The sequence below is a fragment of the Paenibacillus marinisediminis genome, assembly GCF_054343325.1.
Map to the genome: position 1 here is coordinate 346,029 of NZ_JBTGUH010000001.1, position 57,671 is coordinate 403,699.

The 57,671-nt window shown below is 47.8% G+C and carries 51 protein-coding genes, 1 pseudogene and 1 other annotated feature (2 of these 53 cut by a window edge); of the genes and pseudogenes, 17 read left to right on the plus strand and 35 right to left on the minus strand.

What is annotated here, in order from left to right; genetic code table 11:
- A protein-coding gene (locus ACXX53_RS01650) for a fumarate hydratase (RefSeq protein WP_458566856.1) crosses the window boundary here: on the minus strand, nucleotides 1-470 show its beginning. Its footprint begins 1,081 nt before the window's first position; only the first 470 of its 1,551 coding nucleotides appear in the window; its start codon is at nucleotides 468-470; its stop codon lies beyond the left edge, outside the window.
- Between the two features lie 226 nt (nucleotides 471-696).
- On the opposite strand from ACXX53_RS01650, the gene yfbR reads away from it, so the two are divergent.
- Complete coding sequence (gene yfbR, locus ACXX53_RS01655) at nucleotides 697-1,287, plus strand: 5'-deoxynucleotidase (protein WP_458566857.1); 591 nt, start codon at nucleotides 697-699, stop codon at nucleotides 1,285-1,287.
- Nucleotides 1,288-1,374: 87 nt separating this feature from the next.
- Here the strand turns inward: yfbR and ACXX53_RS01660 are convergent, their stop codons facing one another.
- The 4 genes from ACXX53_RS01660 to citZ form a co-directional block, all read right to left on the minus strand.
- Nucleotides 1,375-1,800: a hypothetical protein gene (locus tag ACXX53_RS01660; RefSeq protein ID WP_458566858.1), complete on the minus strand. Its 426-nt coding sequence runs from the start codon at nucleotides 1,798-1,800 to the stop codon at nucleotides 1,375-1,377.
- Nucleotides 1,801-1,944: 144 nt separating this feature from the next.
- Nucleotides 1,945-2,895 carry a malate dehydrogenase gene (gene mdh, locus ACXX53_RS01665; protein WP_458566859.1) on the minus strand — a complete coding sequence of 317 codons (951 nt, stop codon included), beginning with the start codon at nucleotides 2,893-2,895 and terminating at the stop codon, nucleotides 1,945-1,947.
- Nucleotides 2,896-2,910: 15 nt separating this feature from the next.
- Nucleotides 2,911-4,209 carry an NADP-dependent isocitrate dehydrogenase gene (gene icd, locus ACXX53_RS01670; RefSeq protein ID WP_458566860.1) on the minus strand — a complete coding sequence of 433 codons (1,299 nt, stop codon included), beginning with the start codon at nucleotides 4,207-4,209 and terminating at the stop codon, nucleotides 2,911-2,913.
- Nucleotides 4,210-4,363: 154 nt separating this feature from the next.
- Nucleotides 4,364-5,476 (minus strand): citrate synthase, encoded by a 1,113-nt coding sequence (gene citZ / locus ACXX53_RS01675; protein WP_458566861.1) that lies wholly within the window; start codon nucleotides 5,474-5,476, stop codon nucleotides 4,364-4,366.
- Nucleotides 5,477-5,924: 448 nt separating this feature from the next.
- Between citZ and ytvI the strand changes: the two genes are divergently transcribed.
- On the plus strand, nucleotides 5,925-7,040 hold the full coding sequence (gene ytvI / locus ACXX53_RS01680; RefSeq protein WP_458567650.1) for a sporulation integral membrane protein YtvI: 1,116 nt from the start codon (nucleotides 5,925-5,927) through the stop codon (nucleotides 7,038-7,040).
- Between the two features lie 125 nt (nucleotides 7,041-7,165).
- On the opposite strand, the gene ACXX53_RS01685 is transcribed toward ytvI, so the two are convergent.
- The 8 genes from ACXX53_RS01685 to ACXX53_RS01720 all read right to left on the minus strand — a co-directional run bounded on the left by ACXX53_RS01685 (nucleotide 7,166) and on the right by ACXX53_RS01720 (nucleotide 16,408).
- Nucleotides 7,166-7,558: an FxsA family protein gene (locus ACXX53_RS01685; RefSeq protein WP_458566862.1), complete on the minus strand. Its 393-nt coding sequence runs from the start codon at nucleotides 7,556-7,558 to the stop codon at nucleotides 7,166-7,168.
- Between the two features lie 45 nt (nucleotides 7,559-7,603).
- Nucleotides 7,604-8,122 (minus strand): acyl-CoA thioesterase, encoded by a 519-nt coding sequence (locus tag ACXX53_RS01690; protein ID WP_458566863.1) that lies wholly within the window; start codon nucleotides 8,120-8,122, stop codon nucleotides 7,604-7,606.
- Nucleotides 8,123-8,237: 115 nt separating this feature from the next.
- Nucleotides 8,238-9,665 carry a pyruvate kinase gene (gene pyk, locus ACXX53_RS01695; RefSeq protein WP_458566864.1) on the minus strand — a complete coding sequence of 476 codons (1,428 nt, stop codon included), beginning with the start codon at nucleotides 9,663-9,665 and terminating at the stop codon, nucleotides 8,238-8,240.
- Nucleotides 9,666-9,830: 165 nt separating this feature from the next.
- Nucleotides 9,831-10,790 carry an acetyl-CoA carboxylase carboxyltransferase subunit alpha gene (locus ACXX53_RS01700; protein WP_458566865.1) on the minus strand — a complete coding sequence of 320 codons (960 nt, stop codon included), beginning with the start codon at nucleotides 10,788-10,790 and terminating at the stop codon, nucleotides 9,831-9,833.
- Nucleotides 10,780-11,673 (minus strand): acetyl-CoA carboxylase, carboxyltransferase subunit beta, encoded by an 894-nt coding sequence (gene accD, locus ACXX53_RS01705; protein WP_458566866.1) that lies wholly within the window; start codon nucleotides 11,671-11,673, stop codon nucleotides 10,780-10,782. Before accD ends, ACXX53_RS01700 begins: the two co-directional genes overlap by 11 nt.
- A gap of 141 nt (nucleotides 11,674-11,814) precedes the next feature.
- Complete coding sequence (locus tag ACXX53_RS01710; protein WP_458566867.1) at nucleotides 11,815-12,003, minus strand: glutamate decarboxylase; 189 nt, start codon at nucleotides 12,001-12,003, stop codon at nucleotides 11,815-11,817.
- A gap of 151 nt (nucleotides 12,004-12,154) precedes the next feature.
- On the minus strand, nucleotides 12,155-12,652 hold the full coding sequence (locus ACXX53_RS01715; RefSeq protein WP_458566868.1) for a phosphatidylglycerophosphatase A family protein: 498 nt from the start codon (nucleotides 12,650-12,652) through the stop codon (nucleotides 12,155-12,157).
- Between the two features lie 132 nt (nucleotides 12,653-12,784).
- Nucleotides 12,785-16,408, minus strand: coding sequence for a DNA polymerase III subunit alpha (locus tag ACXX53_RS01720; RefSeq protein ID WP_458566869.1), 3,624 nt, complete (start codon nucleotides 16,406-16,408; stop codon nucleotides 12,785-12,787).
- A 136-nt stretch (nucleotides 16,409-16,544) separates the two neighbouring features.
- Here ACXX53_RS01720 and ACXX53_RS01725 point away from each other — a divergent pair, with 136 nt between their 5' ends.
- From ACXX53_RS01725 to ACXX53_RS01735, 3 genes are all read left to right on the plus strand, one after another.
- Nucleotides 16,545-16,871, plus strand: a complete 327-nt coding sequence (locus ACXX53_RS01725; protein WP_458566870.1) for a YtrH family sporulation protein — start codon at nucleotides 16,545-16,547, stop codon at nucleotides 16,869-16,871.
- Nucleotides 16,872-16,876: 5 nt separating this feature from the next.
- Nucleotides 16,877-17,383 carry a hypothetical protein gene (locus ACXX53_RS01730; RefSeq protein ID WP_458566871.1) on the plus strand — a complete coding sequence of 169 codons (507 nt, stop codon included), beginning with the start codon at nucleotides 16,877-16,879 and terminating at the stop codon, nucleotides 17,381-17,383.
- A gap of 82 nt (nucleotides 17,384-17,465) precedes the next feature.
- Nucleotides 17,466-17,759 carry a YtpI family protein gene (locus ACXX53_RS01735; protein WP_458566872.1) on the plus strand — a complete coding sequence of 98 codons (294 nt, stop codon included), beginning with the start codon at nucleotides 17,466-17,468 and terminating at the stop codon, nucleotides 17,757-17,759.
- Nucleotides 17,760-17,826: 67 nt separating this feature from the next.
- Here the strand turns inward: ACXX53_RS01735 and ACXX53_RS01740 are convergent, their stop codons facing one another.
- From ACXX53_RS01740 to ACXX53_RS01750, 3 genes are all read right to left on the minus strand, one after another.
- Nucleotides 17,827-19,161, minus strand: coding sequence for a DRTGG domain-containing protein (locus ACXX53_RS01740; protein ID WP_458566873.1), 1,335 nt, complete (start codon nucleotides 19,159-19,161; stop codon nucleotides 17,827-17,829).
- A gap of 265 nt (nucleotides 19,162-19,426) precedes the next feature.
- On the minus strand, nucleotides 19,427-19,729 hold the full coding sequence (locus ACXX53_RS01745) for a hypothetical protein (RefSeq protein WP_458566874.1): 303 nt from the start codon (nucleotides 19,727-19,729) through the stop codon (nucleotides 19,427-19,429).
- Between the two features lie 192 nt (nucleotides 19,730-19,921).
- A complete protein-coding gene (locus tag ACXX53_RS01750; RefSeq protein WP_458567651.1) occupies nucleotides 19,922-20,260 on the minus strand; it encodes a YlbF family regulator in 339 nt (112 codons plus the stop codon).
- A 287-nt stretch (nucleotides 20,261-20,547) separates the two neighbouring features.
- Here ACXX53_RS01750 and ACXX53_RS01755 point away from each other — a divergent pair, with 287 nt between their 5' ends.
- From ACXX53_RS01755 to ACXX53_RS01780, 6 genes are read left to right on the plus strand one after another with little or no spacing between them, the layout of a single operon-like run.
- On the plus strand, nucleotides 20,548-21,912 hold the full coding sequence (locus ACXX53_RS01755; protein ID WP_458566875.1) for a YheC/YheD family endospore coat-associated protein: 1,365 nt from the start codon (nucleotides 20,548-20,550) through the stop codon (nucleotides 21,910-21,912).
- A 16-nt stretch (nucleotides 21,913-21,928) separates the two neighbouring features.
- The gene (locus ACXX53_RS01760; protein ID WP_458566876.1) at nucleotides 21,929-23,086 is read left to right on the plus strand and encodes a YheC/YheD family endospore coat-associated protein; all 1,158 of its coding nucleotides are present in this window, start codon (nucleotides 21,929-21,931) and stop codon (nucleotides 23,084-23,086) included.
- Nucleotides 23,083-24,459, plus strand: coding sequence for a YheC/YheD family endospore coat-associated protein (locus ACXX53_RS01765; protein ID WP_458566877.1), 1,377 nt, complete (start codon nucleotides 23,083-23,085; stop codon nucleotides 24,457-24,459). Before ACXX53_RS01760 ends, ACXX53_RS01765 begins: the two co-directional genes overlap by 4 nt.
- A gap of 11 nt (nucleotides 24,460-24,470) precedes the next feature.
- The gene (locus tag ACXX53_RS01770; RefSeq protein WP_458567652.1) at nucleotides 24,471-25,580 is read left to right on the plus strand and encodes a YheC/YheD family endospore coat-associated protein; all 1,110 of its coding nucleotides are present in this window, start codon (nucleotides 24,471-24,473) and stop codon (nucleotides 25,578-25,580) included.
- A 20-nt stretch (nucleotides 25,581-25,600) separates the two neighbouring features.
- Nucleotides 25,601-27,145 carry a YheC/YheD family endospore coat-associated protein gene (locus ACXX53_RS01775; protein ID WP_458566878.1) on the plus strand — a complete coding sequence of 515 codons (1,545 nt, stop codon included), beginning with the start codon at nucleotides 25,601-25,603 and terminating at the stop codon, nucleotides 27,143-27,145.
- A 33-nt stretch (nucleotides 27,146-27,178) separates the two neighbouring features.
- Nucleotides 27,179-27,319, plus strand: coding sequence for a hypothetical protein (locus tag ACXX53_RS01780; RefSeq protein ID WP_458566879.1), 141 nt, complete (start codon nucleotides 27,179-27,181; stop codon nucleotides 27,317-27,319).
- Between the two features lie 250 nt (nucleotides 27,320-27,569).
- Here ACXX53_RS01780 and argS read toward each other — a convergent pair whose 3' ends face one another.
- Nucleotides 27,570-29,279 (minus strand): arginine--tRNA ligase, encoded by a 1,710-nt coding sequence (gene argS / locus ACXX53_RS01785; protein WP_458566880.1) that lies wholly within the window; start codon nucleotides 29,277-29,279, stop codon nucleotides 27,570-27,572.
- Nucleotides 29,280-29,339: 60 nt separating this feature from the next.
- Nucleotides 29,340-29,616 (minus strand) — a binding site (T-box leader).
- A gap of 140 nt (nucleotides 29,617-29,756) precedes the next feature.
- Between argS and ACXX53_RS01790 the strand changes: the two genes are divergently transcribed.
- From ACXX53_RS01790 to ACXX53_RS01800, 3 genes are all read left to right on the plus strand, one after another.
- Nucleotides 29,757-30,623 (plus strand): DegV family protein, encoded by an 867-nt coding sequence (locus ACXX53_RS01790; protein ID WP_458566881.1) that lies wholly within the window; start codon nucleotides 29,757-29,759, stop codon nucleotides 30,621-30,623.
- Between the two features lie 129 nt (nucleotides 30,624-30,752).
- The gene (locus tag ACXX53_RS01795; RefSeq protein WP_458566882.1) at nucleotides 30,753-31,442 is read left to right on the plus strand and encodes a transposase; all 690 of its coding nucleotides are present in this window, start codon (nucleotides 30,753-30,755) and stop codon (nucleotides 31,440-31,442) included.
- A gap of 20 nt (nucleotides 31,443-31,462) precedes the next feature.
- Complete coding sequence (locus ACXX53_RS01800) at nucleotides 31,463-32,317, plus strand: IS3 family transposase (RefSeq protein WP_458566883.1); 855 nt, start codon at nucleotides 31,463-31,465, stop codon at nucleotides 32,315-32,317.
- A gap of 866 nt (nucleotides 32,318-33,183) precedes the next feature.
- Here ACXX53_RS01800 and ACXX53_RS01805 read toward each other — a convergent pair.
- Nucleotides 33,184-33,855, minus strand: coding sequence for an HAD family hydrolase (locus ACXX53_RS01805; protein WP_458566884.1), 672 nt, complete (start codon nucleotides 33,853-33,855; stop codon nucleotides 33,184-33,186).
- A 248-nt stretch (nucleotides 33,856-34,103) separates the two neighbouring features.
- Between ACXX53_RS01805 and ACXX53_RS01810 the strand changes: the two genes are divergently transcribed.
- Nucleotides 34,104-35,090, plus strand: a complete 987-nt coding sequence (locus tag ACXX53_RS01810) for a YpdA family putative bacillithiol disulfide reductase (protein ID WP_458566885.1) — start codon at nucleotides 34,104-34,106, stop codon at nucleotides 35,088-35,090.
- Between the two features lie 99 nt (nucleotides 35,091-35,189).
- Here the strand turns inward: ACXX53_RS01810 and yfkAB are convergent.
- The 4 genes and pseudogenes from yfkAB to ACXX53_RS01830 form a co-directional block, all read right to left on the minus strand.
- A pseudogene (gene yfkAB / locus ACXX53_RS01815) lies at nucleotides 35,190-36,314 on the minus strand (radical SAM/CxCxxxxC motif protein YfkAB).
- A 100-nt stretch (nucleotides 36,315-36,414) separates the two neighbouring features.
- Complete coding sequence (locus ACXX53_RS01820; protein ID WP_458566886.1) at nucleotides 36,415-38,661, minus strand: MMPL family transporter; 2,247 nt, start codon at nucleotides 38,659-38,661, stop codon at nucleotides 36,415-36,417.
- Nucleotides 38,654-39,730, minus strand: a complete 1,077-nt coding sequence (locus tag ACXX53_RS01825) for an HD-GYP domain-containing protein (RefSeq protein WP_458566887.1) — start codon at nucleotides 39,728-39,730, stop codon at nucleotides 38,654-38,656. The genes ACXX53_RS01820 and ACXX53_RS01825 overlap by 8 nt, the downstream gene beginning before the upstream one ends.
- 163 nt (nucleotides 39,731-39,893) lie before the next feature.
- Entirely contained in the window at nucleotides 39,894-40,718 is an 825-nt protein-coding gene (locus tag ACXX53_RS01830; protein ID WP_458566888.1) for an undecaprenyl-diphosphate phosphatase, read from the minus strand.
- Between the two features lie 142 nt (nucleotides 40,719-40,860).
- Here ACXX53_RS01830 and ACXX53_RS01835 point away from each other — a divergent pair, with 142 nt between their 5' ends.
- A complete protein-coding gene (locus tag ACXX53_RS01835; RefSeq protein ID WP_458566889.1) occupies nucleotides 40,861-42,030 on the plus strand; it encodes an HD-GYP domain-containing protein in 1,170 nt (389 codons plus the stop codon).
- A 206-nt stretch (nucleotides 42,031-42,236) separates the two neighbouring features.
- Here the strand turns inward: ACXX53_RS01835 and sufB are convergent, their stop codons facing one another.
- Genes sufB through sufC form a run of 5 tightly spaced genes read right to left on the minus strand, consistent with a single transcriptional unit; the run spans nucleotide 42,237 to nucleotide 47,442 of the window.
- Entirely contained in the window at nucleotides 42,237-43,634 is a 1,398-nt protein-coding gene (gene sufB, locus ACXX53_RS01840) for a Fe-S cluster assembly protein SufB (protein WP_458566890.1), read from the minus strand.
- 22 nt (nucleotides 43,635-43,656) lie between these two features.
- Nucleotides 43,657-44,097, minus strand: a complete 441-nt coding sequence (sufU, locus tag ACXX53_RS01845) for a Fe-S cluster assembly sulfur transfer protein SufU (protein ID WP_458566891.1) — start codon at nucleotides 44,095-44,097, stop codon at nucleotides 43,657-43,659.
- A complete protein-coding gene (locus ACXX53_RS01850) occupies nucleotides 44,084-45,310 on the minus strand; it encodes a cysteine desulfurase (protein ID WP_458566892.1) in 1,227 nt (408 codons plus the stop codon). Before ACXX53_RS01850 ends, sufU begins: the two co-directional genes overlap by 14 nt.
- Entirely contained in the window at nucleotides 45,307-46,620 is a 1,314-nt protein-coding gene (sufD, locus tag ACXX53_RS01855; RefSeq protein WP_458566893.1) for a Fe-S cluster assembly protein SufD, read from the minus strand. The genes ACXX53_RS01850 and sufD overlap by 4 nt, the downstream gene beginning before the upstream one ends.
- A 39-nt stretch (nucleotides 46,621-46,659) precedes the next feature.
- A complete protein-coding gene (gene sufC, locus ACXX53_RS01860) occupies nucleotides 46,660-47,442 on the minus strand; it encodes a Fe-S cluster assembly ATPase SufC (protein ID WP_458566894.1) in 783 nt (260 codons plus the stop codon).
- A gap of 329 nt (nucleotides 47,443-47,771) precedes the next feature.
- Here sufC and ACXX53_RS01865 point away from each other — a divergent pair, with 329 nt between their 5' ends.
- A complete protein-coding gene (locus ACXX53_RS01865) occupies nucleotides 47,772-48,110 on the plus strand; it encodes a L,D-transpeptidase (protein WP_458566895.1) in 339 nt (112 codons plus the stop codon).
- A 93-nt stretch (nucleotides 48,111-48,203) separates the two neighbouring features.
- Here ACXX53_RS01865 and ACXX53_RS01870 read toward each other — a convergent pair whose 3' ends face one another.
- The 8 genes from ACXX53_RS01870 to ACXX53_RS01905 all read right to left on the minus strand — a co-directional run.
- Nucleotides 48,204-48,644, minus strand: coding sequence for a Dps family protein (locus ACXX53_RS01870; RefSeq protein ID WP_458566896.1), 441 nt, complete (start codon nucleotides 48,642-48,644; stop codon nucleotides 48,204-48,206).
- A 411-nt stretch (nucleotides 48,645-49,055) separates the two neighbouring features.
- Nucleotides 49,056-49,358: a YunC family protein gene (locus ACXX53_RS01875; protein WP_458566897.1), complete on the minus strand. Its 303-nt coding sequence runs from the start codon at nucleotides 49,356-49,358 to the stop codon at nucleotides 49,056-49,058.
- Nucleotides 49,359-49,483: 125 nt separating this feature from the next.
- The gene (locus ACXX53_RS01880) at nucleotides 49,484-51,403 is read right to left on the minus strand and encodes a putative bifunctional diguanylate cyclase/phosphodiesterase (protein ID WP_458566898.1); all 1,920 of its coding nucleotides are present in this window, start codon (nucleotides 51,401-51,403) and stop codon (nucleotides 49,484-49,486) included.
- Nucleotides 51,404-51,432: 29 nt separating this feature from the next.
- Nucleotides 51,433-51,807 (minus strand): DUF423 domain-containing protein, encoded by a 375-nt coding sequence (locus tag ACXX53_RS01885; protein WP_458566899.1) that lies wholly within the window; start codon nucleotides 51,805-51,807, stop codon nucleotides 51,433-51,435.
- Between the two features lie 639 nt (nucleotides 51,808-52,446).
- Nucleotides 52,447-54,159 (minus strand): ABC transporter substrate-binding protein, encoded by a 1,713-nt coding sequence (locus ACXX53_RS01890; RefSeq protein WP_458566900.1) that lies wholly within the window; start codon nucleotides 54,157-54,159, stop codon nucleotides 52,447-52,449.
- Nucleotides 54,160-54,193: 34 nt separating this feature from the next.
- Nucleotides 54,194-55,084 carry a carbohydrate ABC transporter permease gene (locus ACXX53_RS01895; RefSeq protein WP_458566901.1) on the minus strand — a complete coding sequence of 297 codons (891 nt, stop codon included), beginning with the start codon at nucleotides 55,082-55,084 and terminating at the stop codon, nucleotides 54,194-54,196.
- Between the two features lie 54 nt (nucleotides 55,085-55,138).
- Nucleotides 55,139-56,029, minus strand: coding sequence for an ABC transporter permease (locus tag ACXX53_RS01900; protein WP_458567653.1), 891 nt, complete (start codon nucleotides 56,027-56,029; stop codon nucleotides 55,139-55,141).
- A gap of 324 nt (nucleotides 56,030-56,353) precedes the next feature.
- Nucleotides 56,354-57,671, minus strand: partial view of an AraC family transcriptional regulator gene (locus ACXX53_RS01905; protein WP_458566902.1) — the 3' portion only. The gene runs 1,055 nt beyond the window's last position; the window shows 1,318 of its 2,373 coding nt (coding positions 1,056-2,373); the start codon falls outside the window, past its right edge — the gene reads right to left on this strand; its stop codon occupies nucleotides 56,354-56,356.

Genomic DNA, 57,671 nt, shown 5'->3' on the forward strand with positions numbered 1-57,671 from the left:
GTTGGCAGACTGTATTGTATATTTTTGTTCTCACAGCCGCCGCCTTTCAGGATCAGCTTCACTTCAATATCGTCTCGCTCCCACTGCTCGAAGTGGATGACAGGTGTCCCTGGTCCGAGATTGTCACCGCTGTTCGAGCCCGTTAACGAATCAACCGAATTTGTCCGCAGCTTGCCATCTTTCGTCGCTTGCTTCACAGCTTCTCGAATCTCTCGCTTCATCTCGATCTGATTCGCTCCGATTGGCGTGTGCACGATGAATGTCGGCATACCTGTATCTTGACAGATTGGAGAAACCTTCGTTTCTGCCATGCCGATATTGTTAGCAATCGTAGTCAATGACAGTCCCGATCGTGTTGCCGCATTCTCGCGCCGCTGCGCTCGTTGAATAGCACGCCGCACATCACCTGGCAGGTTTGTAGACGTTTCCACAATTAGTTCATAGACACTCTTTCCAAAATGTTGCAGCATTCTTACCATACTCCCCTTTCCTGCATACCGTCCCTTTGAGTATGAGTCTCGAAAAATATCAGCTCTGGTATGGAACTGTCAGACAACTCACTCTATTCAAAAAAGTTCCAATAGTACTATAATAACATAAGGATGCTCCTTGGCGGACTTCTTTTCCAGATATATCTATATTAAAATTGTTTATCTCACATTAATCACTCTTTGGTCCCGAAAGGATGAATTCATAATGAGCAGCAACCTATTCCTTGCCTACATGTATCGGCTGAAATATATCGAGCGCTGGAGTCTGATGCGCAATACAACGAAGGAGAATGTCGCCGAACATTCCTTCCATGTCGCCATGACAACACATCTGCTATGCACGATTGCGAATGAGATCTTCCATCGCAATATCGATACAGGAAGAGCCGTCACAATGGCTTTATTTCATGATGCTACTGAAATATTCACCGGCGATATACCTACTCCCGTCAAGCATCATAACCCTCGTATCCTCGCGAACTTTAGAGAGATCGAGCAGTTGGCTGCAGAGCGGCTCGTTGATATGATTCCTGGTGAGATTCGACACGTGTATGAGCCATTTATTAATCCACAGCAAGATGAGGAGCTCAAACGTTATGTAAAGGCTGCAGACTTGATCGATGCTTACTTAAAATGCACGTTTGAATTAGCCGCGGGTAACGGAGAATTCGCGATCGCGAAGCAGCAGGCTGAGCAGAAGCTGTCTCAGCTTGGATTGGAAGAGGTCGATTACTTTATGACTACACTTGCTCCGAGCTTCAATATGACCTTGGATGAAATGTCGAATCCGACCTAAATACGAAACGGCGACCGTTTAGAGGAGTAATCCCCCTTCACGAGTCGCCGTTTCCTTCATAGTGCGGTTATAGAATCCGCTAATGAGTTAAATTTGGTTGTAAACCATCAGAACGATGATCACAATATAGGATACGAATGCAAGCGAGCTGAACAGCTTCACTTTATCAAGAGCGGCATTATCTGTCCGATTGCCCTTCGCAGATGTTAAGCCTTTCTGAATCGCGCTGCCCATCATACCGCTGAATGCTCCAACGATCACGAAAACGATAACGATAAGCATCATCCACAGTACGCTATAGGATTCGCCACTGCTCATCAAATATCCACCAGTTAACAATTGAACCACAAGCGCAATCTGTCCGATGCGGTTTGCTTGCGACATCGTTGATAGAACGCCTTCCTGTACGGCTGGAGATGAAGTCTTCAGCTTACCTGTCATAAACGGTGCTATTGCATAGAAGCCCATCATAACTGCTCCTAAGATATGCACCAGCATAAACGCTTGCCACATATTAGATTCCCTCCATTGTCATGTAATATTACGATATAAGTCTATTATATTAGATAATACCCCTAAAAAGATAGAAAGACACCACAAATATTTGTGGCGTCTTTTCGAATAACGCAGTAACATTTATCACACTTACTAAAAATTTTAAACTTGTGCGCCTTGAACGATCGAAATCACATGGCGAACTGATTCCGCAGATTTATCGAGTGCAGCCTTTTCAGCAGCTGTCAGCTCGATATTGATAATCTTCTCGATACCGTCTCCACCCAGCACAGCGAGAACACCCATAAATAGGTTGTTATAGCCGTACTCTCCTTCGAGCAGAGCAATAACCGGCAAGATCCGTTTCTTGTCCTTCAGAATAGCTTCCGTCATCTGAACAAGTGAAGCAGCTGGCGCATAATAGGCGCTGCCATTACCGAGCAAGTTGACGATTTCCCCCCCGCCAACACGCGTACGCGCAACGATTGCTTCAATACGATCCTCTGAAATCAATTTCTCAATGGGTACTCCGCCAACATTCGTGTATCGAACGAGCGGTACCATATCGTCGCCATGTCCCCCCAACACGACGCCGCGCACATCTTCAACAGATACATTCAACTCTTGCGCAATAAATGTGCAATAGCGAGCTGTATCCAATACGCCGGATTGACCAATGACACGATGTTTCGGGAAGCCAAGCTTCTCGAAAGCTGCAAATGTCATAGCGTCTACTGGATTACTGAGGATGATCACGTAGGAATCTGGGCAATAGGTTTTGATATTCTCGCAAACCGATCGAACGATCCCCGCATTCGTATTAACCAAGTCATCACGGCTCATTCCCGGCTTACGGGCGATTCCAGCTGTAATGATGACGATGTCAGAACCAGCTGTGTCTTCATAGTTAGAGGTTCCGACAATGTTACTATCGAACCCTTGAACTGGGCTAGCTTCAAGCATATCAAGCGCTTTGCCTTTCGTCGGGTTCTCTAGCTGCGGAATGTCTAGCAATACAACATCTCCAAGTTCCTTCTGTGCCAACATTAATGCCGTAGTAGCGCCTGTGAAGCCCGCGCCAACAACCGTAATCTTGTTTCTACGAATCCCCATTGCGCCTCAATCTCCTTAGATCATATGTTGGATGATTTCGTTCGCGAATTCGGAGCATTTGACTTCTGTCGCGCCTTCCATCAGGCGAGCGAAATCATATGTTACCTTCTTATTATTGATCGCAGTTTCCATACCTTTATAGATGAGATCTGCGGCTTCCTGCCATCCCAGGTGTTCAAGAAGCATAACACCAGACAAGATAACGGAGCCAGGGTTAACAACATCCAAGTCAGCGTACTTAGGAGCAGTGCCATGAGTTGCTTCGAAGATGGCATGTCCTGTTACATAGTTGATATTCGCGCCTGGAGCGATGCCAATACCGCCTACTTGAGCAGCCAGCGCATCGGACAAATAGTCGCCATTGAGGTTGAGCGTAGCAATCACGTCAAAGTCAGTAGGACGTGTCAGCACTTGTTGAAGCGCGATGTCAGCAATGGCATCCTTAATCAGGATCTTGCCGGCTGCAAGCGCATCTGCTTGCGCTTTGTTAGCAGCGTCAACGCCTTGCTCTGCCTTGATGCGATCGTATTGATCCCAAGTGAAGGTCTTGTCCGCGAACTCCGTTTCAGCAACTTCATATCCCCAGTTCTTAAAGGCGCCTTCTGTAAACTTCATGATATTGCCCTTATGAACGAGTGTTACGCTCTTACGGTCATGCTTGATTGCATATTCGATCGCTGCGCGAACCAGACGCTTCGAGCCTTCCGCTGATACTGGCTTGATGCCGATACCAGACGTTTCTGGGAAGCGGATCTTCTTAACGCCCATCTCTTGTTGAAGGAACGCAAGCACCTTCTTCACTTCTTCAGTACCGGAGGCATATTCGATACCAGCGTAGATATCTTCCGTATTCTCACGGAAAATGACCATATCCACCAACTCAGGACGTTTAACCGGAGAAGGCACGCCGTCAAAGTAACGAACAGGACGCAGGCAAGTGTACAGATCCAGCTCTTGGCGAAGAGCAACGTTCAGAGAGCGAATGCCGCCGCCGATAGGTGTAGTCAATGGACCTTTAATAGCTACGATATATTCACGAATAGCTTCCAACGTATCGTTAGGCAGCCATTCACCATACGCGTTGAATGCTTTCTCACCAGCAAATACTTCATACCAAGCAATCTTGCGTTCACCATTGTATGCTTTCTCTACTGCAGCATCGAGAACACGCTTAGATGCGCGCCATATATCGCGACCTGTTCCGTCACCCTCAATGAACGGAATGATGGGATGATTGGGCACTTGCAATTTACCATTGTCAATCGTGATCTGATCGCCTTCAGTAGGTAGTGCGAATTTGTCTAATTGCAGCATAATTGACGTTCCTCCTCTTCATATATTGCCGCTTGAGCGCCGTATGAGCACAGTTCGGCATATCTACAAACATGTGACGGGAGCTACAATCCCTTAACTCATTGTAGCAACCCGTCATTTCAAGTGGCAAGCAAGTAATAAATTTCCTTCCCGCTTATCGTTCTCCAATCGGCAGGTACACTTGATGCAATGGTCCTGTGTATTCTGCGCGCGGGCGAATAATGCGGTTATTCTCGTATTGCTCCAGAATATGAGCTGTCCAACCGGACATACGGCTAATCGCGAAGATTGGCGTGAACAGGTCTCGCGGAATACCCAGCATCGTGTAAACGGAAGCGGAATAGAAGTCAACATTCGGCTTTAAGCCCTTCTGACCTGTTACAAGCTCCTCAATTCGAGTGCTCATGTAGTACAGATCCAGATTGTTGTTCATCTTGCCCAGTTCCTCGGACATCTTCTGCAGATGCTTAGCACGTGGATCTCCATTCTTGTATACTCGATGACCAAAGCCCATAATCTTCTCTTTATTGTCGAGCTTAGCTTGGATATAATCATCCACGTTGCTGCTGGATCCGATATCGTCAAGCATAATCATTACAGCTTCGTTCGCGCCGCCATGCAATGGGCCTTTAAGTGTACCGATTGCTGAAGTAATACCGGAATAGATATCAGACAATGTCGCTACAGTTACGCGCGCAGAGAATGTAGAAGCATTCAATTCATGATCAGCATGCAGAACAAGCGCTTTATCCATCGCTTCGAACGAGCTTGCAGACGGCTCTTCACCGTTCAGCATGTAGAGGAAGTTCCATGCGAGCGATTGCCCCTTACGTGGTGCGATTGGCTCTTTGCCTTGGCGGATTCGACCATAAGCAGCAACGATCGATCCGATTTGTGCTTGGAGTTTGATGGCTTTATTCAGATTCGCTTCAGGTGTCATATCGTTAGCTGTTTCGTCATACAGAGCGAGAGCGGATACTGCGGACCGCAGTACAGCCATAGTATTAGAATCTGCTGGGAACAGCTTCAATTGCTCGATGATAGAAGAAGGCAATGTTGCATATTCATCCAGCTTGGCACGCAGGTCTGACAGCTCCTCTTGAGTTGGAAGCTTACCATACCATAATAAATAAATGACTTCTTCGAAAGTAGCGTTCTCTGCTAAATCATCGATGTTATATCCGCGATACGTCAACACGCCATCGATAATGGAGCTGATCGATGAAGCTGCCGCAACAATACCTTCTAATCCCTTTGTTGCTGTCATGCATTCCCTCTCCTTTGCACATATGTTCAACTTTTCGATGATCAAATATCCGATATTACCTTTTTCGAGTCCAATCTAGAAAATAAAGCACTTAAATATTTCTATACTAAATCATAATGGATTTAGTCGATACTGTGAACGCTTTCTGCACAAAATCTGGATAGAAATGCTTTATCACTCAGACAAGAAATTATTATTTTTAATCTCCTTAACAACATTATTTCAAAATTAATATATTTAGAGATGAATAACAAGGAAATAAGTGGATTTAATATGTAAAGGTTGTAAGCGCACACAAATTCTTTTTTTCTCAAATGATACTCACAATAATGCGCATGTCCGTTATAGCGAGCTGCATAGAATAGGAATTAACTCGTCCATGATTACGATCAAGCTGAAAAATGACATAAATATGAAGGTGAAAAATCTGAAGGAGGCGGATACGCTCGTGGATCATCCCTTTCTGATGAGGTTATGGCGGGGCTTTTGGGTCATTGCGGCTGCCGTCTCGATCTTTATTGCCAGCTGTTATATCCTGCCGCTCGTCTATCCGTTTCTGTTCGCATGGTTTATAGCCACGCTTCTGAATCCAATAGTCAATGGCATGCAGCGAATGCTCAAGTTTCCAAGATGGTCGAGCGTGACGGTTGCCTTATCTGTGTTCACTGCCTCCATGCTGACGATTGCGGCAGCGGTCATTACTCGGATTATTAAAGAGATCATTACACTAAGCCTATCTATTCAACAATACTTAGACATATGGAGTGAATTGTTCATTCATTTGGTAGAGAAGGAAGAAGTACAGTCCTTTATTCAGACGATCAATGCTTTATATAAAGATAATCCGAATATCCAAGATACCATCAACAGCAATATTTCCAAAACGACAGAAACCGTGACCAGTACGATCGCAGATTGGATCACTCGCTTCCTCAATGGAATCGTTGGTATTCTATCAAGCCTGCCTAATATCGCTACGATAGCCGTCGTCGTCATCCTTGCCGCATTCTTCATCAGCAAGGACTGGAAACAATGGCTTGAGATCCTGACTCGAATCTTATCTGAGCAGTTTCGCAGACCGATTCGCACGATCTGGGGCGACCTGAAGAAGGCGCTGTTCGGATACTTGCGCGCGCAATTTATTATGATTTCCATTACGGCTGTTGTGGTCATCATTGGACTTATAATTTTGAAGGTGCAGTATGCGGTTACGATTGGTCTTCTGATTGGACTCGTTGATTTGCTGCCCTATCTTGGAGTAGGCTTCGCGATGGTGCCTTGGATTGTGTATCAATTGACAATTGGTGATGCATCTCTCGGTATCGGTTTAAGTATCTTATATACCATCGTGTTAGTAGCGCGGCAAATCATCGAACCGAAGGTACTCGCTTCCAGTGTAGGTCTGGATCCGCTCGTTACACTGTTTGCCATGTTTGTGGGGCTTAAGTTGTTTGGGGTATTAGGATTAATCATTGGACCCGTCTCCGTAGTATTGATGACCGCAGTCCATCGCGCTCACGTCTTCCATGATCTTCGCAATTATATTATGACGGGAAGGCGATAGCTTGGGCTTTACTCCTCCAGGAGTGTTGGCGTTGACAGTAAACTGTGAATATTAAAAAAGCAACCCGGAGTTACCTCCAGATTGCTGTCATTGTCCTGTGCTCTCGACCAATCGTACACCGCTCGTTAGAAGCGACGGAAAGTAATCCCTTGACCGTTCTTCATCTTCTTCTCGATCCACTTCAAGAGATAATGGCGATAGATCGGTCTTGTCAGCGGGAATACCAATGTAAATCCGATGACATCGGAGAAAAAGCCCGGCGTCAGCAGCATGATGCCGCCGATCATAATACAGAGCCCGTCGATCATCGTGCGGCCAGGAATCTGTCCAGCCTGCATCTGAGAGTTTGCTGACTGCCACACCTGCTTGAATTCATGTCTTGCAATGATAGCGCCGATTACACCTGTTAATAAAATTAACAGCAGCGTATTCCATATCCCCACCCAGTCACTAACCATCATGAAGCCTGTAACTTCAATTGCTGGAACGAGAACGAGAACTAATAATACCCATATCATAAATGTCCACCTTTCCATCAGCCCTGATCGGCATCGAATCTGTGCTTACTTCTCACTAACTCCAATTCGCTGCAACATTGACCATACTTCAGGCTGCTCACGATCGATTCGCACCGGTCTCCAATTGGCGCTGCTAACCCACGCGTGCGAAGTACCGCCTTCCACTAGCATTTCCCCAACCGGTTGGTTAACCCAGCCATGAGTATGAAGCTTCTCAACCTGAGACTCATCTATACGGCACACAACGGATTGAAATGCCATCCGTATCGGGGCCAATGAGCCTAATCGGGTATAGATCACGACTAGATCATCATACTTGGCGGGACGCTTATATGCAACATTCAAGCCTGTAACCGGAAACAGCAAGCCTTGAGCTTCGAGCTCTCTATATTCGATGCCAAGAGCTCTTATCCATTCAGTACGTCCAACTTCAAACCAGGTTACATAATTGCCGTGAAAGACAACATCCATGCGGTCTGTCTCTTGATAGCGCACACGGATAACATGCCCATACCAGGGAGTTTCTTCAGAAGGCTCTGAGCTCCATACAATCGATTGTTCCATGTGCTTATCTTCTCCTTTGCGTTCCTTAGAAAGGTATATGGATACAACAAGAGCAATGGCTGCTTTCCCATTGCTCTTGTTGGTCATGCTATTCGTTTAGGATCAAACGTTGCGATTAGTTGCAGCTAGATCCGATTCGAGTTACTTTAACGAGGTTAGTTGAACCCGCGCAGCCTACTGGAACACCTGCTGTGATGACAACGAGGTCGCCATTGGATACGAGGCCTGTGTTAATTCCGCCTTCGAGCGCGATATCAAACATTTGATCCGTTGTTGTTGCGATTTCGCCTTTAACTGGGTAAGCTCCCCATACAAGCGAAATGCGGCGCATAATCTTCTCGGAAGATGTAACCGCGATGATCGGTGCTTTCGGACGGTATTTGGATACCATACGAGCTGTGTAGCCTGTTTGAGTCGAGCTGATAATTGCTTTTGCGTCCAGATCAAGCGCAGAGTTCGCAACAGCTTGGCTGATTGCATCCGTAACTGTTACTTGCTGCTTGGAGCTTTGACGATTCAAGATCTCGCGATAATCCAGAGCAGATTCAGCTTTCTCAGCGATGCGGGACATTGTCAAAACGGATTCAACTGGATATTTACCAGCAGCCGTTTCGCCGGACAACATGATTGCATCTGTACCGTCGAAGATCGCATTTGCAACGTCGCTCGCTTCAGCGCGAGTCGGACGAGGGTTGCGCTGCATCGAATCAAGCATTTGAGTTGCAGTAATGACTGGCTTACCAGCCAAGTTACATTTTTCGATCATGCGCTTCTGCACGAGCGGTACATCTTCAGCAGGGATCTCAACGCCGAGGTCACCACGAGCAACCATCAAGCCGTCGGAGACTTCAAGAATCTCGTCGAGGTTCTCAACGCCTTCATGGTTCTCAATCTTCGAGATGATCTGAATATCAGCATTATGCTCTTCAAGGAGCTTGCGAATTTCCATGACGTCGCTTGCTTTACGTACGAAAGATGCAGCGATAAAATCAAGGCCTTGCTCGATAGCGAAACGAATATCGTTAGCGTCCTTCTCTGTAATACCTGGCAGAGAAATGCTCACACCTGGAACGTTAACTCCTTTACGGCTCTTGATTGTGCCGCCGTTAACAATCTTACACTTGATCTCAGTTCTATCAATACCTACTACAGTCAAGCCAATCAAACCGTCATCGATCAAAATAGTGGATCCTACTTCGACATCGCTCGGCAGATCTTTATATGTAACCGAGATGCGGTGCTTGTCTCCTAAAATTTCTTCAGTTGTTAGTGTCAAGAATTCATCTTGAACCAACTCAATCGGCTCTTCAGCCAAAACACCTGTACGGATCTCTGGACCCTTAGTATCAAGCAAAATGGCAACAGTCTTGTTCAGTTCCTTGCTAGCTTGGCGGATGTTAACGATACGCTTGCCGTGTTCTTCATAATCACCATGAGAAAAGTTCAAGCGAGCTACATTCATCCCAGCCAAAATAAGCTGTTTCAATTTGTCCAAGGATTCACTTGCAGGACCAATGGTACATACAATTTTCGTTTTGCGCATTCAGGGTTTCCTCCAATTGTTAGGCTCTCTAATGTCTCTAAAAATCAAAAAACTCATGGTACTTCAACTATCTAATTTACTATATTAATTTGCATTTGTATATGAGGATCATCATACTTATAAGTTTTACCAGCAAAACAAGCTTTATGTTTGACAACTTTTAGATCATATTGACGTTTTGAACTTCCCAATCTTCCGGAATTTGTCATAACGATCCTCACGAAGCTCATCAGCTGTCATCGGCATTAGCTCCGCCAGATGCTTAATAAGCGCCTTCTTGATCTCTTCTGAAGCGGCCGGCACATCCTTATGCGCACCGCCTCGCGGCTCAGGAATAACTTCCTCTACGATCTCCATCTCAAGAAGATCATTTCCGGTAATCTTCATGGCTTCAGCCGCTTGATCCGCCTTCGACGCATCCTTCCACAAGATCGAAGCTGCGCCATTCGGAGAAATAACGGAATAGATCGCATTCTCCAGCATCAGCACGCGGTTGCCTACACCAAGCGCAAGCGCTCCGCCGCTGCCGCCTTCGCCGATCACGACACAGATAACAGGGACGCCTAGCATCGCCATATCGCGCAGATTACGCGCGATCGCTTCTGCTTGACCTCGCTCCTCCGCCGTATTGCCGGGATAAGCACCCTTCGTATCGATAAATGTAATGATCGGACGGCCAAACTTGTCAGCCTGTTGCATCAATCTCATCGCTTTGCGGAAGCCCTCTGGGTGAGGACTGCCGAAGAATCGCGCGATGTTGTCCTTTGTATCTTTCCCTCGTTGATGACCAATAACCGTAACAGGGACACCGCCTAAACGAGCTATGCCGCCTACAATGGCAAGATCATCGCCAAATAAACGGTCGCCATGCAGCTCGACGAAATCAGTGAACACATGAGATATGAAATCAAGCGTCGTCGGACGCTGTTGATGACGAGCCAGGTGCATCTTCTGCGAAGGAGTAATATTCGTGTAGATTTCCTCTGCCAGTCGCTTATAGCGTTCCTCCAAACGGTTGATTTCTTCAGAAAAATCGATATTTTTCTCTTCACCAAACCGTTTAAGCTCCGCAATCTTCGCTTTCAGCTCTTTCAAAGGCTGCTCAAAGGGCAACTCAACCGCCATCCACAATCTCTCCTTTCACCGTATGCAGATCGATCAGTTTCGTCAGCGTTTGACGCATATCCTTGCGCGGCACGACGAGATCAATCTGTCCGTGCTTCAGGTTGAAGTCTGCTGTCTGGAATTCATCCGGCAGCTTCTGACGAATCGTCTGTTCGATAACGATTCGACCAGCAAAGCCTATTACAGCTCCGGGCTCGGCAATAATAATATCGCCCAGCATCGCAAAGCTCGCAGATACGCCGCCCATTGTCGGATCGGTAAATACGGATATATACAAACCGCCGTTATCATGAAATTTGGCAAGGGCTGCGCTAGTCTTCGCCATCTGCATGAGACTTAGAATACTTTCTTGCATACGAGCTCCGCCTGAAGTAGAGAATATAATGAGCGGATACTGCTTCTGCATCGCAGTCTCGATAGCCCGAGTAATCTTCTCGCCCACTGCGGACCCCATGCTTCCGCTGAAGAAATCAAAGCTCATCACAGCAATGACGACTGGGAAGCCACCGATTGTGCCTTCACCCGTGATCACGGCTTCTTTGAGACCTGACTTGGCGGCCTGCTGTTCTAATTTCTTAGCGTAACCCGGAAAGTCCAAGGGATCTTCCGATACAATGTCTGCGTCATATTCAAAGATACGCCCATCATCGAGTGTCATTTGCACACGTTCAAACGCGTTCAAGCGCATATGATGCCCACAATTCGAGCATACCTTTAAGTTCTTTTCCAGTTCTTTATGATATTGGATCGTGCCGCACTTCGCGCACTTATTCATCAAGCCCTCTGGAATCTCTCGCTTAGGAAGATTTGGAGTATTAGCATCATCACGCACGGATGGAACCGTTGCATACTTTTTCTTTTTTTGAAATAAGTCTTTTAACACCCGTTACACCTCTTTGAGCGTGATTTTTCTGCAGCCGCTAGGAGTAATTCAACTACTCTTCATCTCTGCGGGCAGCTTGTCCGTTTACAGACAACAAAAAGCGGCTGGCTGAACAATCTCAACGTTCAACAATCAGCCGTACTACGCATGCAAGATCGAGTTAAGCACTTCTTGAACTTCCTCTACTTCACCTGAAGGCACCAGCACTTCAAACTGCTGCTTAGACATATGAATTGGACGGACTCTTACCATAAAGCCCTCTTCCGTCAATCTGGTGTGAATCCTCTCTGCAATTTTGGCAGTCGGAGCGATGTAGATAACTGTCCACATTCGCGTTTGACCTCCCTAATGTCCCAATAGAACGTGTGTATAATGTCACTATGATAACATAATTTCCATTTTGATCGCAACCAAACACCATGCAGATATGCTTAGGAAACGTTACCCTCTATTGGATGAATAACACTGAGATATCTCAACTTTAAATTGTAGATTCAGAAGTATAAGTGTTTGCCTTTTTATCCTGATGAGCTATTCGTGAAGACGCCGCTGCCGCTATTCCCGCTACTAGATCATCGAGAAAGACATGCACTTGCTGCTTGTTATTGTTCAGTTCACTCAGGATGCCCATCTTGGTTTTATCCAAATAGCCGAAGCTTGTCAAACCGATCATTCCATACATGCTTGTTATGCCAAGGGCTAATGTTTCGTCAACACCGTACAAGGACTCATCCGCTTCCAGCATCGACTGCAACGGCTCGGGCAGCTTCTTCTGCTCTGCCATCAGATCAAGCGCTATTCCTGTGAATAAGGTATATTGGACCTCTCGTTTCTGCAGAACCGCCTTGACACTGTCGAGACACTGATCCAATTGCAATGTGGAGTTATACGGCAGCTGCAGCTCCAATACGATTTCCGCAATAGCGGAGAGAGACACGCCGCGCTGTTCCAGCCATCTTATCGCAACATCATAGGTCAAAGGCATTCCCTCCCCTCTTCCTGCAGGCGAGACCTTGTCTCGCCAAAACAGGTGTAAATAAGTGTATGCAGGAAGCTTGGGAAAGGTGAATGCAATTTGGTCGATCGAGGTGAAATAATTGCTGATCCCGCGCTACTTCACGCGGACAGCGCCTTCGCCGCAGATCGCTTCAATCCGCCGGAACAATTCCGGTGAAGGCTTGACCGAATAGGTATCGGAGAGCGCGCGAAGCTGCTGCTCGCGCTCGTAGAAGAGCACGGTCGCAAGCGGCCCAGGATGCGCTTGAATGAGCGCCTTCAGCTCATTCAGAAGCTCCGCACGCTCGCGGTCCGCCGCGATCTTGATGTAGACGCGCTGCCGGGCGGCGGGCTTGCGCTCGCCCGCGCGAGCGGACGCCGGCGCCTCGGCTTGAGGCGCTGGGCGTCGCGGTGCGGCGCTCGGGGATGGCGAAGCCTCCCGAGCGGCGGGGCGCGCCTCGCGGCGGGCTGTGCCGCCGCCGATGCCGATGCCAGCACCGCCAACGGCATCGCCGCGGCGCCTTCCGCGCGATCGCTTAGCCAGATGCGCGATCGCGCGCGGCTCCAGCGGCGCCACCTCATGGGCCAGCAGCTTGAAGCCTTCGTCCTGCTGCTGGACCTTCGCATGCACCGCCACCAGCGCGCCTTTCGCTACCAGCGGCTTCGCGCGCCGCCATACTTCCGGAAACAGCACGACTTCCGTTCGCTCGATCCGGTCCTCAAGCTCGATGAACGCCATCGGCTTGCCTTTCTTCGTCATGATGACACGTTCCGACACAACCATGCCCGCGACCACACAATCGCTCTCATCGGGTGCCTCATGCAGGTCGACGATGCGATCCGCATCGCTCTTCTCCAGCAGCTCCGCATAATCATCGAGCGGATGGCCGGACAAGTACATGCCGAGCAGCTCGCGCTCCAGCTCCAGCTGCTGCGCCATCGTAAAGGGCTGCACATTCGGCGGCTCGATCGTCCAGTTGTTCACTTCTACGAAGTTGAACAGCTGAATCTGCAGATCTTCCCGCTCCTTGCGCCACTTCGCCGCTGTATCGAGCGTCTCATCCAGCATGGCCAGCAGCTGCGCTCGATGACCTGGCAGCGTGTCGAATGCTCCCGCCTGGATCAGCGATTCAATCACGCGGCGGTTGCACACCCGCAGATCTACACGCTTGCAGAAATCCAGCATATCCTTATACGGCTCATTCTGGCGTTCCTTGATGATGCTGTCGATCGCGAGCGTCCCCACATTCTTGATCGCGGCTAAGCCGAAGCGAATCGCGCCATCGCCTGGCGTAAAGGTCAGCTCGCTCTTATTAATATCAGGCGGCAGAACAGGAATCGCCCCGCGCCTGCAATCTTCGATGTATTCCGCCGTCTTGCGATGATTGCCCATGTTCGCTGTTAGCATCGATGCCATGAACTCAGTCGGATAGTGAGTCTTCAAGTATGCGGTCTGGAACGCAAGCACTGCATAAGCCGCCGCATGCGCTCTTGGGAAACCGTAATCCGCAAATCGCACGATCATGTCGTACACGCGACTCGCATCCTCTTCCGCATAGCCCTGCTTGCAGCTTCCTTCAACAAAGTGCTTTCGCTCCTGATCCAGCACTTCCCGCTTCTTCTTCGATACCGCGCGGCGCAGCAGGTCCGCTTCACCAAGCCGGAATCCCGCCATGAGTGAAGCAATCTGCATGATCTGCTCTTGATACACGATAATGCCATACGTATCCTTCAAGATCGGTTCCAGATCAGGGTGCGGGTACTCTACAGGCTTCCTGCCATGCTTGCTGTCGATATAGTTCGGGATAAATTCCATCGGACCCGGTCGGTACAACGCCAGCACCGAGATAATCTCTTCGAACTCAGTCGGCTTCATCTCGCGCAGCACCCGTCGAACGCCCGCAGACTCCAATTGAAATAATCCTGTCGTATCACCGCGTCCAAGCAGCTCATAGGTGCTTGGGTCACGATCATCAATCCGATCCAGATCTACCGCAGCACCTTCACGTAGCTTGATCCACGCCTGCGTTCGCTCAATAATCGACAGCGTGCGCAAGCCGAGAAAGTCCATCTTGAGCATCCCGATGGATTCCAGATGCTCCATGGAATACTGCGTCAGCGGTGTATGCTCTGTCCCCGCCTGCAGCGGCACATAATGTGTCAGCGGCTCAGGACTGATCACAACGCCCGCCGCATGTGTAGAGGCGTGACGAGGCATCCCTTCCACCTTGATCGCCATATCCAGCAGCTCGCGAATCCGCATATCCTTCGCCTGCCATTCCACAAGATCCGGACTCGCCTTAAGCGCGCCCTCCAGTGTCATTCCCAACTGGTGCGGAATCAGCTTCGCTGTCTTATCGGTATCATTGTACGGTACATTCAGCACTCGCCCCACATCACGCACAGCCGCGCGAGCTGCCATCGTTCCAAAAGTAATGATCTGCGCCACATGATCTTGACCGTACTTATCAACGACGTAGCTGATCACCTCATCACGGCGCTCGTCGTTGAAGTCGATATCGATATCCGGCATCGTTACCCGCTCCGGATTCAGGAACCTTTCGAAGATCAGCTTATACTTCAACGGATCCACATTCGTAATCTTCAGCGTATACGCGACCAAGCTTCCCGCTGAAGAGCCCCGCCCTGGACCTGTCATAATGCCAAGCTCATGCGCTCGGCGTATAAAGTCCCATACGATTAAGAAATAATCGGCAAAGCCCATCTGATTAATCGTCGCCAGCTCAAAGTTCATGCGCTCCACAGCATGACGCCGAAATTCTTCATCCGTCCATTCGCTCAATGCCCCGTATCGATCCGCGAGCCCCTGCTCACAGAGCTGACGCAAATACTCCCCCGCATCCAGCCCATCAGGAATCGGCTTAAATGCCGGCAGAACCGAATGGCCAAACTCCAGCTCCACTTGGCACATATCCGCAATTCGCACCGAATTCTCCAACGCCTCCGGAACATGCGCAAACAACGCCGTCATCTCATCCGCGCTCTTAAAGTACAGCTGATCCGTTCCGAAGCGCAGCCTGCCTTCCTCTTCAACCGTCTTCCCTGTGCCGATGCATATCAGCACATCTTGAACCGCGGCATCGGATTGCTCCATATAGTGCACATCGTTTGTACACACTAACGGTATATTCAGTTCCTTGGACAGCTCAATCAGTCCGATGTTCACCTTCTTCTGTTCTGGAAGCCCGTGATCCTGAAGCTCCAGGTAGAAGCCTTCCTTGAATATATCCGCATAGCGCAGCGCGGCTTCTCGCGCTTCTTCGATTCTATCGTTCAGCACATGCTGCGACACCTCACTGCCCAGACATGCGCTCGTTGCAATAATCCCCTCTGAATAAGTCCGCAGCGTATCCATATCCACACGAGGTTTATAATGAAAGCCTTCCAGATGGCCTATACTCGATAATTTCATCAGGTTCCGATAGCCCTGCATATTCTTGGCGAGCAGGATCAAGTGGTAGATCGGCTGATCCTTGCGTGATCCTTTATCATGAAGCGAGCCCGTCGTTACATAAGCCTCCATCCCGAGGATTGGCTTAATTCCATGCTTTATACAAGCTTTATAAAACGCAATCGTACCATACATGACGCCATGATCGGTCAAAGCGAGCGCCTTCATTCCATACTGAGCAGCCTTCGCAGTCAGCGCTTCTATTCGTGCAGCCCCGTCCAATAAGCTGTATTCACTATGCACGTGCAAATGAACAAACTGATTCATGTGTCCCCTCCGTTCAGACCGAACATACTTTCGTTTTTTAATTGTATCATATTTTGAACTATAAATCCTATATATGTACAAGGGGAAGATTGTCCTATCCCTGCTCCTGCGCAGGTTAGAAAGAGAGGTGACGTGAATGGGAACATTTCTGTCCAAGGCTATATTGGATTTCTGCATTGCACTGGGGGTTGTGCTGGGAGGCTCGCTGCTGGCCGGAATTGCAAGCGTCATCGCTCTGCAGCCGCCTGCGGAAACGATGCGTCAAGTAGCTGATCATATTAAGATATGGGCGATCGTCGTCGCGGTAGGAGGTACAATTGATCCGCTGCGTGTGATCGAATCAAACTTTCTCAGCGGTGAGCTTAATCCTATATTCAGGCAGCTGATGTACATACTCGTTTCCTTTATGGGGGCGCATCTCGGTACTGAGCTTATTCAGTGGATCGCTAGATCAAGGGGGTGAAGCATATGAATCCTCGTGTCTGGATCCGCGATATAGCCATCATTCTAACGGGAATGATCGTAGGCGCCGCCGTATATCAGGCCGTTATGCTGCATCAGATCGATGAGCTGACGATGCGCAATCTCGAGCTTCAGGACCGTCTAAACCATTTTCAGGCTGAAAATGAAGACCTCCTCCGCTATAAGAATCGCTCAACCATCATTAAGAGCATATCCATCCATATCTATGAAACTGGCAGCGATAACAAGCTCCCGCAATCCGATGAACATGAGCTTCGCAAGCGGCTTCTTCAGGATCTGGCAGGATTGAAAGGTCGCAACGTGTTCCAGATCGATGAATACGAGAAGCTGGTAGAAGGCTTGTTAACACGCAAGATATATCTCGATATAAATGAACACAGCTATGCTGTCTCGCTCAGAACGATGCTTGTCATGGAAGGTGTACTGCATGTATGGGTCGATGTCAAAGGTCATATTCCTTCACCGGCGATAACCCCTAACCCTGAAGGTTAGATTCAATCAAACCTATTGTCCAATTTCATAAATATGGTAATATATAGGCAGTCATATGACAGGAAGGGGCCCTCATACCATCATGGAAATTCTGCAGCAGGCTTTAATCGTCTTGATCTGCATCGCATCGATCAGCTCATTGTTCTTCAGCATTCGTTCCAGACGCTCTACCGATATGAGACTGCGCGGCTTGTTCGGTGCTCGCACCAATATCAGCATGGGTGCTATGCTCATCTTTATGGCGCTCGTTCAGATGGTCATGTTCACCGGTTCATCGATTCGAGTCATCGTAGGATCAGTTCTGCTCTGTATCGGATTGTTCAATTTATTCGTAGGCCTACGCAACCATGGCTATTTCTCACGTCTGCAGCAATAATACATCGTTTCTACTAAAGCTCATAGAAGCTGCAAAAGGAGGGGTCTCCCCCTCCTTCTTCATGCTCTTAATCGTAATCTATGGATTGGGCCGTCATCATTGCTTTGGCCACTAGCTGATCTTGGCGCTTTAATTCCATCTCGAGCTTGCAGAATTTGCGGCTCATCTCGATAAAACGCGGATGAATCGTTACGATCTCCTCGATCTGGATAGGTCTTACAAAGTAAGTCGTAACGTTCTCCATAATATGATCATGGACGCGAACGTCCTTAACAGACTTGAGTGCCGCGTTGGTCATGATGGAGGTAATGATGCCGTCGGACACGGCGCCAAGCGCATTTACCATCTGGGGTGTGATGACACCTTGGAAGTACAGCTTCCCATCTTCATCCCGCATCTCCTGGAACCCGTTCCAGATCAAGTCCTCAAACGTTTCGCCAAGCTGAGGCTCCTTGCGCGCGTCGCGCATCGCCATCAGCACTTCAGCGCGCGTAATGATTCCCATTAGCTTGCGATTGCGATCAACAACCGGCAGAACCTCGATGCCTTCCCACACCATCGTGTGCGCGGCTGACGCCAAGGTAGTGGATAGCGATACGGTGATTGGATGACGCGTATACAGCTTCTCAAGCGTCTGCTCTGGCATCGTGCCCATGATATCTTTATAAGTAATCATGCCCATAACGCGGTTCCACTCGTCTACGATGGGGAAACGATCCTGTCCGGTTTGCTCTCGCAGCTGCTCGAATTGGAGCACCGTACTGTTCGCTTTCATGACAAACGTTTGTGTCTTAGGCTGCACAATATCTTCTACGAGCATAATCTTCTTCTTGATCAGTCGATCGAATAATGCGCGGTTGATCATCGAAGCGACAGTAAAGGTGTCGTATTTCGAACTGATGATAGGCAGATCTAGAGAATCTGCAAGCATCTTCACTTCTCTGCTTGTGCTGAATCCGCCCGTGATCAACACACCTGCTCCGTGCTGCAGCGCCATTCGATGCGCATCTTCACGATTACCGACGATAAGCAGGCTGCCCGCATCAATATATCGGACCATGGCGTCCAGCTTCATCGCTCCGATAACATATTTATTCAGCGTCTTGACCAATCCACGGGCTCCGCCCAGCACATGGCCTTCCACGATATCGACAACCTCGGAAAATGTCAGGTGGTCTGACAGGTTGCGCGGCTTCTTCTCCACACGGACTGTCCCGATTCTTTCCTTCGTAATGACAAGTCCGCTGCCCTCAGCTTCTTTGACTGCCCGATAAGCGGTCCCTTCACTTACTCCTAGCTGCTTGGCAAGCTTGCGAACCGAGATCTTTGTACCTGGTTTTAACTGTTCGATGTGATGCAGCAATTGTTCATGCTTCGTTAAGGTTGCATCATTAAAATCCATCTGTTGCACCCCTCTTGTTCAAACTGTATTTATCTGTTATTAGTTTATCATAATTGGTTCTACACGCGCAAAAAACATTCGTGACTTGCGATCTGCCCGAATACGCTTCCCATCGCGGTGATCTCTCAACCTTCTATATATGCGGCTTTACGGTATAACAGTTTTTGCATATCGAGGATTGAATATGATTCAATAAACGAAAAACAGCAGTCTAGAGTATCTCCAGACTACTGTTCTTTAACATCCAATATAAGACAGCGACTCCCTACTGCGAATCTCCGCCCATAACTTGCTTCTCCATCATCCGATAGCGTTCAGCCTTGACGCGACGGAGCTTCTCTTCGGTAACTTCGTCAACACCTAACAATCGATATAGATGCGCGCCGATGATCAATACTGCGAATGCTGCCCATACAAGGCCGAACACGGAAGCAAGCGAAATGCCTTCACGCAGCGGTATAGTTGGCAGCGCGATGAATAGCATCGTCAGCACAACGACGATCGAGGCCACCGATACGAGGCGGCTGACGCCGCGGCGGCGTTTGTTCATGCCTGAATTAGCGCTCATACTCCTCACACATCCTCTCCTATAGCATCGCCTGCGAGCTTCATGGTCTTGTCCGCATATCGACATGAACAGCATGCCGCAGGTCAACTTTACTTTCATTGTATGAAGCATATAGGACGAGTATGACAGCCGCACATAGCAAAGGCTGGCCTCGATAATCTCGAAGCCAGCCCACAATTCGATTGGCTCAGCTTATTGATACAAGTGGCTGAGCGAATCAGATACAATCTTATTTACATCCTGAATAAGTTGGCCTAGACGGCGTTCCGCGTCAAACAGCTTCGCGATTGAAGGATTAAGCGTGATGACTTGATACATCTGCTCCATCTTCTCCATCTCATCTTGAGCCGGCATCTCGCCAGTCATCATCTTCTGCTGGAGCTCCGCTTGGCGAACTCGGAAATCTTCAAACATGCGCTTAGTGTCCGCGTCTGCCGCGATTTCTTTCATCGCCGCTTCAACAGTGTTAGCTTCTTCCGATTGCTGCAATGCTTTTGCCAGTTCATGTGCCTTATCGTGTACGTTAGTCATTTCCATCTTCCTTCCTCTAATAACGGCGGTTTGAATCCACCGCCACTCTTGTATCCTAATATCTTAACGGATATCCAGCGCATTGTCGAATACAATGCTTTCTGCTCGCCCGCAAGAAATGAAGAATGTTCGGGCTCTCCAGTTAAACGCCCGCTATTTTTGCTAAATGGGTCAATCACCAAGGATAATATGTCCTCATATGATGAATTATCGTATGCGGTTTAATGGTATCCATGAACCCGCTTCTGAAGCAGGCAGGTTCACAAGTTGTTGGAAGGAGTACCAACATGTTGAATACGAAAATGACACTCCAGACGATTCAGTCCGGTCTAATTCGCGATGATGTGATCATGTTGGGCGAGGCATTTATGAGGCAGTGGAAACTGCCGGCTAATCATAAAATCCACATGCGCTTCGGATCGCATAAGCAGCAGGTAACAGTCGTTCCTATTCCTCGAACTGACGGCATACGTATCAGTCAGTCGCTCACCCGCAAGCTAGGTCTCATTCCCGGCAACCCACTGCGTGCGGTCTATAAGTCGGGAACCTTGACACTGGGTCCTCTGATCGGAGTTCTTATCAGTCGGGATGAACCGGACCAACCTGATAAACCGTTCGGCTCCATCACGATGTTCTGCAAAGAACTGGTAGATGCAAGCAGAGTGCAGGGTGCGATGGTATGTTTCTTTACACCTGAACATATCGAGGGCTCTATGTCTCAACTCAAGGCATGGGTTTACAGCTCGAGCGGCTGGCAACAGACGATACTGCCAATTCCAGATGTCATCAACAACCGGCTCCTATCTCGAAAGAGTGAGAATCAAGCTAATGTGCAGCATTTTATGAAGGAATTGAAGACCCGGTATAATGCTCACATCTTCAACGAAAAATTCCTGGATAAGACCGAAGTGTTCGACGCCTTAAGCAACGATCTCAGTCTAGCACGCTACTTGCCCGAATCTCACCTTCTTCGCAACTTTAACACCTTAAAGACGATGTGCGTTCGTTACCCCACGGTATTCCTCAAGCCAGTCAGGGGGAGTCTTGGCAAAGGGATCATTCGGATCTCGCGACTTAACGATACTTCTTATCAAGCGCTGTACACCACCGTAAATGGCACCAGGCGACAATCCTTCACGAGCTTAACCAAACTGTACTCTAGCCTTTCCACAAAGATGAAAACAAATCGCTACCAGCTTCAGCAAGGGCTTACTCTAATGGAGAACGCTGGGCGTCCCGTAGACTTTCGAGCATTAGTTCAGAAAAATGCAACCGGCAAATGGACGCTGACCTCCATCGTAGCGCGCACTGCCAGTGTACAGCATTTCGTGTCTAACTTGGCTCGCGGCGGAACGCTCAGCACAGTGAAGGACGCGATTTCGAAATCGAACCTGACCATTTCCGCCCGTCAAGACATCTTTTACCGTCTGCAGCAAGCTGCGTTGGACATTGCTCGGGGGATTGAGTCTAATATCCCTTTCCACTTCGGTGAATTAGGCATAGATCTTGCTGTTGACAGCAGCGGGCATATCTGGCTGCTCGAGGTAAATTCTAAGCCTTCCAAGAATGACAACACACCGCTTAAAGAACAAAAGATACGCCCATCTGTACGCAAGTTGATCGACTACTGCCGTTATTTATCCGGATTCTAGAAGGAGGTGGAGTTCTATGAGCCTGATGAAAGATCAGCAGGAAACCTTGGGAGTGCTGCAGAACACCTCCACGAGTTCGCCTCCTTTCTCAGAAGCAGCTTACTGCCGCAAGCTATGCCTGGCTGGGCAGAAGCATCGAGTAGCAGTGGTCGTATTTTCACCTGAATGGATGAATAGCCGCACCAATACGGTTAAAGGCTATACGCTCGACAGCGGGAGATGGGTCTGCGGTGAGCATAAGCTGCCGCGGCTCGTTTATGATCGAATGACCTATACCAATGAAACGCAGTTCGGTAAATGCAGAAACGCCATCACTCATATGAAGCGCCAAGGTGTAACCTGGCTCGGTATCGGTCTGCGCGGCAAGTGGGATCTGTATCGATCTTTATCTCAAGCGGAAGCGCTGAAGCCTATTCTACCGCCTACCTCGCTGTATGAAGGACCGAGGCAGCTTGCGGACTTTATTAATCAGCACCATGGCGGCGTATTCTTAAAGCCGCATGGCGGAAGCCAAGGCCGTTCCGTGATATATATCCAGCGAGTCTCATCATCGGCTCATAGCTCTTCATCTTCAGAAGGCGGTATATGTATCAAGATTAATGGCCGCAACGCCAACAATGAGCCGTTCATTCGTGATTTCACACACCCCGGCGAAGCATTAAAATGGATTCATCAATTTATCCATCAGCGGAAGTATGTAATGCAGCCTTATTTAACGCTATACAGCCTAAAAAACGAGCCGTTCGATATTCGTGTGCTCATGCAAAAAAATGAGCATGGCCGCTGGTCGCAAACGGGCATGGCCGCTCGTGTTGGTTCGACGACCAGCGTGACGTCCAACCTGCACGGCGGCGGCCATGCGTTCCGGGCAGACGCATTTCTGGAGGAGCAGTATGGCCATTCAGAAGCACAGCGCCTACTAGAACAGATTGAACGTTACAGCGAGTACATTCCGACAGCCATTGAAGAACGTCACGGCCGATTGATCGAGCTCGGTCTCGATTACGGCATCGACCGCGATAGACGGCTATGGCTGCTTGAAGCCAATTCCAAGCCGGGAAGATCTGTCTTTACCCAGACCGGCGATCGCGAAGCTTCGACCCTTGCCGTGGAAATGCCCATCCTCTACGCACGGTACGTATGGGTTCGACATCTTAGGAGGGTCTGTCCATGAGTTTGACGGTATGTAACGTCCATTTGACGCCAAATTCCGAAAAGATGGTTTATGTATCCCAAACGCTGCTCAAACAGCTGAACCTCGCGGGAAAGCGTTCTGCCAGGCTTCGACTTGGGACTGCAAGCATCCCCGTGCGAGTTAAGCCGATCAAGAAAGCGGGTAAGCATCTATTCATTACTTCTGGCGTTAGGCATTCCTTTCGAATACCGAAGTCAGGCAGTGTATATGTATTGAATGAGAACGAAGGCGATCTGCAGATTGGGCCCTTGATCGGTATTCTCTCAGACGGTGGGCTTCGCTCTTCATCAAACCCCTTCGGGAGCCGTACGTCATTTATTAAACAGATATTGCGGGAAGGCAATAAGAAAGCATACGTGTATGCCTTTTCTCCGCGAGATATTAATTGGCAGAATGAAACTGTGTTTGCCTATTTCTTGGGCGATTCCGGCGAATGGGTTCGCCGTACTGTTCCACTGCCAGATGTCATATACAACAGACTCCCCAGCCGCAAAGCAGAGACGTCTCATTCCATCAACAGCTTGCGGGAACGCTTCATACGCAGAAAGATTCCGTTCTTTAACTGGAGCTTCTTCAATAAATCTGATGTTTATGCCTTGTTAGAAGATGAATTGCGAGCCAACACCTTCGTGCCGGAATCCATTATGAATCCAACTCCTGAGACCATTAAGGATATGCTGGATCGGCATCAATTCGTATATTATAAGCCATCGGCCGGAAGCCTTGGCATCGGCATCTATCGCCTGACCTATCTGCCGAAGAAAGGCTACTTTGCCCGATACACGAACAATGGCAAGAACGTCCTGCTGCGCTTCAAGCAGTACTCCAGCCTCATTCGTATGCTTCAAGAGAGACACGGTCGCAGCCTGCGCAGCTATGTTGTTCAGCAAGGCGTCCGTCTGATCGAGCTTGACGGCTGCCCTATCGATTTCCGTTTCCATATGCACAAGAACGGCGATGATCGCTGGGTCGTCGTCGGAATTGGTGCCAAGAAGGCTGGAAGGGGCAGCGTAACGACACATGTCAAGAACGGCGGACAGCTGATGACACCTAAGCAAGCATTGGAAAAAGCCTTCGGCGACCGCGCGGATGCGGTTCTGAATAACGCGAAGGAGATTGCGATCGAATTAGCTGAAGCGATTGAACGGAATCATCCTCATTTGCTTGGAGAACTCGGGTTCGATATCGGTATCGATCAGAATGAGAAGATCTGGATGTTTGAGGCGAATGCCAAACCTGGACGTTCCATCTTCAAGCACCCCTCTCTTAGGGGTGAAGGGCATTCATCTATTGAGCATATCTTGGATCACTGCCTATATCTAAGTAACTTCCGCAGGAGGGATATGCCTTGAATAGATCGATAATGAATAGATCGAATCAGCAGCCCTTGCCCATAGTTGCCATTCTGACGATTGATGACAACAAGGAATACTTCCGAGGAAATCGAGACAATTTCGCTGATATTATTACGACAGGCAATGAAATGGGATACACCGTATATATCGTGACGATAAAGGACTTGAAACTGAATTCCAAGCGCGTCATCGGCTACAGATATGACCCTGACAGCAACGTATGGCAGCAGGAATGGTTCCCGCTGCCTCAAGTTATCTACAATCGAATCCCGATGCGCGAGGATGAGATACAGCCTGCCGTACGCAACAAGTTAAATGAAATCCTTATTCACCCTCATATTCGCATGTACAATCCATTCTTTTTTAACAAACGGCATTTATTTGAATGGTTAAAGAAATCTCGTGCCACTCGCCAGTTCATCCCCAACACACAGCGGCTCTCCACCTCTTCCCACCTCAGCAAGATGCTTAATCGCCACTCCTACGTGTTCCTGAAGCCGGAATCAGGGAAGGCAGGCATGGGGATTATGACCGTCAAGCTCAATCCTACGAAGGCGTTGAAGTATCGCTTAAAGATCCAAGATAAGAAAGGAAGCATCTCCTACAAGTGCGCTTCCATCAGTAAGCTTTGGACGCGTGTTCGCAAGGAAGTCGGCGCTAACCCTTACATCGTGCAGCAAGGAATAACGCTTGCCTTGTTTAATCGTCGACCGTTCGACCTCCGCTTGCTTATTCAGAAGAACAGCAAGGGCATGTGGGACGTCACTGGAGTGGGCGCACGAGTTGCAGGCGAGTCCAGTATCACGACTCACGTCCCGCGTGGAGGCAGCATCGACGATCCGGAGAAGCTGCTTGTCTCGATCTTCGGCATTGAGCAAGCGAAGAAGATCATCGTTCGTGCGAAGAATGCCGCCCTGATCGCTGCTCGTCAAGTCGAACGGGGCTCAGGCCATCTGCATGGCGAGATGTCCATGGACCTTGGCGTTGATGCCAATGGAGGCATCTGGTTCTTCGAAGCGAATGCGAAGCCAATGAAATTCGATGAACCCCATATTCGAAAACGATCCTTGGAGCGCATATTCCAATATAGCACCTATCTAGCAAGGCCGAGCGGATAAGAAAAAGAAGGTGATCTCCATTGACTCAACCGATGCTTGGCATACTGACGCTATACTTGAATGAACAGAAGCAATTAGAGGAACGGTCCATCTACCAAAGGATGATAGCCGCCGGCAAGAGAATCGGCTTGAACGTATTTGTGTTCACGCCGCAGGATGTGAATGAGCAGTCCCGTCGCATATCTGGCCAGTTCTACAACTTCGATAACGCGCGATGGGTAAGAAAGTCGACTCCCTTCCCCGATATGATCTTCGATCGCTGCCGCCTGCAGAACAGCTACCGCTTCGAGCAATTGCGCCGATTCCGATCGAAACATCGCCATCTCGCTTTCCTGAACCGTCCGCTTCGCAATAAATGGATTATCTATCAAGCGCTGCAAGAGCTGCCTGACATTCAACAGCACCTGCCAAAGACGAAGCTGTACAGCTCGATATCGGACGTTGAACGGATGATGAAGACTGAGCCGATTATCTATCTTAAGCCGATCAACGGCACAGGCGGTCGAGGAATACTTCGCCTAGAGCGGCTGAAATCAACGAAGCTGCAGGTGTATGTTCAAGGTCGAGACCGCTATCGCCGCATCATTATCCCTCAGCGGATGACGTGGACGCAGCTCGCATTGAAGCTGGCATCGTGGAACGCCAAGGGACGCTACCTGTTCCAGCAAGGCATCGCGCTCAATCTCTCGAACGGACGGGTGCATGATTATCGCATGCTCGTGCAGAAGAACGGCGAAGGCCAGTGGGAAGTAACGGGCTGCGCCGGGCGGATTGGCGCTGCCAAGAGCATCACTTCTAACCTGCATGGCGGTGGAGAAGCGATAAAGATGAACACACTGCTTCGCCAGTGGGTCGGAAGCGAAGAGAAGATGCTGGCCGTGAAGGATACAGCGGGCCAGATCGGCATCAAGATCGCTTCTTTCTTAGAAGCGAAATACGGCGCTCTGCTGGAGCTCGCGCTCGATCTAGCCATCGAACGCAGCGGCAAGATATGGCTGCTCGAAGTGAATCCGAAGCCGTCGCGTGAAGTGTTCTCCCGTATCGGCGATCGTGAGACGTATCGGTTGGCCATATCGCGTCCAATGGAGTATGCGATGTGGTACTACAACAGCCACTTGGCTAAGGATAACGCCAAGCCGGAATCTAAACGGAAAGGGCGCAAGCAGGTTACAGCACCAGCAACAGCTGACGAAGCTCTAGCCGACATTCTGCAGGAGATCGAGATGACCGAAATCCCGCTCCTTACATCGGAGAGCACCCAGAAGGAACAGCGCGCGCCATCTGTGATGAAGCAAGGCAAACGCAACGGTACCGGCTCCAAAACCCGCTCTAACTCCAGCAAGCCTTACTTTCCATCTGCTGCGGGCAAGGCAGCCTCCTCTCGCAAGAATCAGCCTTTGACCCATCTAGAGCATGCGCATTCTAATGAGCTCATTGATGATTTAGAGCTAATAGGTCACCCCCCAGTTCCCGATGGCAGTAATATTCGAACTGAGCTGCTCATGGATGATACCGAAGCTTTAATCAAGTTGATTCAATCTACCTCTTCCACCGATTCAGATTAATAAATTGCTGTATAACTTACCGTAAAGCGGATAATGGCGTACGTATTCCATTGGGCTGCTGAGCATGAATTGGTCGGATATGAAATGAACACACCGGCCGTTATCGGTCATAAATTGGACGGTTATGTTAGCCAAGCGGACCGTGGATCCGCTATTCGAGCAAAACCCGCCTGAAATGGGGCGTCAGCTTACGAATAGCGTCTCCGGTGTCCGCTAGGCACAGCGTATGTCGCTCAATTGCTGCTATAACGGCTCTACGGTCCGCTACGCTATTCGTATCGCATGTTGCGGGTCAGCACTATATAGTAAAGAGGTAGTCTACAACGACTACCTCTTGCTTGTTATATAGTTAGGCTCCGCAGGAATCCGCATCATAAGGGATGATGTTGATTTACTATTCGATTAAGCTTGCGACTATTGCCGCTTATACCTCCTTAGGAGCTGCCACTCCTAAGAGATTGAGCCCCTGCTTCAACAGATCAGCGGCCGCTTTGACTAAGCCCAGCTTCACTTCACGTTCTCTTGATTCCAGGTTCATAATTCTCTCCTGGTGATAGAAGCGGTTGAACGTCTTAGCCGCCTCCAGCAGCATGCGCGCCACAATAGACGGCTCATTTACGCGCAGCGCCTCTGATAACGTACTCTCATAGGTACACAGCAGCTTCAAGCATGCCCATGCCTCAGAACCGTTCAGATATTTACCATCTGCTTCTTGGTAAGTTGTATCGATCGAGTCATCGCTCCATCCCGCCTTCTCCAGCAAACGGCTAGCTCTAGCATACGTATACTGCAGATAGGCCCCAGTCTCACCCTCGAAACGCAGCGCTTCATCCAAATTGAAATCGACGGTCAGCATTCGATTGTTCTTTAGATCGCCGAACACGATAGCTCCTACACCAACCGCCTCTGCGACTGCTCTCGGATCACTTGCATCAGGTCGGTTCGCTTGAACGATGTCGAGCGATTTGTTCACGGCTTCGTCCAGCACTTCGTTTAAGAATACGACCTGACCGCGGCGAGTCGACATCTTCTTGCCATTCATCGTCATCAGTCCAAATGGAATGTGCTCGCATGATGAAGCCCACTCATAGCCCATCTTGCGCAGTACTGCAAACACTTGCTTGAAATGCAGCTGCTGCTCTGCGCCGACGACGTACAGCAGCTTATCTGCCTTCAACACTTCCTTGCGGTATATCGCGGTCGCCAAATCGCGAGTCGGATAGATCGTCGTTCCGTCCGACTTCAAGATAAGACAAGGAGGCAAGCCTTCATTATCAAGGCGTACTACCATCGCTCCGTCACTTTCCTCCAGCAAGCCGGACTCTTCCAGACGCTGTACTACAGCCTGCATCTTATCGTTATAGAAGCTTTCACCAAGCACGTGATCGAACTCAACCTGGAGACGATCATATACACGATTGAACTCAACCATGCTCTCATCCACAAAATAGCGCCACAAGCGCAGCGTCTCCTCATCCCCCTGCTCCAGCTTACGGAACCATTCGCGTGCTTCTGTTTCCAGCTCCGGAGTCTGTTCCGCTTCTTCATGAAAGCGTACATAAAGCTTCAGGCTTTCCGTTATCGGCGATTGATGCAGCGCTTCGTCATCTCCCCAATGCTTATAAGCCGCTATCAGCTTGCCGAACTGCGTGCCCCAGTCGCCAAGGTGATTGATGCTGATCGGCTCATATCCTGCCGCGCGGTATATATTCATCAGCGCGTTGCCGATCATCGTCGAGCGCAGATGCCCGATTCCGAACGGCTTCGCAATGTTCGGTGCCGACATATCAATAACTACTCGCTGACCTTGGCCGATGGCCAGCTTGCCGAATGTCGGCGACAGCGCTCTATTCAGTAAGGCTGCGCTATGTCTCGCGGGATCAAATTTCAAGTTCACATAACCACCCGTGGCTTCGATATGAATCCCTTGCTGGCTGCCAGCCGCTTGAAGCTGTTCCGCAAGCTCTTTCGCTAGAATTGGCGGCGCTTGTCGTTTCATCTTCGCCAACGCGAAGCACGGAAAAGCCAGATCGCCCATCTCCGCCTTCGGCGGATGTTCGAGCAGAGCCTCAATCTCTGCTGTTGATAATTGAACTTGCATCTGAAGTAACTTCGCCGCTGTATGATGCAGCATATTAATTCCTCCTCTTATTTGCTATCCATGATCATAAAGACACAAAAAGCCCCCGTCTCATAAAGAGACGGAGGCTGGTATCCGCGGTGCCACTCTTGTTGAATATTCACAGGCATATGCTTATGCTGGAGAACATTCCACTTCATCTGGTAACGGCTAGTCCGGACTCCTCTATTTAACCCATTAGCATATCCACTAGCATTGCCACTAGCTGTGCCAGGTCCTTCAAGGAATCAACTTCCGGGTCCGGTTCCTTCACGCCTCCTCACCGGCTTCCACCACCCCGGCTCGCTGTTGACGGCTAATCGCAAAGTACTCTCCCGTTCATCGTATGTTTCATATTCAAAATTTCCATTATTATATCCTGCACACTGCGCAATTGCAACTTTCTCTCAAAAAATTCTAATCTAATCATACTTCAAGTTTCATCGTTCATGGTATGATAGAGTTAAATTCGATGCAAGGAGAGAATAAGCCATGAAAGTACGCATTATTACAGACAGCGCCATCGATCTTCCCATGTCTGAGATACAGGAATTAGGACTGACTGTTCTGCCTCTGATGGTGAGCATTAATGGAGAAGAGTACGAAGATGGTGTCACACTCCAGGCTAAAACGATGTTTGATGGCATGCGTAATGGAAATATATACAAGACTTCTCAAGTTCCAATTGAGAAATACCAACATACGTTTCAATCATCCGCTGAACAAGGTGAAGAGGTCATTTATATAGCCTTTTCTTCCGAATTGTCAGGTACATATGGATCTTCACTAATGGTATTGGATATCGTTCGCGAAGACTATCCTTCATTCGCCTGCGATATTATCAATTCAAAATGCGCTTCGATCGGCTACGGGCTTGTCGTACGCCAAGCTGCCTTATGGGCGAAAGCTGGCATGAAGCGCGAAGAGCTTGTTCGCAAGATTACTGAATTAGCGCTCTACATGGAACATGTCTTTACCGTAGACGATCTGGAATATCTATACCGAGGCGGACGCGTCAGCAAGACTTCCGCTGTGATCGGCGGTCTCTTGAATATCAAGCCTGTACTGGACGTTGAGGACGGCAAACTCATTCCGATCGAGAAGGTGCGTGGACGCAAGAAATCGATTCAGCGGCTTGCTGAATTGTTCGGCGAGCGCGGAAACACTGCGGATACGGAGCAGCTTATCGGTATCTCGCATGGCGACGATCTCGAAGCAGTCGAAGCCTTGAAGTCGCTCTTAATTGAAAAGTACGGTATGAAGCACTTTATCGTGAGCTCAATCGGCTGTGCGATCGGTGCACATTCCGGCCCGGGCACACTGGCGTTGTTTTTCATCAATAAGCAATATCAAGAATAGTTGCCTGAGATAGATCATCTTATGAAATACGCAAAAGAACCTTCAAAACCACGTTTTGATATGCTCCCATCATAGTAGACAGTAGAAAAAACAAGAACTTCTACTGCTACAATGATGGGAGTTTTTCTAATGTCTAAAAGAAGTTCAACTTCTCTAGAAACGAAATTACATGTTGTACAGCGATGCTTTGAGCACAAATCAAATCCAAACTATGAAGCGAAACAGCTAGGGGTTAGCCAACACACAGTTACAGAATGGATAAGAAAATATAGAGCAGATGGTTTGGATGGGTTAAAGGAATCGAATACGTGTAAATCATACGCAAAGGAATTGAAGCTTGCTGCTATTAAAGATGTGTTGTCTGGTCATTGTTCTGTAGCAGAGGCGACCGAGAAGCACCGTATTTCGGATAGAAGTATTTTGAGGAAATGGATTTCCAAGTATACTAATGAGATAGAATTGAAACCTACTCGTAAAGGAAAAGGACTATCTCATATGAACAAAGGACGTAAAACAACTTTCGAAGAACGCATTGAAATTGCACAATATACAATCGCCAATGATTTGGATTATCAGAAAGCAATCGAAAAGTACGGTGTATCTTATCAGCAGGTGTACGCATGGGTTCGGAAATATCAAGCAGGCAGTGAAGATGCTCTCAAGGACAATCGTGGTCGCAAAAAGCCTGTAGAGGAACTAGATGAGCATGAACGTCTTAAGCTGCGGATCAAGGAATTAGAAGCTCGAAACGAATACCTAGAAATGGAGAATGCCCTCGCAAAAAAGTTGGCGGAGATCAAGCGACGAAATACACGCTAACCCTCGTTCGACAAATAAACTTGTATCAAGCGATTCAAGAACTGAACAAGGAAAAAGGTTACGCAATTACGAAGTTGTGTGCATTAGCAGGAGTTGCTCGATCTGCCTATTACAAGTGGTTAAAATGGGTGCCATCCGCCAGAGAACTTGAGAGTTATGCGCTAGCTAAAGAAGTGAGGCTTCGCTATGAAAAGCGAAAGGGCATACTTGGCTATCGCCAAATACGCACCCAATTAAACCGAAAGCTCAAGAAGAAGTACAATAAAAAGCGATATTATCGAATTATGCGTGCTTTTGGACTCAAAGCAATCATCCGCAAGAAACGACTGCACTATGTGAAAGCCCCCGAGATCCATGTAGCAGAAAATGTAATGAACCGTAACTTTGATGCCCACGCTCCGAATACAAAGTGGTGTACAGATGTGACAGAATTGAAGTATGGAAATGGTCGCAAAGCCTATTTAAGCGCTATTATTGATGTATACGATAACTTCATTGTTTCATGGGTATTAAGCCATTCCAATAACAATGAACTCGTGATGGATACGCTGAAGAAGGCTTACGAGAAGAATCCGGGTGTAACCCCGCTTCTCCAAAGCGACAGAGGCTTCCAGTACACATCTCATGAGTATAATCGACTCCATATAAAATACGGATTTATGAAAAGCATGTCTCGTGTGAGCCGCTGCTTGGACAACCAACCTATTGAACGTTTTTGGGGCACTTACAAATCAGAAAGCTATTATCTTACAAAGTATGATACCTATGAAGATGTCCTCAAAGATGTTAATGAGTACATTCGATATTATAACAACTACCGCTATACAGAGTGTTTGGGTGGCTTGTCACCTAACGAATACCGACGAGCTGGATAATGAAAAAACCTCAGCTCTGTTAAACCGAGCTGAGGAAAACAAACCAGCGATTTTTATTTTTTACACTGTCTACTTGACAGGGAGCACTTCATTTGGTGGCGCCGAAGGTTCCTTTATTTATATTTAATGATACGCAAAGCGATACTATTTTCGCCTTGCGTAGAGCAGTTCGAAGGCTGAGACGTTATTTTCCGACGTCTCAGCCCTTTTTTGAGGCGTTTTTACGTCTGAGACGTCGATTTTCTACGTCTCGGGACTATTTCACGCCTCGTGCAGGGCATTTCAGAGGCTGAGACGTCATTTTCCGACGTCTCAGCCTCTTTTCGAGGCGTTTTTGCGGCTGAGACGTCGATTTTCTACGTCTCGGGACTATTTCACGCCTCGGGCTGGGCATCCCAGAGGCTGAGACGTCATTTTTCGACGTCTCAGCCTTTTTTCGAGGCGTTTTTGCGGCTGAGACGTCGATTTTCTACGTCTCGGGACTATTTCACGCCTCGGGCTGGGCAGTTCGAAGGCTGAGACGTTATTTTCCGACGTCTCAGCCTTTTTTCGAGGCGTTTTTGCGGCTGAGACGTCGATTTTCGACGTCTCGGGACTATTTCACGCCTCGTGCAGGACATCCCAGAGGCTGGGACGTTATTTTTCCGACGTCTCAGCCTTTTTTCGAGGCGTTTTTGCGGCTGAGACGTCGATTTTCTACGTCTCGGAACTATTTCACGCCTCGGGCTGGACATCCCAGAGGCTGAGACGTTATTTTCCGACGTCTCAGCCTTTTTTCGAGGCGTTTTTGCGGCTGAGACGTCGATTTTCTACGTCTCGGGACTATTTCACGCCTCGGGCAGGACATCCCAGAGGCTGCCTATTGATTAGGCGCTTGCCTCATCATATAGCTTCAGGATGTCAGTAAACTCGCGAATGCGAACATCCGCATCCTTCAACTCATCAGAGTGACCGAAATCAGCATACGCGCAGCCGATCACCTTCAAACCATTTTTCTTGCCGGCCTCTACATCAGATGACCGATCGCCAACCATCCACGCCGACTCAATCTTATGCTCATCCAGCACCAGTCGAACCAGATCAACCTTCGAGGCTGTCTGACGTCCGCCTGCACTGTATAACTCATCGAATAAAGGCAGAATGCCATGGGCTTCTGAAACACCTTGAATATAAGGTTCCAAACCGTTGCTCGCAACGAACAGCTTGACTCCACGTTTACGCAGCTCAGTCAGCACTTCTACAACACCCGGATATAGCTCGGACCCAGGCTCGCGCAAGCCAGCCAGCTCTTCCTCAACTAACAATTCATCAGCGCGAGCGCGTGCAGCATCTGTTGCATCTGGAATAACTCTCTTCCATATCTCATCAAGCAGCATTCCCAGTGAGCCTAGCATCAGTTCCACGGGAGGAGTTGGAGCGTCATAGTACCCCTCTTCCCGCAGTCTGTTAAACACACGGTCATGCGCTGGAATAAGTAAAGTTTCCGTCTTGAATAAGGTACCATCCATATCAAAAATGATCGCTTGCGGTCTTTCCATATGCTTATCCCATCCTTTTATGCTAATAAGAAAATGCGAGAACAATTGAAACCATGCAAATTTTATACATTGTTCTTGTCTTCACATATATACACTATATCACAACACTGACAGGCATCGCCTTATTTAGACAATACTTTTACAATTCAACGCACTGTCTTCATTGGTATTTGCATATTGAACCTGTTACCATAGATTCATGCAGGGAAGTTTGCATATTTACATCATCATGGAGGCGGAAACAAGTTATGAAACAGATACAAGTCATTGTGATCGGCGCCGGTCCATGCGGATTGTCGGCAGCCATCGAACTGAAGAAGCAAGGTATAGAGACGCTGATTATTGAAAAAAAATGCCTTGTACACTCCATTTATCGATACCCCACCCATTTGCAATTTTTCAGTACGACAGAAATGCTTGAGATTGGCGATCTGCCATTTACATCTCCGAACGATAAGCCTTATCGGGATGAGGCGCTCGTCTACTATCGCAAAGCAGCTGAACGGTATGATCTGAACATCCGCTCCTACGAGGAAGTAACGGAAGTTCATAAGCGTGAAGATGGAATGTTTCATGTGAGCTCTATAACTCAAGCGGGTGAATCCTGTACATATGAAGCCAAATACGTCATTTTGGCTACCGGATATTTCGATCATCCGAATATGATCGGCATCCCGGGTGAAGATTCGCCGCATGTGACTCATTATTTTCAGGAAGCACACCCTTATGCGGATACGGATCTCGTCATCATAGGCGGAAACAATTCAGCGATCGATGCCGCACTGGAATGCATGCGAGTTGGCGCCCGTGTCACGATCGTATATCGCGGCGGTTCCTTATCCGCCAGCATTAAGCCGTGGGTGAGACCAATTTTCGAGAGCATGCTCAACAAGGGCTTGATCCGCATGGTATACGAATCCCGAGCAATCGCTATTCATCCGCACGAGGTCATCGTCGAGCATGCGGACATGGAAACCGAATCGATTCCTTGTCAATTCGTCCTGGCGTTGACGGGATTCCGTCCGGATCGCAAGATGCTCGAGCAGATTGGTGTCGAGCTGCAGGATGACCGCGAGAAGCCTGTATTCGCCCCCTCTACGATGCAGACGAATATCGAAGGGCTGTATGTGGCTGGCGTCATATCGTCAGGCCGTAACGCTAATGAGATCTTTATCGAAACAGGCCGCGGTCATGGTCGCATTATCGCAGACCATATTACCAGCCTTAGCGTATAGTTAAGCATAAATGATGCTTAGCATGACAAAAGGGCTGTCCTGCAGTAGATTCATCTACCGTAAGGACAGCCCTTCTTATGTGCGATCTGAATAATCGAATTAAGCGAAAGATAGCTTCGACTTGCGATTCTTGAAGTCAACCTCTTTATAATACATGTCGGCTACAAGCAGATTCGGCCCGCAGCACTTGGCTGCTGGACAATGACAATTGACCGATTGGCACACCGGATGATCGTCAAGCCATTACTCGAACACATCATCCAGCTTAGATTCATAGATGCTGCCGAATGACGGAATGTCCGCGAAGTCTGTTACATATACCTCGCCGTTAAACATATTAACATTTAGGCGATTGCGTCCATCCGGGTCATTCCGAACTGTGACATTCGGTTCATGATTCAGACGCTGAATCAGTTCCAGATCCTCGCTGCTGTCGTTACACGCATAGAACGGCAGCGTTCCAAACAGCATCCACATCTCTTTGTTGCGAACATCCAACAGATGATGAATGGATTGTCGCAGTTCATCCTTGCTAATGACAGGCAGATGTTTCGCAAATGAGCTCGGGTACATCGGATGCACTTCATGTCGCTGACAGCCCATCTCTTGGATCAGCTGATGAATAGTGCCGAGCTTATGATGTGTCCGGAAATTAATCATCGACTCGGCAGACACGAGTAGACCGCCTGCGGTGAGCTTGCGAGTATTCTCCATCATCTGCTCATACAGCTTCTGAGCCGCGCTTGGAGCAATGTCGTGCTTCGTATGTACGAACCCGACTTCATGAAAGTCCTGCGCATTCGCATAGTTGAACGAAATGTGCATCACGTCCAAATACGGCGCTATTGCCTCATAGCGCTTATAATCCAAGGTTACGTTCGAATTCAATTGGGAACGAACACCCCGGGAACGCGCATATTTCAGCAGCGGAATAATATAATCATTCACCGTCGCCATATGAAAGGTCGGCTCGCCGCCTGTAATGCTGATCGTCTCCAGATGCTCTACCTCATCCAGCCGCTTCAGCATCAGGTCAAGCGGCAGCAGATCCGGCTCACGCATAATAAGCGTATGACCTACCGCGCAGTGCTCGCACCGCATGTTGCATACTTGGGCGACAGTCATTTCAACGCTTGTTAATCGATGCCTGCCATATTGCTGCAGCGAGCGAATCGGATCCCACGGATCATATGCAGGGGATATCGCCTGCTCATGATTCATCATAATCTGATTTGCCGCCAAGTCCTGTTGCTTCTGTATACTCATCTCAATCACCTTACTTCATTCCATTTTATTCCTACTTCTTCATTCTTCAATCGTTCGACTAAGCAGCGTCACGCTCTAAATGGGATTTGAACCATCTCGGCGCCCACCAATTCGCTTTGCCGAGCAGCTTCATAAGCGCTGGGACGAGAAACACACGAATAAGAGTCGCGTCCAGGAATATGGAAGTCGCTAGACCAAGGCCTACCGCCTTCATCATCTCATTATCCGTAAATATGAATGCACCCACGACGACGATGAGGATGAACGCAGCACTCGTGATGATGCCGCCTGTCTTGATTAAGCCTTCCGCAGTACTATGTTCGTTGTCGCCCGTACGTTCATATTCCTCCGCTATGCGCGATAATAAGAATACCTCATAATCCATTGATATGCCAAATACCACGCAAAAAATGATAACAGGCAGCATCGCCACAACCATTCCAGTTGAGGTCACTTGGAATAGGTCGGCAAACACGCCGTACTGGAATACGAGCACAACGATACCTAAGCTTGCCCCCAGGCTTAACACATTCATCAACACCGCCTTCAACGGGAGCAGCACTGAACGAAAAGCGATAAACAGTACGATATAAGTCACTGCCAATATAAATAGGACGACATACGGCAGCGCATCTGTAATACGATCGATAATATCTAAGCGAAAGGCCGTCGCACCCGTCACATAGCTTTCGGTTGCGTCCATATCCATTTCGCGTAGCTCTCTAACGAGATTATACGCTTCATCGCTGTCAGGCTGCACAGTTGGAATCACCTGCAGCAGTACATACTCACCCTTAACCAAGTGCATCTGTTCCAGCTTTGCTTGCACGTTAGGGTTCTGCAACGCTAACGCCTTGGCTTCAGCACTCGGCAGCGCCTGCAGCGCTCCAAGATAGTTGTTCACACTCTTAACCGAATCCAAGCTCGCGATATCTGCCGCGATCTGCTTTACCTTGTTGACTGTATCTCCGTCAGAATACGGCTTGTCCATACGCAAGAGTACCTGCATCGCTTCCGTTTCACGCATATCGTACACTTCATTAATTAAGTCTGAACCGTAACGAGATTCGTACTTCGGCGGGAGCATCTCCGCATCTGGAATCCCAATCTTGATATCGGAAACCGGCCATGCGCAAGCAATAAACCCAACTGTCAGCAAAGAAGCAATGATGATCGGCCGCTTCATCACTGCATGAGCGATCTTGCCCCAGACTTTGCTGTCTTGTCCCATCTCTGCGTTGCCCTTACTCCGACGCCACTTCGTCGGAATGACAGGATAACGATTCACCTTATCTCCTAGCACACCGAGCATCGCTAATAGCATCGTATTGCTGACGATGACGGATATCGTTACAACCATCACGCCGCCCAGCGCCAATGATCGGAACAGGTTCAAGTCAATGAACGCCATGGCAATCAAGCCAATCAGCACGGCCACCCCGGAGAAAAATATCGATTGGCCCGCCTTCTGTGCCGTCATCGCGACCGCGCCTTGAACGTTCCCTTGCTTGTGTAATTCTTCTCGGAATCGGCTGACCATGAATAACGCATAATCGATCCCTACAGCGAGACCGAGCATCGAGATCAGGTTAGGCAAAAAGTTGCTGAGCGAGCTTGTCATCAATGCGATAAAATACACAAGACCCAGCGTAATCGTTACGCTCAACAAACCGACCAATAACGGCAGGAGACCTGCTATCCAAGTGCCGAATACGATCAGCAGCACGATGAGAGCAATGGGCAGTCCGATAATCTCAGACTTTACAATATCGCGTTTACTTGCTTCTTGCATATCGTAATAGATAGGCGTCGCGCCGCTTACATAAGTGCTCATGCCCTCTAGATCAGGAATAAGCGCACGTATAGACGGAAATTGATCAAGCGCAGCGTTTGTCTTTAGATTCATCTGGACTGAGATGACCAACACATCTGGCCTAACGTCCAGTCGTCCGGTCTCTTTAACCGCTATATCCATGACATAGGGCTGTTTATCCAAATCGGCAAGTGAGTCTAGAACTTTCTTCGTGGATTGTTCATCGGTGATCGTAGAACCGTCATCACTCTCATATACGATGTCCATCGAGGTTGACGGAATGTTCATGTTTTCAGTTAGCAGCTTCAGGCCGACGTCCGATTCGCTTCCTACCGGAGTGAAGCCATCATCTTTCAGCATAGAGGGAACTTGAACAGCAAATGCTGCCATGATCACAAATAAGACGATCCATAACGAAATTATGAATCGTCTATGTTTAAATACTCCATTTCCCCATCTCCAAAAGAAACCTTGCCTGTCTGTCTCACGCATTAGCGGCTCCTCCAGTAATTAAATCATCCTTCGAACCATAAATAATGATGTTTAGGCTAGTAGATAGATCAATGTCACGCAAATCTTGATATGGCTGTCCATAGGGGTCGAGTAACAGTCTAATTATAGGCCGTTGTGGGTATTGAGGATTGATCTGAGACACAACTCCTATTTCTCCAGTACTTAACTCAACGGTCATTCCTAATGGGTACACTGCGATTCGATCTCGAAACAACTGCAGCATATGCTGTTCATACAGAGTATTGGACCCCGTGTACAATATCTCTAACGCTTCATGCGGCATCATGGCAGTCCGATATACCCGATGGGTTGTCATCGCGTCATAGGAGTCGGCAATGGCTATCCATTTGGCGAATTCATGGATTTCTTTCGATTGAATACCGCGTGGATATCCTGATCCGTTCAATCGTTCATGATGCTGAAAAGCACAGTGTGCGGTGAGCAGTGGAATATTCGGAATATCCTTGAGAATGCGATAGCCGATCTCGGCATGGGTCTTCATGTGTTCGTATTCTTCTGTTGTTAGCCTGCCTGGCTTGTTCAATGTCTCCGCTTTGATCTGAGTCTTGCCTATATCGTGTAGAAGTGCCCCCATGGCTAAGGTCTTGAGATCTTCGCGATTATAGCCATAATGAATCCCGAACATGGTGGAATAGACACATACGTTCAGCGAATGTCTGTACACATAATAGTCTGTTGTCTGAATATCTCCCAGCATGACCATCGCTTCACTATTGGATGAAATATCGTCAATGATATTTTCCATAAGCTCCAAGAACGGTTTGCCTAGATTAGGCACAGTGCGCTTACGACTCGTCGAATCCGCCATCAACTGCTTAAACTCACGGCGAATCATCTTATTCGCAGCACGTCTTGTTTCATCGCTCAGCATATCTGGGGCGACAATACCTTCAGTACGCTCATCTTCAACATAGACACAGCTAATCCCCATAGATATGAGCCGATCGATATAAAGCTTGGACAGCTCCACTCCTTCTCCGAGCAGTACCATGCCTTCATCGTTATATATTTTTTTTGCTAATTTCATGCCGGCATGACATGAAGTTAATGGTATCCATCGCAAATCTCGTCAACCCCTGATGGTCGAAATTAAACCACGTATCATATGCAAACAACAATTATAATACCATTTTTCTGTATTTCATGCGACAAATTCGGCTGCTTCTAGCGACATAATCTGCGAAACTTCATCATTTCACAATAAACCACCAAAATAATCCTGCCAGTATAAAGCGATAGATTGCAAAGTATCTTAACTTAATACGTTGTAAATGATTCAAGAACATGACCACAACTCCATATGCGACGATAAACGACACAATAAATCCAAGTGCAAAGAAACCTAGTACATTCCATGTGAAATGTTGATAGCTATCCAAGAGCTCATAACCGCTTGCCAATATCATAATTGGAATCGCAATTAAAAATGAAAAATCAGCAGCAGCACGATAGCTAACTCCGCTTAGCATGCCTCCCGATATGGTTGATCCTGATCGAGAGAAGCCTGGCCATAATACGGACAATATTTGATATAGTCCGATCAGAAATGCCTGCTTATAGGTTATATCATCAAGTGTATTGGCACTAGGCCGCTTACGTTCTCCATACCATTCCGCGACCCACATGAATATGCCGCCTGCTGCTAATGCTGTTAACACAGTTTCAGCGCTGAACAGCTGCTTGATCCAGTCCTTCGCGAAAAATGCTACGATTAGCGCAGGTCCAATTCCAAGCGCCACATGTAATAGATTCAGACTGCGCTTCTCTTTGTTCCCTTGCTTCACGGATCGAATACCAATGCCAAGCATGTTCTGAATCCGCTCTCGATAGACAACGGTAATGGCTAAGATCGCCCCTAATTGTATGACAATTTCAAACGTTTTTAGCAGATCGCTCTGATCATCTACCCCCATTAATCTGGTGGTAAGTATCATATGACCTGTAGATGAAACAGGAATAAACTCTGTAATTCCTTCAACCACACCTAGCAGCACTGCTAATAGTATCGTTAACATATTACACTTCCCCTCGTCGTACATGCTTATAATGAATTGTATGAGCTAGGTCGAAGTACAAGCACCTCAAATAGCATTAAAAAATATGACATAATATTTAGTATTTAGACATTAATTGTTGTAAGCTATTGGTATTGTTGCTATGATTATCATACATGAAGTCAACTCTCAGTTAGGAATGGTGATCCAAATCATGCGGGTTCATATTTTACAAGTGAGAGATGGAGATATTGTTTTGAAGGATATATTCAATAACTTTGGGGTTAAGATTATATCTGCAGGCACTTGCTTGAAAGAACGGGATATAGATGTACTTCTTCGGCATCACATTGATATGGTAGAGATCATGGAACGTTTAAATCCTCAACTTAATATAGATGTGATAACTAACTCAACCTCTTCCCCGGGGATTTCAGAGACAGTTCCTGTGGATTCCGTACTCTTAGAGCCAGAACAATATGTGAATCCATCGATTAAGCAGTTCTATCCACAGTATCTTGAGGCAGTCAAGTTCACGAGCCATATGTTTGATCATGCGCTTCGCACGGGAACGATTAGTCATGAAGATGTAGAGAGTACGATTTCACCCATACTCGAACAGTTTAATGAGGAACGCGATGTCGTTTCCTTGCTGCTGCATCTCATTTCAGATGATGATTATATATGCCAGCATTCGCTTCAAGTCAGTATGCTGTCCTATTATTTAGCAGTATGGCTCGGTTATTCCGAGCAGGATGCACTTCGTATCGGCAGGGCTGGATACCTGCATGATATCGGCAAGAGTCAAATCGAACGCTCTATTCTTGATAAGCCTTCCAGCTTAAGCCATGAAGAGTTCGAACAAATTAAAGCGCATACAACAATTGGTCACCAGATCATAAGCTCCAGCTATAGCGACGAATGGCTCTCGATACCAGCGCTTCAGCATCATGAGCGAATTGATGGTTCGGGATATCCTCAAGGGCTTACTGGAGATCAGATCCATGATATATCCAAGATTGTCGCGATTGCAGATGTGTACAGCGCGATGATCTCTACGCGAGTATATCGTGAGAAACGAGACTTATTCAGTGTTCTGAATGAGATGTACTCTATGAGCTTCAACAAGCTTGATCCTAGAATGACGCATGTATTTATCCGTCAGATGCTGCCGAACTTCTTGCATAAACGAGTCAAGCTAAGCGATGGCCGTATGGGAACCATCATCATGAACCACAGTACGGAATTCTTCAAGCCTCTCGTGCAGATCAATCAAGAATTTATCGATCTGTCATTGGTCAGACAAGTAGAAATTGAGCATGTGTATATGTAGCCATCATATGAATTATTGATCCCTCTGGAAGCACCGTGCAATCGGTTATCCAGGGGGATTTGCATTTTGTACGCGCCATTTACTGTAAAAATCTAGAGCAAACAAAAAATACGTGTCTGAGTGAAGGGGCCACATAAGCGTGACCACCGCATCAGACACGTATTTATATATCGCTAGGAAAGCTGGAACCCCTCGCCTTACCAGGGTTAACCGATGCTTCCCTCCATTTCGAACTTGATCAATCTGTTCATCTCAACCGCATATTCCATCGGCAGTTCTTTCGTGAACGGTTCAATGAAGCCCATAACGATCATCTGAGTCGCTTCTGCTTCTGTCAGACCGCGGCTCATCAGGTAGAACAATTGATCTTCCGATACTTTGGATACCGTAGCTTCATGCTCCAACTGGATATTGTCGTTCATGATCTCATTGTATGGAATCGTATCTGAAGTTGATTCGTTATCTAAGATAAGCGTATCACACTTAATGTTGGACTTAGAGCCTTCAGAGTTGCGACCGAAGGAAGCCAGACCGCGGTACGTTACTTTACCGCCATGCTTGGAGATCGACTTCGACACGATCGTCGAAGTTGTATCCGGCGCCAGATGAATCATCTTCGCACCAGCGTCTTGATGCTGACCTTTGCCTGCTACTGCGATCGAAAGTACGGAGCCTTTCGCGCCGCGGCCTTTCAGCAATACTGCAGGATATTTCATCGTCAGCTTGGAACCGATGTTGCCGTCAACCCATTCCATGTTCGCATTCTCTTCACATACCGCACGCTTTGTCACAAGGTTGTAGATATTCGGTGCCCAGTTCTGGATCGTCGTATAGCGAACGCGAGCGTTCTTCTTCACGATAATCTCAACTACCGCGCTGTGAAGCGAGTTCGTGCTGTAGATCGGAGCTGTACAGCCTTCTACATAATGAACGAAGCTGTCTTCATCCGCGATGATCAGCGTACGCTCAAACTGTCCCATATTCTCGGAGTTGATGCGGAAATAAGCTTGCAGTGGAATTTCACACTTTACACCTTTAGGAACATAGATAAAGCTGCCGCCAGACCACACTGCGCTGTTCAGAGCCGCAAACTTGTTGTCTGTAAACGGAATTACAGTACCGAAGTGCTCGCGGAAGATCTCTGGGTGCTCACGAAGCGCGGTATCTGTATCCATAAAGATAACGCCTTGCTCTTCAAGCTCCTTCTGCATGCTATGGTATACAACCTCAGATTCATACTGAGCGGATACACCAGCCAAGAACTTCTGTTCCGCTTCAGGAATACCGAGCTTATCAAAGGTTTCCTTGATCTCAGCAGGAACCTCTTCCCATGTCTTACCTTGTTTCTCCGATGGACGAACATAATATTGAATATCGTTAAAGTCCAATTCATCCAGATCGCCGCCCCAACGCGGGAGAGGCATCTTGTTGAATTGACCCAATGATTTCAAACGGAAGTCAAGCATCCATTCTGGTTCATTCTTAATCTTCGAGATTTCCTTAACAATTTCAGGCGTCAGCCCTTTGCCTGATTGGAACACCGCTTGGTGATTGTCGCGGAAGCCATATTTATATTCTTCCATTTCCGGCCCATTAACTGCCATCACTGTCTACCTCCCTTTTCCGTCACTTGTCCTGCTCGCTGCTTTCTGGTTCGTCTGCACCTTTACGCAGCGCATTCCATGCAAGAGTTGCGCATTTGATGCGTGCCGGGAACTTGCATACACCGGACAACGCTTCTATATCTTCATATTCTTCAAATTCTACGTCTTCGCCCTTAACCATAGCAGAGAATCGATCTGCGATTTCTAACGCTTCTGTTAAGGACTTCCCTTTAACGGCTTCAGTCATCATAGAAGCACTCGCCATGCTGATCGAACAGCCCTCGCCTGTGAAACGAGCATCCTTTACCACATCGTCTTCTACCTGCAGCTGCAAGGATATACGATCACCGCATGTAGGATTGTTCAAGTTGATCGTTACCGCGTCCGCGTCAAACGTTCCCCGGTTACGCGGTCTCTTATAGTGGTCCATGATGACTCTGCGGTATAAATCATCCAATTGCATCGCTGAAATACTCCTTTGTTTCGACTAACGCTCTCACGAGCGCGTCGATATCTTCTTCTGTATTGTACAAGTAGAAGCTTGCTCTTGCTGTCGAGCTGACTTCCAGCCATCTCATCAACGGCTGGCAGCAGTGATGACCCGCGCGTATAGCAACGCCTTTCGAATCCAATACAGTAGCTACGTCATGCGGATGAACATCATCCAGATTAAAGGTGACTAGACCCGCACGTTCCTGCTCAGGTCCGTATATCGTAATTCCATTGATCATCGATAATTTATCATATGCATAGGCAGCCAAGGCTTGCTCATGCTGATGAATCGTATCCAACCCAATTTCCTGCAGGAAATCGATCGCGGCACTTAATCCTACAGCACCTGCGATCAGCGGTGTTCCGCCTTCGAATCGGCTAGGCGCATCCTTCCATGTAGAATCATATAGATCTACAAAGTCGATCATCTCGCCGCCATACTCGATCGGCTCCATGTTGTTCAGCAGCGCCTTCTTCCCATATAATGCGCCGATACCAGTTGGAGCACACATTTTGTGACCGGAAAATGCGAAGAAGTCGCAGTTCAAATCTTGAACATCCACCTTCATGTGCGGCGTGCTCTGAGCACCGTCCACTACCATTACGGCTCCATGACGATGTGCGATCTCCCCGATCTCCTTAACAGGATTCTCTTGTCCGAGGACATTCGAAACGTGTACGACGGAAACGACCTTTGTACGGTCGGTAATCGTCGCTTCCACATCTGCCAATGAGATCGAGCCGTCATCCTGCATAGGGATATACTTGAGCGTAGCCCCTGTTGCTTTCGCAGCCTGTTGCCAAGGAATCAAATTGCTGTGATGCTCCATCTCAGTAATGACGATCTCATCGCCTTCCTTGCATACAGAGCGAGCATATGATGAAGCAACAAGGTTCAACGCTGTCGTCGTTCCTCGAGTAAACACGATTTCCTCAGCGCTCTTCGCATTGAGGAATCGAGCCACCTTGTCACGCGCGCCTTCGTAAGCGTCCGTCGCACGTGACCCTAGGGTGTGTACGCCGCGATGAACGTTAGCATTATCCCACTCATAATACTTCTTCACAGCTTCAATCACACGGATTGGCTTCTGCGATGTAGCCGCGCTGTCCAAGTATACTAACGGGTATCCATTTACGTTCTGATTTAATATCGGAAATTGCTCACGAAGCTCGCGTCCGATCATTGTCCTAACTTCCTTTCGATGTAACGTCTTAGGAGCGCCTGCAATTGTTCGTTAGGCACATCTGATACGACCGGCGCCAAGAATCCGCGAATGATCAGATTCTCCGCATCCGAGCGGGATATACCGCGCGACATCATATAATAAACTTGTTCTTGATTCACTTGTCCTGCGGAAGCTGCATGACCTGCCTTAACATCATCTTCGTCGATCAGAAGGATCGGGTTAGCGTCGCCGCGCGCCTTAGGGCTGAGCATCAAGACACGCTCTGTCTGCTGGCCGTTTGCTTTCGTCGCGCCTTTCTCAATCTTCGAAATACCGTTGATAATAGCAGATGCAGATTCACGCATTACTGCGCGGGTAATCATCTGGCTCTCAGAGCTCTTGCCGAAGTGAACAGCTTTCGTCGTAATGTTGAGCTTCTGCTCGCCACTACCTACACATATAACCTTCGCATCCGAGTTAGAACCATTGCCCTGCAGGATAGAAGTCGTCTCCGAGACGGCATTGCCATCATGCATTTCGCCAACGATCCATTCGATCTGACCGTCTTGTTCCAATATGGCACGGCGGAATGAGATATCTACCGTTTCCTTGTTCAGATGGTGAATAGAAGCATAAGTCACTTTAGCGCCCGGCTTCACGAATACTTCAACGATACCATTGTGTACCGCTGGAGCAGCTTCGGAAGAAGAGATGTAGTTATCTACATAGTTTACACGGCTGTTTGCTTCAGCAACGATCAATACGTGCGGTGCAAATGTCGCTGCCGCATCCTCGTGATAGAACATAGCCTGCACTGGAATATCCAGCTCCACATTTTTAGGAACATACAAGAATGCTCCGCCGTTCCACAATGCCGCATGAAGTGCAGCCAATTGATGCTCATCAGCTTTAATAGCTTGCATCAGATACGGCTTAACCAGTTCCTCATGCTCACGCGCAGCTGTTTCCAGATCCGTAAAGATGACGCCCTTGTCTTTCAACTCTTGCTGCAATTGTTTATATGAAACACCTGAATTGTGTTGTACGAGCACATTGTGAACTTCTTCTGCCTCAGCGCTTTGCAATACTTCAAGCACTACAGCAGGAAGCTCCTTGAAGCTTGCTGCCGTTTGAACTTCTGCAGGTCGTCCGTATGCTGACAAGTTCCAACGATCAATCTTCGTTTTTTCTAATTTAGGCAAACCCAATGTTGCTGCTTTCTCCAACGCTTGCACACGAAGCTCGGCTAACCATGCCGGTTCGTTCTTGCTGCGGGAGAGAGCCGCGACCGCTTCACGGTCTACGGGCAATACAGTTTCGGTACTCATCGGTCTATCGCTCCTCCTGTCATTCGTTCGTTACTGCGACTATTCTTCTTGGCCTACCGTTTCATCTTCAATACCGAGCTCTTCCTTAACCCAGTCATAGCCTTCAGCTTCAAGGCGCTCAGCAAGCTCAGGTCCGCCGGATTTAACGATGCGGCCTTGCATCATAACGTGTACGAAGTCAGGCTTGATGTAGCTCAGCAAACGCTGATAGTGAGTAATGATCAAGAACCCGCGATCTTCACTGCGCATAGCGTTAACGCCGTTCGCAACAATCTTCAATGCGTCGATATCAAGACCGGAGTCGATCTCGTCCAATATAACGACCTTCGGCTCAAGCATCATCATCTGCAAGATCTCGTTGCGCTTCTTCTCACCGCCGGAGAAGCCTTCATTCAGATAACGGTGAGCAAACTCTTGGTTCATATCCAGTTCCTTCATCTTGCCTTCCATCTGGCGGATGAACTTAATCAGGGAGATCTCATTGCCTTCACCGCGGCGAGCGTTGATCGCACTGCGCATAAAGTCGGAGTTCGTAACACCTGCAATCTCGCTTGGATACTGCATAGCTAGGAACAGTCCTGCGCGAGCGCGCTCGTCTACAGCCATCTCAAGCACATCTTCACCATTGAGAGATACGCTGCCTTCTGTAACTTCATATTTAGGATGACCCATCAGAGCAGATGCGAGTGTACTCTTACCTGTACCGTTCGGTCCCATGATCGCGTGCACTTCGCCGCCCTTAACTTCGATATTGATACCTTTGAGAATTTCTTTACCTTCGATGGTCGCTTTCAAACCATCTACGACGAATTGAGTTGCCATGTGTGATGTACCTCCAAATGTTCATGGTTTATTTTTTAAAGTAAAGAGCTTATAACCCATGCGAGTCAGCTCGAACTTTTCTATAAAATTTATCACATTGTATTTATTATAAAATGATTCTCAATGATTCTCAATACAATTTTAAATCTTTCCTATGTTCTTTTCAACTTTCGAGTGCAATAAAACACTTTTAACCACGTCTTATGCATGATTCACACCACAAATTACCTTAAGATAACCAGTCATACGCCCATTTCCGATTGAATTCGTGACTTTACTAATGTCATTGACATAGTCTAATGAAATAGATTGGGAGGAGAGAAGCATCTATGCCCAATTACCGTATCATCGTTGATCTATCAGATCGGATGCTGTACCTGTTGGATAATGATACCGTAGTGCGTGGATATCCAGTTGGAATCGGGAAAATGCTGACGGCAACACCTGCAGGCCAATATGCGATCATTAACAAGGCTCCTAATCCTGGCGGTCCGTTCGGTGCGTTCTGGATGGGATTATCCAGGCCGCATTATGGCATTCATGGAACCAATAATCCATCTTCCATCGGTCATGAGGTATCACACGGGTGCATTCGAATGTACAATGCCGACGTGCTGCAGCTTGCCAGTCTGGTGCCTATCGGTACCAAAGTTACCATCAGGCCTTAAGATCATAATAAAAGACGCATTCCAACATGAGTGCTGGATGCGTCTTTTCTAGGTTGAGTTAGTTGATTATTTCACAGATTGAATGTCGCACTCTTATCCTAGATAAGCGCTAAGCATCCATACATGCTTTTCAAGATCAGCAGACATGCTCACGAACATATCCGCAGTCACTTTGTCACCAAGGTTGTCCGCTTCGTTGCTCGCAGCACCGAATTCATTCACAAGCTGATTGAAGTCAGCAATTAACTGCTTCAACATCTGCTCAGAAGATTCATTTCCTGCCGCTTCCTGAATAGTTGCATGTGCAACATACTCTTTCAGAGTAGCATAAGGTTGGCCGCCGATCGTCAGCAGGCGTTCTGCAACTTCATCCATCTTTGCAGTCATTTCATCGTACAGCTCTTCGAATTTCTCATGAAGTGTGAAGAAATTAGATCCTTTCACGAACCAGTGGTAGTTGTGAAGCTTCACATACATCATATTCAAGTTTGCTACTTGTTGATTCAATTGTGTTTGAAGTCCTGCTTTAGTCATGATAATTTCCTCCTAAGTATATGTCTGAATTAAGTTGTTAACTAAATAATATTTCCTTGTTGATAATTATTCTAAACTAATAATTATTATATAACAAGTCTTTTTCATGAAATAAATTCAGGTTATTTCTGACATTTCCACTTGATAACAATCCAAATGATGATGCAGCACATATCACTGGACCACATTCTACATATGAACATAATCCCAATTGTACATCCACCTACTAATTGTAACGCATGTCCTCATTTCGCCAATGATATTAATTACACCAACCATCTTCATGTAAAAATTAACATCATGTATCCGTATATCCGCACTACCTCATGTAGGCTTCGCCAAAGTACCCTGCGATATACAAAAGGCCGGTTCAAACGAAGTTGAACCGACCTTAAACTTTTGTGTTGTTGATTATAGCATCTTCAACAAGGCATCACGCCCTATCATTCCCGCTGTTATCCCACGGTTTTCCGCTTCATGGGTGACCGACTCTAATGGCGCATGAAGGAGCTGCTCTAGAGTCTTGACTCCAACAGCACGACCTGCAATAATCTGACGTTCCTTCAGTCGATCATTCAGCAGTCCGACATCCAGTGCGCCGCACATGATGTACCCTTTATCTGTCGATATCGACAGCAGTGTCGTTTTCGGCAGCAGCACTTCTACCCCGATCACGGTATGTCCCTCAATCTCAATTGGAATAATATTAACCAATGCATACCCTCCTTGCTTATGATCTGCCGTATATGTGTATGCATTGGCGTAATATTTCGTGATAACCGACATGACGAAGCAAACCCGCAGTCCCATTAAGGAACAGCGGGTTTCGTATGATATGTCTAATGAACTTGAGTACTGAGCATCGCTTCAATCTTGTTGACTGGAAGCGGCGGGCTGAAATAGTATCCCTGCAGCTCATCGCAAGCATGCTCTTGAAGAAACTCAACTTGATCCTTATTCTCGACGCCTTCCGCAATAACCTGCAAATTCATCTTATGGCCCATCGCGATAATCGCTGACACGATGGCGGCATCATTCGGATCCTGCTCAAGATCTCTCACGAATGAACGATCAATCTTCAAACGGTTAATCGGAAAGTTTTTCAAATAAAGTAGAGAACTATACCCTGTTCCGAAATCGTCGATGCTTATCGTTACGCCCATACGCTTCAAATCTTTCATCACGCGCAGTGCGCGAGAAACATCCATCGTCATCGTTTCGGTAATCTCCAGATCCAAATACTGCGGCTTTAATCCAGTTACCGTGAGCGCATGCTCAACGACCTTGATCAGATCATGCTGCTCGAATTGTCGAACGGATAGATTAACCGATACAGGTATATGCGGCAGCCCTTCCGACTGCCATTGCTTGTTCTGTCGACATGCTTCTTGAATGACCCATTCGCCAAGTGGAACAATAAATCCATTCTCCTCAGCTAACGGGATAAACTCTGCAGGCGGTACCATTCCCCGCTCTGGGTGATTCCAGCGTACCAACGCCTCAACGCCGACAATCTGCTTCGTGTCCAACTCCACCTGTGGCTGGTAATACAATTCAAACTGGCCGTCTTGCAGTCCGTTCAGCATCTCATGTTCAAGTGTGATCCGTTCCAATGAAGGTGTATCCATATCCGGCGAAAAGAACAGGTAGCTGTTCTTGCCGCGCTGCTTAACCATCGCTAACGCCGCGTCAGCCCGCTTCATGAATAACGTGACATTATCATCAGGAGCAATATGTATTCGTTCCGATACTACGCCGATACTCAATGTAACGTGCACAGGTATGTCATCAAGCACAAACGGCTCTTGCATGACCGCAAGCAATTGCTCGACACGTCCTGCCACTTCCTCCTCTGTTGAGGTGTAGCTCATAAAGCAAGCAAATTCATCACTGTCCATGCGGGCTAGGAAATCATTGTCTGTCATCGATCGAAGCAACCGATCCGCAATCTGCATCAGCAGCATATCACCAAAATCAGAACCGAAGGTGTCGTTGATTCGCTTGAATCGATCAAGATCCATATAGAGCACCGCAATTGAAAAATGTTCCTTCCTGGCGCTGTTGATCGACTCCTCCAGCTTCTGAATAAACATCCTGCGATTAGGCAGACCCGTCATATCATCATAATAAGACATATAATGAATCTTCTCAGCCATATGGCGAGAGGTCGAATTATCCTGCATATAGACCATGATGAGCTCAGAATCCACGCATTGACGAAATGGTGACGGTATCACTCCTGCATGCCAATCCTGACGAAAACCCAGAGAATGATAGCTGGTCAGCTCAACTTGCTTAGGCATTCCATCTTCCGTTACTTGCTGCAAGGTTGATAGCAGCGCATGCACCGATCGTTCTTCAAAGAGCGTTGTCACGACGGGATCAGCTTGTTCCGCTGAGAATCCGCTCTTGTCACGAAAGACAGCATTGAGGATCACGATCTCCCCTTGCCTTGTCATCAGCAGTGTCGGAAGAGGCATCTTGTCCATATATTTTTCCCAGAAATGGATATCTTGATCGAGCTCAGTATGGTGCTTAGAAGCAGCAAGACTTCGCTCTATTATGATGCCATAACCTATTAGCACTAGCGTAAACAGAATTAATACTGTACGAAGCCATCCGTCAGCCAACAGGCACAATACCAGGCTGAACGTTACAATGATTCCTAACATAATTCTCGTCCAATATCTAGGCAGTATGTGCTCTGCATTCCATTGCAGTTCAGATAGTTGCACTCCATCCATGGGTTTCAAACGCATCTCTACCTCCAGGCTTCGAATTTACGCTGTTAAGCAGGTCGCTTAGCAGCCAATGCAAGCATCACCCAGCCTGCTATGAAAGCAACGCCTCCAATCGGCGTGATAGCTCCGAGTATTCCGAGGCCAGTGAAGCACAATAGATATAGGCTTCCAGAAAAAATAATAATCCCGATCCATATTAACCTTGCCGCCCACAGAACCTTCGTCTGATCCTTTAATCGATCGGCCAGCAGCGCAATTAACAGCAGCGCAAGCGCATGAGCCATATGATACTGCACTGCTGTTTCATAAGTAGCCATACGCTCAGCTGTCAACATATCTTGCAAAATATGCGCGCCAAAAGCACCCAATGCGACAGATAAACCCGCATTAATACTTCCAATCAAGGTATAACGATGTAGCATACTGTCAGCTCCTTATTATATATATATAGGTAATTATAACTACAAAACAATTCTATCTTATACGATCTTATAGGCATATTCTAGATGAAACATAATGATTTGTGCAACAATGCTGGGAAAGGTTGATGAGTCTAAAGAACTGAAGGGGATTTAATATTTTCGACAATTATCGATCTTTATTATGGAGAATCGAGATTATTTTTATTATAACAGGTAACGATTTAAAAGGAAGATATTCCGAATGAACCATTGTGATTTTTATTCAAAATAATAACCATTTTATTCAACTGTAAATGATTTATAGAACAAAACCTGTTATCTCGCGCGAGCCGGCCCATCTGTGCAGCGCCTCGTCACTGTAACATGGTTTTTCCCCGTTATCTCATCTAACCTGCGAGTTTCTACCGCTGTAACAGGGAAATAACCGGTTATCTCACGCGAACATCACCATCTCTGCAGTGCCTCTTCACTGTAACATGGTTTTTCTCCGTTATCTCATCTAACCTGCGAGTTCCTCCCGCTGTAACGGGGAAAAACTATAAATGTAAACTTAAAGATATACACTTTCGCCCAACGTAAAAACAAGGCGCACCCTTTCGAGCGCACCTTGTCATCAGTCTGTTATTCATGGTTCAGGTTTTATTTTCTAGCGTCTAACGCCTGTTGATAAATCTCTAAAAATCGAGGCAGATTCATGCTGTCAAGCGTCTGCAAGTAGGAGTCCCAATCCTTCTCAATATCTGCATCCCCGATCACAAACCGCGCCATCATCTCATCCACATAGTCATTGATTGTCTTCGATAGGTCGGAGAGCTCGGAAGATTCCTCATCCGTAAAGAACAGCTGCGGCATCGCCATGCTTGCATCCGGCCTGTATGGCTCGTAATTCTTCTTCGTTTCATTATATAGAATCACTTCGAGATTCGGCTTGCCATCATTAGGCGCAACTTCACCTAAGCGTAGGTCATTGGAACGATAAGTCGGACCTGTCTGCTCCCAGTGAATATTTTGAATCTGACCGTATTCCATTAATCTTGCCCATTTCGCTGGCTTGCCGTTGATACCGATCTCGCCTTCCTTAGCTGCGCGCCACTCCTGATCCGGACGACCGATGGTTGTACGCAGTGAAGTTTCCTCATCATAGAAGCCGTCTGCCCAGCGGAATGCAAGCTCAGGATCTTTGGCATTTTTCGTAATCAAGAACTTGCCCACGGAGTAACCGAACGGAGTATAGCCTGCGTACTGAACACCGTTTGGACCTTTCAAGGCTGGTACGGTCACATAATCCAACCAGCGCCCGCTCTCGCCCGCGATCTGTGTAAACATGCCCTGATGACCTCCAAGAGCAACGCCCAACAGAGGAACTTCGGCATTCTCGCCTAACTTGAGCAGCTGATCGCCATCCTGCGTGAATACTTGCGGATCAATTAATCCTTCGCTGTACAGCTTATTCAAATATTTCAAGCCCTCTTGCCACTCAGGCTTGTTATAGGATACCTGTACCTTGTTGTTTTCAATATACATATGGTAGCGCGATTCATTGAATACGGAGTTGTAGACGAATGCGTTCATGATGAATCCATCGATGGATGACAGCCACCCCTTACCGCGCGGCGCGCCGGAGAGCGGCACTTCATCCGGTTTGCCGTTGCCGTTTGGATCCTTCTCCTTGAACGCTTTCAGCACCGTATACAGCTCTTCTGTCGTAGTCGGCACCTGCAGATTCAGCTTATCCAGCCAAGGCTTATAGATCCACATCTTCTGCGCCATGGAGCAATGATAGCAATCATTGATTTCCGGAAGCGCATAGATGTTGCCGTCTGGAGCTGTGATCGAAGGCTTGATGACCTTATTCTCTTCAAATGCCTTCACGAGGTTCACACTGTACTTGTCGATATATTCGTTAAGCGGTAGGAACACACCTTGTTTGCCGTATATCATCTGCTGTGCAGGCGTCACTCCAAAGCCCATAATGACATCGGGATAATCGTTGGAAGCAAGCATCAGATTCAGCTTCTCCTGCGCGCTTTGCTCAGGCACGATCGTCCACTCTACTTTAACGTTTGTCTTCTCTTCATACCACTTCGTAAACTCGTTGGTCTCAAAATTTTCAACTAAGGAATTAGAAGGGATCATAACCTTTAACGTCACTTTTTCTTTGGAGAGCGGGAAAGTGCCTTTCTCAATCGGCGCTGCTGCTTCTTCCTTCTTCTCTTCACTCTTCACTTCTTGCTTCTCTTCCTTTACCGGCTGAACCTGCTCCGTTCCTTTATTGCTGGAGCATGCAGACATTAGTAATGCCGTACACATCAGTACAGCGAACAGACGCGTGAACCACAAACGTTTACGCATGTATAAGTTCCCCCTTCATCATAGCTACAGAATCTTAACCTTTAATGGAGCCGATCATGACACCTTTTACGAAGTATTTTTGGACAAAAGGATACACGGCCAGCAGAGGTGCAGAAGAAACAACAATAAGCGAATACTTTAATAATTCACGCAGACCTTGTCTGGCTGCTGCTAACTTCACATCGCCGAGCGTTTCTTGAGAGATTTGATTCTGAATCAGGATTTCACGCAGCACAAGCTGCAATGGAAACAACTTTTCTGTTTTTAAGAAGATCAGAGCATTAAAGTACTGGTTCCACATATCAACCCCGTAGAAGAGCGTGATGACTGCAATAATCGGACCAGACAACGGCAGTACGATACGCAAGAGGAATTTGAAATCATTGCAGCCGTCTATCTGCGCGGATTCCTGCAGCTCTTTCGGAATGCTAGTCCTGAAATAAGTCATCATGATCATGACATTCCAGACTGACAGCGCAGAAGGCACGACTAACGCCCAGATGCTATCCAGCATGCCGAGCTCGCGCACCAGCAAGTAGCTAGGAATAAGGCCCCCGCTAAACATCATGGTGAATACGAACATGAGATTGAAGAAGCCACGCCCCTTGAAGTCCCCTCGGGAAAGCGGGTAAGCAGCTAGTATCGTCATCACTAAGCTGATGATCGTTCCAAGCACAGTGTAAATGACTGAATTCTGCAGACTGATCCACACCATTCGATGGCGGAATATCGCCGCATAACCATCCGTAGAGAAGTCAACAGGCCAGAGCCAGACCTTTCCTGAGATGACGGCACTTGACGAGCTGAATGAAGCGCTTAACACATAGATTAAGGGGTACAGTACGATAATGAGAAACACACCGAGCAGCACATTATTGATCCAGTGGAACCAACGGTCACCTTTGGACGAAGCGAATGTGTCCATCTGCTCCCTCCTTTCGCGGCATATAGATGTTCATCACAAGGAACCGGATTGCACTTACCATAAGCTCTCTTGCCCTGTTTTTCGGGCCGCATAGTTCACTGTCATGAGCAGCAGGAGTGAGATCACAGATTTGAACAAGCCAATAGCTGTCGCATAGGAAAAATTCATAGCCTGAGATAACAGTCCAATCTTGTACAGATACGTATCTATCACTTCTGAAGTGCTTAAGTTTAACGGATTCTGCATCAGATAGATTTTCTCAAAGCCGGTTTCCAGCAGCTGACCTGTATTGAGAATCAACAGAATGATCGCAATCGGCAGAACTGCCGGCATATCAATATGCCAGATCCGTTTCACTCTGCCCGCTCCGTCTAATACCGCTGCTTCATGAAGAGCCGGATCAACGGTTGACAGCGCTGCCAAGTAAATGATGCACGAGAAGCCGATATGCTGCCATACGCCAGACCATACATAAATGGACTTAAAGTACTCCATTTTCCCCATAAAGTGAATCGGCTCTACACCAAACAGCCCAAGAAGCTGATTAATCATGCCAGCTCGCGGATCGAGCAGCTGCAGCAGAAGTCCAACGATAACGACCGTCGATATAAAATGAGGGGCATAGCTGACAAGCTGAACGGTGTTCTTGAACCATCGCAAGCGCACCGCATTCAAGCTCAAGGCAAGCATGATCGGCAGCGGCGTACTGACAACAAGGGAGTACAGGCTAATGAACAGCGTGTTCTTCATGATGCGCCAGAAGTCATGCGAGTTGAAGAATCGAAGAAAATGCTTCATACCCGCCCAATCACTTCCCCACAACCCTTTAACCGCGTTATAATCCTTGAATGCGATCTGAGCTCCGATCATAGGTCCGTACTTGAAGATGAGAATATACAGCAGCGGCAGCAAGAACAACGCATACAGCTGCCACGATCGCTTCATGTACGCACCGGCGCTCGCTAATTGCTGACGCGGCCTTACCCTTTGCTTCTCGGTAACAGGCCTTTCTTGCCGCGAGTAAGCCGGCATGTGCTGCACCTCCAATTCTGATGAACGAAATCGGCTGCTATTATAGAAGCAACATGCAAGAGATGATGACGACAACAGCATGCTGACGAATGTAATCGCATTCATGCTTGTTGACCATAAAACAAATGGTGCACGCCCTTCTATGGCCGTGCACCCATTATATAAGCAGGAGAAACCCGCGAAAATAAGCCGTTTTCATATCCTGTGCATTATTTAAGAAATAGCATTATTCCGTTTTTAGGGACTATGCATTTTTCGATATTCTGTAGCGCTAGTGCCGTGAACACGCTTGAATGCGCGACTGAATGAATTGAGTGAATTGTATCCAACCTGCTCCGCAATCGAAGTAAGCGGTGCACCGTTCTTCATCATTTCCTTGGCGGCAGATAGTCGAAAGCGCTCAACATAATCGAAGAAATTGATGCCGCACTGTTCTTTAAAGAAGGCGGACACATACGCTTCTGACACCTGCAGTTCATCTGCAATTGCGGTTAGCGATAACGACGGATCAGCTATGTGATCGTGAATATAACGCATCATCTCATCAAGCAGGTTCTCATTGCGACTGCGCTTTCTTTCATTAACCTCATGACATAAGTGGAATGCCTCCGCTTCAATGAGTCGGAACAGCTTCGTTAATCCACCGCCTGTCTTCATCAGCTGCTGCTGGAAGTGAACGGGATCTTGCTTCAATGGGATGTCTAGTGCAATGGACTGCTTCAAGAGTGTTGCATATACATCCATCAAGAGCCATTGCTTCATGACAGAGGATATCTCCAGCTTGCTCCAATTGTCAGTCCATATGGTCTGAAATAGTTGAGCCGTGTTATTCTCGTTTCCAGCACGGATCGCGTGTACGAGCCGCTGCTCGGTGTCCGCGCTGTAGGAGTACAGACTGTACAACAAAACAGATTGCTCATCCCACCATAGGATGGCCTTATCGGTTTCGCGCTCAGCTGATGCTGCCAGCTGTCTCGCCTGCTCTAGCGCACGCGGCACGTCGAGCCGTTCCGTTACGATGCCGCCGACGCTACAGATGAGCGTAACGTGCTGCTGCTTTAATCGTTCGCTGAGCTCGATCAGCGTAAGGCTAATGCCGCTGTCGAAGGCTTCATCAGCGGCGCCGCTGTCGGGCGTGCTCATATCGTAGAAGAGCAGCGCCACCTGATCTTGTTCGATATCGATTGCATCATATGGAACAAGACCGAAGCTTCCTGCTTCATCCAGCACTTGAAGCCGCTTCAGCTCCATCTCATGCAAGACGGATGGGCTCCAATCGTCACCGTGCCAGCCAAGCTGAAGCAAGGCCACTGCGTAGCGGCTCGCTCGCCGATCCAAGCCCGCATGTTCAAGCGAGGCTTGAAGCTGCTGGTCGGAGGCGTACCCGCCGCGCAGCCACTTGCCGAATACAGCAAGCCGCGCATATTCCTGCCGCTCGGCGAGCTTGCGGTTGAGCGTCTTGGTCGTTTCCAGCAGCTCGCTGTACACATCGCGCAGTGAAGTGAACACGTCCTTGCGCTTGCCTGGCAGACTCGGCTTCGTTAGCGGAAGCACA

Bases quoted from the DNA above. Each gene is read 5' to 3' on its own strand.
- yfbR (WP_458566857.1), top strand. From the start codon at position 697: ATGAGCAGCAACCTATTCCTTGCCTACATGTATCGGCTGAAATATATC.
- ACXX53_RS01660 (WP_458566858.1), bottom strand. From the start codon at position 1,800: ATGTGGCAAGCGTTTATGCTGGTGCATATCTTAGGAGCAGTTATGATG.
- mdh (WP_458566859.1), bottom strand. From the start codon at position 2,895: ATGGGGATTCGTAGAAACAAGATTACGGTTGTTGGCGCGGGCTTCACA.
- icd (WP_458566860.1), bottom strand. From the start codon at position 4,209: ATGCTGCAATTAGACAAATTCGCACTACCTACTGAAGGCGATCAGATC.
- citZ (WP_458566861.1), bottom strand. From the start codon at position 5,476: ATGACAGCAACAAAGGGATTAGAAGGTATTGTTGCGGCAGCTTCATCG.
- ACXX53_RS01685 (WP_458566862.1), bottom strand. From the start codon at position 7,558: ATGATATGGGTATTATTAGTTCTCGTTCTCGTTCCAGCAATTGAAGTT.
- ACXX53_RS01690 (WP_458566863.1), bottom strand. From the start codon at position 8,122: ATGGAACAATCGATTGTATGGAGCTCAGAGCCTTCTGAAGAAACTCCC.
- pyk (WP_458566864.1), bottom strand. From the start codon at position 9,665: ATGCGCAAAACGAAAATTGTATGTACCATTGGTCCTGCAAGTGAATCC.
- ACXX53_RS01700 (WP_458566865.1), bottom strand. From the start codon at position 10,790: ATGGCGGTTGAGTTGCCCTTTGAGCAGCCTTTGAAAGAGCTGAAAGCG.
- ACXX53_RS01710 (WP_458566867.1), bottom strand. From the start codon at position 12,003: ATGTGGACAGTTATCTACATCGCTCCGACTGCCAAAATTGCAGAGAGG.
- ACXX53_RS01720 (WP_458566869.1), bottom strand. From the start codon at position 16,408: ATGAATCAGTTTGTTCATTTGCACGTGCATAGTGAATACAGCTTATTG.
- ACXX53_RS01725 (WP_458566870.1), top strand. From the start codon at position 16,545: ATGGGAACATTTCTGTCCAAGGCTATATTGGATTTCTGCATTGCACTG.
- ACXX53_RS01730 (WP_458566871.1), top strand. From the start codon at position 16,877: ATGAATCCTCGTGTCTGGATCCGCGATATAGCCATCATTCTAACGGGA.
- ACXX53_RS01735 (WP_458566872.1), top strand. From the start codon at position 17,466: ATGGAAATTCTGCAGCAGGCTTTAATCGTCTTGATCTGCATCGCATCG.
- ACXX53_RS01740 (WP_458566873.1), bottom strand. From the start codon at position 19,161: ATGGATTTTAATGATGCAACCTTAACGAAGCATGAACAATTGCTGCAT.
- ACXX53_RS01745 (WP_458566874.1), bottom strand. From the start codon at position 19,729: ATGAGCGCTAATTCAGGCATGAACAAACGCCGCCGCGGCGTCAGCCGC.
- ACXX53_RS01750 (WP_458567651.1), bottom strand. From the start codon at position 20,260: ATGACTAACGTACACGATAAGGCACATGAACTGGCAAAAGCATTGCAG.
- ACXX53_RS01755 (WP_458566875.1), top strand. From the start codon at position 20,548: ATGTTGAATACGAAAATGACACTCCAGACGATTCAGTCCGGTCTAATT.
- ACXX53_RS01760 (WP_458566876.1), top strand. From the start codon at position 21,929: ATGAGCCTGATGAAAGATCAGCAGGAAACCTTGGGAGTGCTGCAGAAC.
- ACXX53_RS01765 (WP_458566877.1), top strand. From the start codon at position 23,083: ATGAGTTTGACGGTATGTAACGTCCATTTGACGCCAAATTCCGAAAAG.
- ACXX53_RS01770 (WP_458567652.1), top strand. From the start codon at position 24,471: ATGAATAGATCGAATCAGCAGCCCTTGCCCATAGTTGCCATTCTGACG.
- ACXX53_RS01780 (WP_458566879.1), top strand. From the start codon at position 27,179: ATGGCGTACGTATTCCATTGGGCTGCTGAGCATGAATTGGTCGGATAT.
- argS (WP_458566880.1), bottom strand. From the start codon at position 29,279: ATGCTGCATCATACAGCGGCGAAGTTACTTCAGATGCAAGTTCAATTA.
- ACXX53_RS01790 (WP_458566881.1), top strand. From the start codon at position 29,757: ATGAAAGTACGCATTATTACAGACAGCGCCATCGATCTTCCCATGTCT.
- ACXX53_RS01795 (WP_458566882.1), top strand. From the start codon at position 30,753: ATGTCTAAAAGAAGTTCAACTTCTCTAGAAACGAAATTACATGTTGTA.
- ACXX53_RS01805 (WP_458566884.1), bottom strand. From the start codon at position 33,855: ATGGAAAGACCGCAAGCGATCATTTTTGATATGGATGGTACCTTATTC.
- ACXX53_RS01810 (WP_458566885.1), top strand. From the start codon at position 34,104: ATGAAACAGATACAAGTCATTGTGATCGGCGCCGGTCCATGCGGATTG.
- ACXX53_RS01820 (WP_458566886.1), bottom strand. From the start codon at position 38,661: ATGCGTGAGACAGACAGGCAAGGTTTCTTTTGGAGATGGGGAAATGGA.
- ACXX53_RS01825 (WP_458566887.1), bottom strand. From the start codon at position 39,730: ATGAAATTAGCAAAAAAAATATATAACGATGAAGGCATGGTACTGCTC.
- ACXX53_RS01830 (WP_458566888.1), bottom strand. From the start codon at position 40,718: ATGTTAACGATACTATTAGCAGTGCTGCTAGGTGTGGTTGAAGGAATT.
- ACXX53_RS01835 (WP_458566889.1), top strand. From the start codon at position 40,861: ATGATTATCATACATGAAGTCAACTCTCAGTTAGGAATGGTGATCCAA.
- sufB (WP_458566890.1), bottom strand. From the start codon at position 43,634: ATGGCAGTTAATGGGCCGGAAATGGAAGAATATAAATATGGCTTCCGC.
- sufU (WP_458566891.1), bottom strand. From the start codon at position 44,097: ATGCAATTGGATGATTTATACCGCAGAGTCATCATGGACCACTATAAG.
- ACXX53_RS01850 (WP_458566892.1), bottom strand. From the start codon at position 45,310: ATGATCGGACGCGAGCTTCGTGAGCAATTTCCGATATTAAATCAGAAC.
- sufD (WP_458566893.1), bottom strand. From the start codon at position 46,620: ATGAGTACCGAAACTGTATTGCCCGTAGACCGTGAAGCGGTCGCGGCT.
- sufC (WP_458566894.1), bottom strand. From the start codon at position 47,442: ATGGCAACTCAATTCGTCGTAGATGGTTTGAAAGCGACCATCGAAGGT.
- ACXX53_RS01865 (WP_458566895.1), top strand. From the start codon at position 47,772: ATGCCCAATTACCGTATCATCGTTGATCTATCAGATCGGATGCTGTAC.
- ACXX53_RS01870 (WP_458566896.1), bottom strand. From the start codon at position 48,644: ATGACTAAAGCAGGACTTCAAACACAATTGAATCAACAAGTAGCAAAC.
- ACXX53_RS01880 (WP_458566898.1), bottom strand. From the start codon at position 51,403: ATGCGTTTGAAACCCATGGATGGAGTGCAACTATCTGAACTGCAATGG.
- ACXX53_RS01885 (WP_458566899.1), bottom strand. From the start codon at position 51,807: ATGCTACATCGTTATACCTTGATTGGAAGTATTAATGCGGGTTTATCT.
- ACXX53_RS01890 (WP_458566900.1), bottom strand. From the start codon at position 54,159: ATGCGTAAACGTTTGTGGTTCACGCGTCTGTTCGCTGTACTGATGTGT.
- ACXX53_RS01895 (WP_458566901.1), bottom strand. From the start codon at position 55,084: ATGGACACATTCGCTTCGTCCAAAGGTGACCGTTGGTTCCACTGGATC.
- ACXX53_RS01900 (WP_458567653.1), bottom strand. From the start codon at position 56,029: ATGAAGCGATCGTGGCAGCTGTATGCGTTGTTCTTGCTGCCGCTGCTG.